General features: G+C 66.0%; 53 protein-coding genes (1 of these 53 cut by a window edge). 26 read left to right on the plus strand and 27 right to left on the minus strand.

Annotated elements, in window-relative coordinates:
* Positions 1-285: 285 nt before the first annotated feature.
* Positions 286-663: a hypothetical protein gene (locus AX284_RS02100; RefSeq protein ID WP_068383329.1), complete on the minus strand. Its 378-nt coding sequence runs from the start codon at positions 661-663 to the stop codon at positions 286-288.
* A 270-nt stretch (positions 664-933) separates the two neighbouring features.
* On the opposite strand from AX284_RS02100, the gene AX284_RS02105 reads away from it, so the two are divergent.
* From AX284_RS02105 to copD, 8 genes are all read left to right on the plus strand, one after another.
* On the plus strand, positions 934-1,731 hold the full coding sequence (locus AX284_RS02105) for an outer membrane protein OmpK (protein ID WP_068383331.1): 798 nt from the start codon (positions 934-936) through the stop codon (positions 1,729-1,731).
* A 69-nt stretch (positions 1,732-1,800) separates the two neighbouring features.
* Positions 1,801-3,177, plus strand: a complete 1,377-nt coding sequence (locus AX284_RS02110; protein ID WP_068383334.1) for a uracil-xanthine permease family protein — start codon at positions 1,801-1,803, stop codon at positions 3,175-3,177.
* A gap of 70 nt (positions 3,178-3,247) precedes the next feature.
* Positions 3,248-3,904 carry a TetR/AcrR family transcriptional regulator gene (locus AX284_RS02115; RefSeq protein WP_068383336.1) on the plus strand — a complete coding sequence of 219 codons (657 nt, stop codon included), beginning with the start codon at positions 3,248-3,250 and terminating at the stop codon, positions 3,902-3,904.
* Complete coding sequence (locus AX284_RS02120) at positions 3,901-4,485, plus strand: IMPACT family protein (RefSeq protein WP_068383338.1); 585 nt, start codon at positions 3,901-3,903, stop codon at positions 4,483-4,485. The genes AX284_RS02115 and AX284_RS02120 overlap by 4 nt, the downstream gene beginning before the upstream one ends.
* Positions 4,486-4,680: 195 nt before the next feature.
* Complete coding sequence (locus tag AX284_RS02125) at positions 4,681-5,892, plus strand: ammonium transporter (protein ID WP_017640661.1); 1,212 nt, start codon at positions 4,681-4,683, stop codon at positions 5,890-5,892.
* A gap of 211 nt (positions 5,893-6,103) precedes the next feature.
* A complete protein-coding gene (locus AX284_RS02130; RefSeq protein WP_068383340.1) occupies positions 6,104-7,894 on the plus strand; it encodes a SulP family inorganic anion transporter in 1,791 nt (596 codons plus the stop codon).
* 33 nt (positions 7,895-7,927) lie between these two features.
* On the plus strand, positions 7,928-8,299 hold the full coding sequence (gene copC, locus AX284_RS02135) for a copper homeostasis periplasmic binding protein CopC (protein ID WP_017640663.1): 372 nt from the start codon (positions 7,928-7,930) through the stop codon (positions 8,297-8,299).
* Between the two features lie 2 nt (positions 8,300-8,301).
* Positions 8,302-9,198 (plus strand): copper homeostasis membrane protein CopD, encoded by an 897-nt coding sequence (gene copD, locus AX284_RS02140; protein ID WP_068383342.1) that lies wholly within the window; start codon positions 8,302-8,304, stop codon positions 9,196-9,198.
* A gap of 34 nt (positions 9,199-9,232) precedes the next feature.
* Here copD and AX284_RS02145 read toward each other — a convergent pair whose 3' ends face one another.
* The 4 genes from AX284_RS02145 to AX284_RS02160 all read right to left on the minus strand — a co-directional run bounded on the left by AX284_RS02145 (position 9,233) and on the right by AX284_RS02160 (position 15,920).
* The gene (locus tag AX284_RS02145; RefSeq protein WP_068383345.1) at positions 9,233-9,838 is read right to left on the minus strand and encodes an outer membrane protein; all 606 of its coding nucleotides are present in this window, start codon (positions 9,836-9,838) and stop codon (positions 9,233-9,235) included.
* Positions 9,839-10,004: 166 nt separating this feature from the next.
* Entirely contained in the window at positions 10,005-11,015 is a 1,011-nt protein-coding gene (locus AX284_RS02150) for a class 1 fructose-bisphosphatase (protein WP_007162011.1), read from the minus strand.
* Positions 11,016-11,179: 164 nt separating this feature from the next.
* On the minus strand, positions 11,180-13,276 hold the full coding sequence (glgX, locus tag AX284_RS02155) for a glycogen debranching protein GlgX (RefSeq protein ID WP_068383347.1): 2,097 nt from the start codon (positions 13,274-13,276) through the stop codon (positions 11,180-11,182).
* Positions 13,277-13,478: 202 nt separating this feature from the next.
* Positions 13,479-15,920, minus strand: a complete 2,442-nt coding sequence (locus tag AX284_RS02160; RefSeq protein WP_068383348.1) for a glycogen/starch/alpha-glucan phosphorylase — start codon at positions 15,918-15,920, stop codon at positions 13,479-13,481.
* A 173-nt stretch (positions 15,921-16,093) separates the two neighbouring features.
* On the opposite strand from AX284_RS02160, the gene AX284_RS02165 reads away from it, so the two are divergent.
* Positions 16,094-16,840, plus strand: coding sequence for an SDR family oxidoreductase (locus tag AX284_RS02165; protein WP_068383350.1), 747 nt, complete (start codon positions 16,094-16,096; stop codon positions 16,838-16,840).
* A gap of 3 nt (positions 16,841-16,843) precedes the next feature.
* Here AX284_RS02165 and AX284_RS02170 read toward each other — a convergent pair whose 3' ends face one another.
* From AX284_RS02170 to ptsP, 4 genes are all read right to left on the minus strand, one after another.
* Positions 16,844-18,199, minus strand: coding sequence for a chloride channel protein (locus tag AX284_RS02170; RefSeq protein ID WP_068383352.1), 1,356 nt, complete (start codon positions 18,197-18,199; stop codon positions 16,844-16,846).
* A 73-nt stretch (positions 18,200-18,272) separates the two neighbouring features.
* A complete protein-coding gene (locus AX284_RS02175) occupies positions 18,273-20,030 on the minus strand; it encodes a PTS fructose-like transporter subunit IIB (protein WP_068383354.1) in 1,758 nt (585 codons plus the stop codon).
* Positions 20,027-20,995 (minus strand): 1-phosphofructokinase, encoded by a 969-nt coding sequence (gene pfkB / locus AX284_RS02180; protein WP_068383356.1) that lies wholly within the window; start codon positions 20,993-20,995, stop codon positions 20,027-20,029. Before pfkB ends, AX284_RS02175 begins: the two co-directional genes overlap by 4 nt.
* Positions 20,992-23,874, minus strand: coding sequence for a phosphoenolpyruvate--protein phosphotransferase (ptsP, locus tag AX284_RS02185; protein ID WP_068383359.1), 2,883 nt, complete (start codon positions 23,872-23,874; stop codon positions 20,992-20,994). Before ptsP ends, pfkB begins: the two co-directional genes overlap by 4 nt.
* A 280-nt stretch (positions 23,875-24,154) precedes the next feature.
* Between ptsP and cra the strand changes: the two genes are divergently transcribed.
* Together cra and AX284_RS02195 are read left to right on the plus strand one after the other, a co-directional pair.
* Complete coding sequence (gene cra, locus AX284_RS02190) at positions 24,155-25,147, plus strand: catabolite repressor/activator (RefSeq protein ID WP_064307921.1); 993 nt, start codon at positions 24,155-24,157, stop codon at positions 25,145-25,147.
* Positions 25,144-25,941, plus strand: coding sequence for a TatD family hydrolase (locus tag AX284_RS02195; RefSeq protein WP_068383361.1), 798 nt, complete (start codon positions 25,144-25,146; stop codon positions 25,939-25,941). The genes cra and AX284_RS02195 overlap by 4 nt, the downstream gene beginning before the upstream one ends.
* Here the strand turns inward: AX284_RS02195 and ampD are convergent.
* Both ampD and AX284_RS02205 read right to left on the minus strand, forming a co-directional pair.
* Positions 25,938-26,498 (minus strand): 1,6-anhydro-N-acetylmuramyl-L-alanine amidase AmpD, encoded by a 561-nt coding sequence (gene ampD, locus AX284_RS02200; protein ID WP_153015303.1) that lies wholly within the window; start codon positions 26,496-26,498, stop codon positions 25,938-25,940. The two genes, AX284_RS02195 and ampD, sit on opposite strands and share 4 nt — an antisense overlap.
* Positions 26,498-26,974 (minus strand): FAD/FMN-containing dehydrogenase, encoded by a 477-nt coding sequence (locus AX284_RS02205; protein ID WP_068383363.1) that lies wholly within the window; start codon positions 26,972-26,974, stop codon positions 26,498-26,500. Before AX284_RS02205 ends, ampD begins: the two co-directional genes overlap by 1 nt.
* Positions 26,975-27,058: 84 nt before the next feature.
* Here AX284_RS02205 and AX284_RS02210 point away from each other — a divergent pair, with 84 nt between their 5' ends.
* Positions 27,059-27,538 carry an MOSC domain-containing protein gene (locus AX284_RS02210; protein ID WP_068383365.1) on the plus strand — a complete coding sequence of 160 codons (480 nt, stop codon included), beginning with the start codon at positions 27,059-27,061 and terminating at the stop codon, positions 27,536-27,538.
* 255 nt (positions 27,539-27,793) lie between these two features.
* Positions 27,794-29,086, plus strand: a complete 1,293-nt coding sequence (locus AX284_RS02215; RefSeq protein ID WP_068383367.1) for an NAD(P)/FAD-dependent oxidoreductase — start codon at positions 27,794-27,796, stop codon at positions 29,084-29,086.
* 61 nt (positions 29,087-29,147) lie between these two features.
* On the opposite strand, the gene AX284_RS02220 is transcribed toward AX284_RS02215, so the two are convergent.
* A complete protein-coding gene (locus AX284_RS02220) occupies positions 29,148-31,334 on the minus strand; it encodes a DUF1631 domain-containing protein (protein WP_068383673.1) in 2,187 nt (728 codons plus the stop codon).
* Positions 31,335-31,620: 286 nt separating this feature from the next.
* On the opposite strand from AX284_RS02220, the gene nadC reads away from it, so the two are divergent.
* Positions 31,621-32,469 (plus strand): carboxylating nicotinate-nucleotide diphosphorylase, encoded by an 849-nt coding sequence (gene nadC, locus AX284_RS02225; protein ID WP_064307917.1) that lies wholly within the window; start codon positions 31,621-31,623, stop codon positions 32,467-32,469.
* A gap of 118 nt (positions 32,470-32,587) precedes the next feature.
* A complete protein-coding gene (locus tag AX284_RS02230) occupies positions 32,588-32,809 on the plus strand; it encodes a hypothetical protein (protein WP_017640681.1) in 222 nt (73 codons plus the stop codon).
* On the opposite strand, the gene AX284_RS12035 is transcribed toward AX284_RS02230, so the two are convergent.
* Together AX284_RS12035 and purU are read right to left on the minus strand one after the other, a co-directional pair.
* Entirely contained in the window at positions 32,797-33,045 is a 249-nt protein-coding gene (locus tag AX284_RS12035; RefSeq protein ID WP_082731494.1) for a hypothetical protein, read from the minus strand. The two genes, AX284_RS02230 and AX284_RS12035, sit on opposite strands and share 13 nt — an antisense overlap.
* A complete protein-coding gene (gene purU, locus AX284_RS02235; protein ID WP_017640683.1) occupies positions 33,017-33,868 on the minus strand; it encodes a formyltetrahydrofolate deformylase in 852 nt (283 codons plus the stop codon). The genes AX284_RS12035 and purU overlap by 29 nt, the downstream gene beginning before the upstream one ends.
* A gap of 301 nt (positions 33,869-34,169) precedes the next feature.
* On the opposite strand from purU, the gene mvaT reads away from it, so the two are divergent.
* Positions 34,170-34,553, plus strand: a complete 384-nt coding sequence (mvaT, locus tag AX284_RS02240; RefSeq protein WP_064307916.1) for a histone-like nucleoid-structuring protein MvaT — start codon at positions 34,170-34,172, stop codon at positions 34,551-34,553.
* A 269-nt stretch (positions 34,554-34,822) separates the two neighbouring features.
* On the opposite strand, the gene sbcB is transcribed toward mvaT, so the two are convergent.
* Positions 34,823-36,277 (minus strand): exodeoxyribonuclease I, encoded by a 1,455-nt coding sequence (sbcB, locus tag AX284_RS02245; protein WP_068383369.1) that lies wholly within the window; start codon positions 36,275-36,277, stop codon positions 34,823-34,825.
* Between the two features lie 109 nt (positions 36,278-36,386).
* Between sbcB and AX284_RS02250 the strand changes: the two genes are divergently transcribed.
* From AX284_RS02250 to AX284_RS02260, 3 genes are read left to right on the plus strand one after another with little or no spacing between them, the layout of a single operon-like run.
* The gene (locus AX284_RS02250; RefSeq protein ID WP_068383371.1) at positions 36,387-37,604 is read left to right on the plus strand and encodes a DUF4350 domain-containing protein; all 1,218 of its coding nucleotides are present in this window, start codon (positions 36,387-36,389) and stop codon (positions 37,602-37,604) included.
* On the plus strand, positions 37,582-38,577 hold the full coding sequence (locus AX284_RS02255; protein WP_068383373.1) for an AAA family ATPase: 996 nt from the start codon (positions 37,582-37,584) through the stop codon (positions 38,575-38,577). Before AX284_RS02250 ends, AX284_RS02255 begins: the two co-directional genes overlap by 23 nt.
* Complete coding sequence (locus AX284_RS02260; protein ID WP_064307936.1) at positions 38,574-39,386, plus strand: hypothetical protein; 813 nt, start codon at positions 38,574-38,576, stop codon at positions 39,384-39,386. The genes AX284_RS02255 and AX284_RS02260 overlap by 4 nt, the downstream gene beginning before the upstream one ends.
* Here the strand turns inward: AX284_RS02260 and AX284_RS02265 are convergent.
* Together AX284_RS02265 and AX284_RS02270 are read right to left on the minus strand one after the other, a co-directional pair.
* Positions 39,371-39,733: a PilZ domain-containing protein gene (locus AX284_RS02265; protein ID WP_068383675.1), complete on the minus strand. Its 363-nt coding sequence runs from the start codon at positions 39,731-39,733 to the stop codon at positions 39,371-39,373. The genes AX284_RS02260 and AX284_RS02265 overlap by 16 nt on opposite strands.
* Before the next feature lie 56 nt (positions 39,734-39,789).
* Positions 39,790-40,176: a tetratricopeptide repeat protein gene (locus AX284_RS02270; protein ID WP_017640690.1), complete on the minus strand. Its 387-nt coding sequence runs from the start codon at positions 40,174-40,176 to the stop codon at positions 39,790-39,792.
* Between the two features lie 286 nt (positions 40,177-40,462).
* On the opposite strand from AX284_RS02270, the gene pyk reads away from it, so the two are divergent.
* Positions 40,463-41,914, plus strand: a complete 1,452-nt coding sequence (pyk, locus tag AX284_RS02275; RefSeq protein WP_007162037.1) for a pyruvate kinase — start codon at positions 40,463-40,465, stop codon at positions 41,912-41,914.
* A 94-nt stretch (positions 41,915-42,008) separates the two neighbouring features.
* On the opposite strand, the gene AX284_RS11925 is transcribed toward pyk, so the two are convergent.
* Entirely contained in the window at positions 42,009-42,179 is a 171-nt protein-coding gene (locus AX284_RS11925) for a hypothetical protein (protein ID WP_017640691.1), read from the minus strand.
* Positions 42,180-42,303: 124 nt separating this feature from the next.
* Here AX284_RS11925 and AX284_RS02280 point away from each other — a divergent pair, with 124 nt between their 5' ends.
* Entirely contained in the window at positions 42,304-44,919 is a 2,616-nt protein-coding gene (locus AX284_RS02280) for a DEAD/DEAH box helicase (protein WP_017640692.1), read from the plus strand.
* A gap of 87 nt (positions 44,920-45,006) precedes the next feature.
* On the opposite strand, the gene AX284_RS02285 is transcribed toward AX284_RS02280, so the two are convergent.
* On the minus strand, positions 45,007-45,474 hold the full coding sequence (locus AX284_RS02285) for a phosphate-starvation-inducible protein PsiE (RefSeq protein ID WP_017640693.1): 468 nt from the start codon (positions 45,472-45,474) through the stop codon (positions 45,007-45,009).
* A gap of 206 nt (positions 45,475-45,680) precedes the next feature.
* Here AX284_RS02285 and AX284_RS02290 point away from each other — a divergent pair, with 206 nt between their 5' ends.
* Positions 45,681-46,487 (plus strand): SirB1 family protein, encoded by an 807-nt coding sequence (locus AX284_RS02290; RefSeq protein ID WP_068383375.1) that lies wholly within the window; start codon positions 45,681-45,683, stop codon positions 46,485-46,487.
* Here the strand turns inward: AX284_RS02290 and AX284_RS02295 are convergent.
* The 3 genes from AX284_RS02295 to AX284_RS02305 form a co-directional block, all read right to left on the minus strand.
* On the minus strand, positions 46,484-47,173 hold the full coding sequence (locus tag AX284_RS02295) for an LrgB family protein (RefSeq protein ID WP_017640695.1): 690 nt from the start codon (positions 47,171-47,173) through the stop codon (positions 46,484-46,486). The two genes, AX284_RS02290 and AX284_RS02295, sit on opposite strands and share 4 nt — an antisense overlap.
* Positions 47,166-47,549 (minus strand): CidA/LrgA family protein, encoded by a 384-nt coding sequence (locus AX284_RS02300; RefSeq protein WP_068383377.1) that lies wholly within the window; start codon positions 47,547-47,549, stop codon positions 47,166-47,168. Before AX284_RS02300 ends, AX284_RS02295 begins: the two co-directional genes overlap by 8 nt.
* 112 nt (positions 47,550-47,661) lie before the next feature.
* Positions 47,662-48,111 (minus strand): flavodoxin, encoded by a 450-nt coding sequence (locus AX284_RS02305; protein WP_068383379.1) that lies wholly within the window; start codon positions 48,109-48,111, stop codon positions 47,662-47,664.
* A 220-nt stretch (positions 48,112-48,331) separates the two neighbouring features.
* On the opposite strand from AX284_RS02305, the gene AX284_RS02310 reads away from it, so the two are divergent.
* The 4 genes from AX284_RS02310 to AX284_RS02325 all read left to right on the plus strand — a co-directional run bounded on the left by AX284_RS02310 (position 48,332) and on the right by AX284_RS02325 (position 50,330).
* A complete protein-coding gene (locus AX284_RS02310) occupies positions 48,332-48,892 on the plus strand; it encodes an antibiotic biosynthesis monooxygenase (RefSeq protein WP_026083804.1) in 561 nt (186 codons plus the stop codon).
* Positions 48,893-48,987: 95 nt separating this feature from the next.
* Complete coding sequence (folM, locus tag AX284_RS02315) at positions 48,988-49,686, plus strand: dihydromonapterin reductase (protein WP_064307908.1); 699 nt, start codon at positions 48,988-48,990, stop codon at positions 49,684-49,686.
* 15 nt (positions 49,687-49,701) lie between these two features.
* Positions 49,702-49,995, plus strand: coding sequence for a DUF1244 domain-containing protein (locus AX284_RS02320; protein ID WP_064307907.1), 294 nt, complete (start codon positions 49,702-49,704; stop codon positions 49,993-49,995).
* Positions 49,992-50,330: a HopJ type III effector protein gene (locus AX284_RS02325; RefSeq protein ID WP_068383381.1), complete on the plus strand. Its 339-nt coding sequence runs from the start codon at positions 49,992-49,994 to the stop codon at positions 50,328-50,330. The genes AX284_RS02320 and AX284_RS02325 overlap by 4 nt, the downstream gene beginning before the upstream one ends.
* A 59-nt stretch (positions 50,331-50,389) precedes the next feature.
* Here AX284_RS02325 and lpxC read toward each other — a convergent pair whose 3' ends face one another.
* From lpxC to murC, 5 genes are all read right to left on the minus strand, one after another.
* Entirely contained in the window at positions 50,390-51,304 is a 915-nt protein-coding gene (gene lpxC, locus AX284_RS02330) for a UDP-3-O-acyl-N-acetylglucosamine deacetylase (RefSeq protein WP_068383383.1), read from the minus strand.
* Positions 51,305-51,413: 109 nt separating this feature from the next.
* Positions 51,414-52,595, minus strand: coding sequence for a cell division protein FtsZ (gene ftsZ / locus AX284_RS02335; RefSeq protein WP_017640703.1), 1,182 nt, complete (start codon positions 52,593-52,595; stop codon positions 51,414-51,416).
* 53 nt (positions 52,596-52,648) lie between these two features.
* Positions 52,649-53,893, minus strand: coding sequence for a cell division protein FtsA (ftsA, locus tag AX284_RS02340; RefSeq protein ID WP_017640704.1), 1,245 nt, complete (start codon positions 53,891-53,893; stop codon positions 52,649-52,651).
* A gap of 16 nt (positions 53,894-53,909) precedes the next feature.
* A complete protein-coding gene (locus AX284_RS02345; RefSeq protein WP_017640705.1) occupies positions 53,910-54,764 on the minus strand; it encodes a cell division protein FtsQ/DivIB in 855 nt (284 codons plus the stop codon).
* A gap of 65 nt (positions 54,765-54,829) precedes the next feature.
* A protein-coding gene (murC, locus tag AX284_RS02350) for a UDP-N-acetylmuramate--L-alanine ligase (RefSeq protein WP_017640706.1) crosses the window boundary here: on the minus strand, positions 54,830-56,137 show its 3' portion. The gene runs 108 nt beyond the window's last position; 1,308 of the gene's 1,416 nt are visible here — the last part of the coding sequence; the start codon falls outside the window, past its right edge; it ends in the stop codon at positions 54,830-54,832.

A 56,137-nucleotide genomic window follows, 5' to 3' on the forward strand; every position in this document is an offset into this window, starting at 1 on the left:
GATTTGAACTTTTTCGTTTCAACTCAACCACTTGCGCTTGCCTGACCGGTCTAACCAATCTCGGCAGCGGGAGGCGAATCCTACAGCATCCTAAGACGCTGTCAACCCCCTCCGCTTCATTTCGTCATCACCCGGAGGTGAGAGCCAAATGGCGAAGAATCCGTGGACCCCTCGCCCGGCTCAGACCTAAGTGCTTGATTTTCAAGCTGCTTCAGCGTCTGCGCCGGAAGTGGGGCGCATTATAGGGGAGTTTTGAGGCAGGTCAACAGGTTATTTCAAGAAACTTCAATAAAGTGGGATGGGCGCCAGGCGATAACCCGCTTCGGTCGCGATGATCCGGTACTGCTTGATCTCGCCAGGCGTCAGCAGAATGGATTGGGAGATGCTGCTCGCCATGGGTGCTGCACAACCGCCCGGACCGGAAGAGGTAAGACTCACGGCGATTTCGCCAGGCGGCAGATTGAAGGAAGCACTCTGACCCGCCATGAGGGTGCCGGCCAGTCGCCCCTGGATCAACAGACCTATATCGCATCCGGACCCTGAGTAGGCGTCGCCGCGGGTGATCATGAGGATGCCCGGCTGCCCTGTTCCGCCCTGGGGGACCTGAGCCGAGGCGAAAGAGCTGCAGAGCAAGGCCGTCAGCACACCGATAAGCAACTTCATGACTATCTCCTGCGGGGTCGCCAAGCACCTTAGCACTGCGCAGCCTGCCGTGCGCTGTTTCGCAGCAGGACCGCTTCAGACGCCGCTTCAGGGCACGAAAACTGAGCAAGCGGTCAGGTTTGGTGCCAGGCCAGGCATCTGAAATTTTCCAGAATCCTTATACAACGCGTTGAAAAATAACTATTTTCGCCCGCCCACCGGAGCTTGGCGTCGATCTTGCTGAGCACGGCGAACGCTGTACATAACGAGAAAGCACTTCCAGGAGCCTACATGCGCAAGACCCTAACCACCGCGCTGCTGACCACGAGCCTGATTACAGCCGGTGTAGCCAACGCCGCAGACAGTCCACTGCTGTGGCACGGTGAAAGCCTCACCTATCTATATGGCAAGGATTTCCGGGTCGATCCCCGTATCCAGCAGACCGTCACCTTCGAGCATGCCAGCAGTTGGATCTGGGGCGATCTCTTCCTCTTCGTCGACAGCATCTGGTTCAACGGCGCGACCAATGCCAGCGACGGCCATCAAGGCTTCTATGGCGAACTCAGTCCACGACTGTCCTTTGGCAAGCTGTCCGGCCGGGATCTTTCCTTTGGCCCGGTCACCGATGTGCTGCTCGCCACCACACTGGAATACGACCAGAACGATGGCGAGGGCGCCGGCCGTGATCAGCGCAACTACCTGGTCGGTCCGGGTTTCGACCTCAAGGTGCCGGGCTTCGACTACTTCCAGCTGAATCTCTATTACCGCAAGCCGGACGGCGGCAGTGCGCCTTCGGGTGCCTGGCAGCTCACGCCGGTATGGGCCTACACCCTGCCCCTGGGCAATTCGGATCTGCTCATCGATGGCTACATGGACTGGGTGATGAACAACAAGGGCAGCTATCACGCCAATCTGCACTTCAATCCCCAGGTCAAGTACGACCTGGGCAAGGCCATGGGCTACGAGGCCAAGCATCTCTATGTAGGGACCGAGTACGACTACTGGTCGGACAAGTATGGCATCAAGGACAGCGAGGGCTTCCGTACCGACCAGAGCGTTTTCAGCTTCCTGGTGAAGTATCAGTTCTAGCCTGGCCAGGCCCACTTCTGGCGCTGCAACCGCCTTACCGGCGGGCAGCGCCACTGCGAGGTAATCACCATGCCCACTCCCGTCCGCGATGATCTGCTCTATGGCCTAAACGATCGCCCGGCCCCGCTCGCGGCTTTTTGCGCCGCCCTGCAGCATGTCCTGGCGAGCTTCGTGGGGATCGTTACTCCACCGCTGATCATTGCCGGGGCTCTGGGTCTGCACGAGCACCTGCCCTACCTGATCAGCATGGGGCTGATGGTGTCGGGCGTCGGCACCTTTCTGCAGGCCCGCGGTGCCGGTGGGCTGGGGGCGGGCATGATCTGCCTGCAGGGCACCAGTTTCTCCTTTCTGTCCGCGGTGCTGGCAGCCGGGATGCTGGTCAAGCAGCGCGGCGGGACACCGGAGGACATCCTGGCGATGATCTTTGGCGTCTGCTTCTTTGGCGCCTTCGTGCAGATCGGCCTGAGTCGCTGCCTGGGCCTGTTGCGCCGGGTGATCACGCCACTGGTGACGGGCATCGTCATCACCCTCATCGGCATCAGCCTGATCAGGGTGGGCGTCACCGATCTCGGCGGGGGCGCCAAAGCCACCAACTTCGGCGCGCCGATCAACCTGGCCCTCGGCGGCCTGGTCCTGGTGGTCATCATCGGCCTGAACCTGTCGCGGCGACCCTGGTTGCGGCTGTCGGCGGTGATGATCGGCCTGCTGGTGGGCTCCCTCGCCGCCTGGACCTGCGGCCTGTTGAAACCTCAGCCGCTGCCGGACCTGCCTCTGGTCAGCGTCCCCCTCCCCTTCCATTTCGGCTTCGCCTTCGACTGGTCGGCCTTCCTACCGGTCGCGCTCATCTATCTGATCAGCACCCTGGAAACCACCGGCGACCTGACCGCCAACTGCCTGATCTCGCGGCAGCCCATCGAAGGCCCCGGCTATCTGCGACGGTTGCGGGGCGGGGTCCTGGGTGATGGCGTCGCCTGCCTGCTCGCCGCCACCTTCAATACCTTTCCCAGCACCACCTTCGCGCAGAACAACGGGGTGATCCAGCTGACCGGCGTGGCCAGCCGCCATGTCGGCTACTGGATAGGCGCCATCCTGCTGGCGCTGGGCCTGTTCCCCGTGCTGGGCGCCATCCTGCAGCAGATTCCCAAGCCGGTGCTGGGCGGTGCGACCCTGGTGCTGTTCGGCAGTGTCGCCGCGGCTGGGATACGGCTGCTGGCGCACTGCACCCTAGATCGCCGCAGCCTGCTGATCATCGCCACCTCCCTTGGCGTGGGTCTCGGTATCGCCAGCCAGCCGACGCTGCTGGATCAACTGCCGCCACTGGTGAAGAATCTCTTCGACACCGCGATCACCAGCGGCGGCATCACCGCCATCCTGCTCAACCTGTTGCTGCCCGAGGAGCGCAGTGCAGCGCTGACGGAATGCAGCTCGCCAGCACCACACCGGTAAAAGAGCCCTTGTGCCCAGGGCGGCGGGTACGCTATTGATGCCTGCCGCGCCTTTGGATCCTGCAGTTGTCATGACCCCTCTCGTACCCGCCCATCACGCCGGCCAGGACAAGCCGGCCGGACGCATCCGGCAGAAGAATGAGGAGTCGATCCTGAGCGCGGCGGAGGAAGAATTCGCCCGCCATGGCTTCAAGGGCACCAGCATGAACACCATCGCGCAACGCGTCGGGCTGCCCAAGGCCAATCTCCATTACTACTTCAACAACAAGCTCGGCCTCTATATGGCGGTGCTGGGCAACATCCTCGAACTCTGGGACAGCACCTTCAACCACCTAACCGTGGAAGACGACCCCGCCGAGGCCCTGAGCCGCTATATCCGCGCCAAGTTGGAGTTCTCGCGGCGCCAACCGCTCGCCTCGCGGATCTTCGCCATGGAGATCATCGGCGGCGGTCACTGCCTGTACGAGTATTTCGATCAGGACTACCAGACCTGGTTTCGCAGCCGGGCGGCGGTATTCGAGGCCTGGATCGCGGCCGGCAAGCTGGATCCGGTGGATCCGGTCCATCTGATCTTCCTGCTGTGGAGCAGCACCCAGCACTATGCCGATTTCGCCAGCCAGATCTGCCAGGTGACCGGTCGCACCCGTCTGACCCGGCAGGATTTCGACGAGGCGGCGCAGACCCTGACCCATGTCATCCTCAAGGGACTGGGTCTCCAGGCACCATGACCTTTACCCTGATCCAGGATGCCGCCTTCGAAGAAGAGGTGCGCAAGAGTCGTTTCCTCGCCCTCGCCGCACCCGTCACCACGGTGGAGGCGGCCATGGCTTTCATCGAGCGCGTGAGCGTGCCGACCGCGACCCACAATTGCTGGGCCTGGAAGCTCGGCAATCAATACCGCTTCAATGACGACGGCGAGCCCGGCGGCACGGCGGGCCGGCCCATCCTGGCCGCCATCGAGGGGCAGGATTGCGACCAGGTGGTGGTGGTGGTCATCCGCTGGTACGGCGGCATCAAGCTGGGTACCGGTGGCCTGGTACGCGCCTATGGCGGTTGCGCCGCCCGTTGCCTGCAGCAGGCGGCCAAGCAGCCGCTGGTGGTGCGGCAGGATTATGGCTTCGCCTGTACCTATGCGGAATGGCCGCTGATCAAGGCCCGCTTGGCGGGCCTGGCGGTGCTGGTGCTCGAAGAGGATTACCAGGCGCTGGAAATCGCCCTGCGGATTGCCGTGGAGCCGCAACGGCGCGACGAGGTGGCGACCCTGCTGAGCAACCTGAGCAGCGGCCGCATCGTCCTGCGCGCGCTTTAGCGGCACGACCTTTGCTGTCTGGTGGTGCACGCCCTTCCGATTCGCACCGCCCTGGCGCATCCCTGCGCCAATCCGCTGTTGCGCTCTGTCTGGCGGCAAGACTGAACCTGCCGAGAGCTGCCAGGCGCCCCAAAAACGCGCATCAGACAGCCGCCAGGCATGTTTTTGGTGCAACCCTTTGCGACGACTGCCCTGATGAACGAATTGCCTTCTGCCGTGGCGACCCTGGTCCACAGTGCCAATACCCTGTTCCTGCTGCTGGGCGCCGTGATGGTGCTGGCCATGCACGCCGGTTTCGCCTTTCTCGAAGCCGGCACCGTGCGGCACAAGAACCAGGTGAACGCCCTGTCCAAGATCCTCGCTGACTTCGCCATTTCCACCCTGGTGTACTTCTTCGTTGGCTACTGGATAGCCTATGGCGTGACTTTTTTCGCCCCCGCCCAGGTGCTGACCGCCGACAGCGGCTACGGACTGGTGAAGTTCTTTTTCCTGGCGACCTTCGCCGCGGCCATTCCGGCGATCATCTCGGGCGGCATCGCCGAACGGGCGCGCTTCGTGCCACAGCTCTGCGCCACCGCGCTGATCGTGGCCTTCGTCTATCCGTTTTTCGAAGGCCTGATGTGGAACAACAATCTCGGCCTGCAGGATAGGTTCGAAGCGCTGTTCGGTGCGCGCTTCCATGATTTCGCCGGCTCCGTGGTGGTGCACGCCATGGGCGGCTGGCTGGCGCTGGCCGCGGTGATGCTGCTGGGCCCCCGTCAGGGTCGCTATCGCGAAGGTCGGCTGGTGGCCTTTCCGCCGTCGAACATTCCCTTCCTGGCGCTGGGCTCCTGGATCCTGATCGTCGGCTGGTTCGGCTTCAACGTGATGAGCGCCCAGAGCCTGGCCGGCGTCAGTGGCCTGGTGGCCCTGAATTCGCTGATGGCCATGGTCGGCGGGACGGCTGCTGCCCTGCTCCTGGGACGCAACGATCCCGGCTTCCTGCACAACGGCCCCCTGGCGGGCCTGGTCGCCATCTGCGCGGGCTCCGATCTCATGCATCCCATCGCGGCGCTGGGGACCGGCCTGGTGGCGGGAGCCCTGTTCGTCTGGGCCTTCACCGCGGTGCAGACACGCTGGAAGCTGGACGATGTCCTGGGGGTCTGGCCGCTGCACGGCCTCTGCGGCGCCTGGGGCGGCATCGCCTGCGGCCTGTTCGGCCAGACCGCGCTCGGCGGTCTGGGTGGAGTGAGTCTGCTGGCGCAGCTGGCCGGCACCGGGTTGGGCATTGTCGTCGCCCTGCTCGGTGGCCTGGCGGTGTACGGGCTGCTCAAGGCGGTGCTGGGTCTGCGTCTGAGCCAGGAAGAGGAATACCAGGGCGCCGACCTGTCGATCCATCGCATCGCCGCCAACAGTCACGACGGCTAGCCGCCCAGGTTACCCACAGGGACCGTGCACAGTGATGTGGATAACCCGTGCATGAAGTCACGAGAACGCCACAGGGACCGGTCTGGCGGCGACTGGTGAAGAAATGAACACACAGCCAGTGTCGTGGCAGAGACCGGAGACGGCGGGACTCAGGTAGCCCACTGGCGAGCGGAGTCGGTAGAGTAGGCGACCCTTTCCCCAGGAGCGCTCCATGCCCGCCCTTTCGACCCTGCTGCCCTGGCTGCGCGAGGTGGACCGCACCACCCTGAAGGCGGATCTGGGTGCGGGTCTCCTGGGCGCGGTGCTGGCGTTGCCCCAGGGCGTGGCCTTCGCCACCCTGGCCGGACTGCCACCGCAATACGGCGTCTATGGCGCGGTGGTGCCCTGCATCGTTGCTGCTTTGGCGGGCTCCAGTCGCCATGTGGTGACCGGTCCGACCAACGCCAACTCCCTGGCCCTGCTGGCAGCGCTGTCACCGCTGGCGCTCGCCGGCTCTGGTCCCTATATCGATCTGGCCCTGGCGGTGACCCTGCTGGTCGGCCTGCTGCAATTTACGGTGGGTGCCCTGCGCCTCGGCGCGGTGGCCAACTTCATCTCGCCCTCGGTGCTGCTCGGCTTCATGAGTGGCGCCGCCGTGCTGATCGGGCTCTATTCGCTCAAGGACCTGCTCGGGCTGTCGCCGCCGCTGGGCACCTCGGCCTTTGGCGTGCTTGGCTATGTGCTCACCCATCCCCTGGCGATTCACTGGCCCTCGCTGGTGATCGGTGTGGTGACCCTGGTCGCCACCCTGCTGCTGCGCCGACTGCGCCCGCGCTGGCCGACCATGCTGCTGGGCCTGCTGGCTGGTTGCCTGAGCGCCTGGATCCTGGAGCGTAGCGTGGCGGGCGCGGCCCAGGGGATCGCTACGGTCGGACGGATTCCCTCGGCGCTGCCGCCCTTCCATCTGCCCGACGTCACCCTGCAGGATCTGGGCAATCTCTCCGGGATCGCTGTAGCCCTGACCTTGGTGGCCCTCGGGCAGTCGCTGTCGATCGCCAAGGCGGTGGCCCAGCGCTCCGGACAGCGGCTGGACGTCAATCGCGAATTCCGTGGCCAGGGCCTGGCCAACCTGGTGGGCGGCTGCTTTTCGGCCTATGTCTCCTGCGGCTCGCTGAATCGCTCCATGCCTAATTTCGAAGCCGGCGCCCGCACCCCGCTGGCCGCAGTGTTCGCCGCCCTGCTGGTGGTAGCCCTGGTGGCCTTCGGGGGTGCCCTGATCGCCGCCATTCCGCTGGCGGCCATCGCCGCCACCCTGCTGCTGGTGGCGCGCGGCCTGCTGGACCTGGGTCGCTGGCGCGAGGTGCTGAAGGTCAGCCGTACCGAGGCGCTAGTGGCCGGGGTGACCTTCCTGGCGACCCTGACCATTCCGCTGGACCGCGCCGTGCTGCTGGGCACCCTGGTGTCCCTGGTGGCCTACCTCTATCGCACCTCGCACCCGGCGATCCGCCCGCTGGTGCCGGACCCCCGTACCCCCGAGCGTCGTTTCACCCCGCTGGACGAACTGGGCCAGCCGGCGCAGGAGTGTCCGCAACTCAAGCTGGTGCGGGTGGAAGGCTCGGTGTTCTTTGGCGCCGTGCCCCATGTGGGCGACCAGCTGGACGGCTTTCGCAGCGCCCAACCCGGCCAGAAGCATGCGCTGTTCATGACCAAGAGCATGAATTTCATCGATTTGGCCGGTAACGACCTGTGGCGGCGCGAATGGCGCGCGCGCCGGGCCCTGGGCGGCGATCTCTATTTCCATCGCCCGCGCACGCCGGTGCTGCAGCTATTCGCCAAGACCGGGTTTCTCAAGGAGCTGGGCGAAGGCCATATCTTCTCGTCCAAGGATCAGGCCTTGCGCAGCATCTATCCGCGGCTGGATCCGGAAGTCTGCCGCAGCTGCACCGCGCGGACCTTCGTCGAGTGCGCGGCGCGCGCGGCGGAGCAGGCGCCAGGCGCGGACGCTGCCCGAACGGACTGCTAAGCTGGCGGTTTCCTTCTGCTGCTGGAGATCTCCATGACCGCTGTCCTGCGTCTCGCTCGCCGCCTCGCCCTGACCACTCTGCTGTTGCCGGGGCTGGCCCTGGCCCACGGCCATCTCAAGAGCGCCGAGCCCGCGCCCGACAGCACCAGCCCGGCACCGAAGCAACTGAGTCTGAGCTTTTCCGAGGGGATCGAAGCCGCCCTGAGTCAGGTGCAGCTGCAACGGCTGGATGGCCAGGCCAGCACGGCCATCACCACCGGCAAGGTCATTTCCGGCCGCGACGAACGTACCCTGGACGTCCCTCTGGAGGCGCCGCTGGAACCGGGTCGCTACCAGGTGAAATGGCGGGTACTGGCCAAGGACGGGCACAAGACACAGGGCGATTACCGCTTCACCGTCCAGTAAGGATGGACGGCACACTGGCGACGCCCGATGCCTGGCGTCCCCTCGCCCGTACCCTCTTCCTGCTGCCGCTGCTGCTGACCTGGGGCTATCTGGCGCTGGCACTCTGGCTGGGTCGACCTGCATTGCGTCTCTGGCTGCTGGAACGGGCACGGTCCACCGCCCACCTGCTGGGCGCACTGCTGCTGCTCGGGGTGCTGAGCCTGTTGCCGCTACAGGCAGCGCTGGTGGGGGATGGCTGGGCGGATGCCTTCAACCTGCCCCTATGGCAACTCTATCTGGGCACGGCGGCCGGCCACGGCTGGCGCTGGCAACTGCCGCTGGGCCTGTTGCTGGCCCTGTGGCTGCTGGTGGGGCCCGGGGTCCGCAGCAACCACTGGCTGTGGGGATTCAGTGGCCTGCTGCTGGCCAGTCTGGCCCTGGGTGGCCATGCCGCCGCGACAGCCGGCTGGCTTGGCGGGGTGCATCAGCTGAATCAGGCGCTGCATCTACTGACCACGGGGCTCTGGCTGGGCAGCCTGCCCGGGGTGCTGCTGTGCCTGGGACGGCCACCGGCCAATCTGAGGGATGACGCCCAGCAGCTGCTGCGCAGCTACTCCCTGCCCGGGCAGATCAGCGTGGCGCTGGCGCTGCTCAGCGGTGCCTTCAACAGCCTGCTGATCCTCGGACCGGACGGCCTGCTGCGTTTGACGCCCTACTCCGCTCTGCTGTTGGCCAAGGTACTGGTGGTGGTGACGATGGTCGCCCTGGCCCTGGCCAATCGTTACCTGCTGGTGCCGCGATTGGGACGAGGGCCGCGGGCAGGGCAGCTGCTGCGCCAGGCCACCGCCGTGGAGATTGCCCTGGGGGTGGCTGCCGTGGTGTTGGTAGCGGCCTTCTCCGGCCTGGATCCCTATAGCTGAATACCGGGGCGACCGCTGTCGCCCCGGCCCTGCCTTAGAAGTAGACGTTCATGCCCAGGTAGATTTCCTTGCTGCTGTCGAGCTGGCTCGAACCGAGCTTGGCGCCGTCCTGGTCGATGTCCGGCTTGGCGTTGCTGCGCAGGTAGCGATAGCCGGCTTCCAGGGAGGTGCGGTCGTTGACCTGTTGCAGGATGCCCGCCTGGACCCCGGCCACATAGCCGAGGTCGCTGTCGTGGCCGAAGCTGGAACCGTCCTGGGTGACCCGGGCGACGCCCAGGGTGCCACCGCCGAACAGCTTGGTATTGCGGCCCAGGGGATAGAAGGCATCGTAGCTGCCGGTCAGGTCCTGCTGCTTGAGCCTCAGGCCATCGCTGCTGCCACTGGCCTGGTCGAGGGTGGCGTAGTAGCGACCGGTAGTGTTCTGCTGGCCAAGACGCAGCCCCCAGGTATTGCTGCCGTCGAGGGCACCGTCGGTATCGGGGCTGTTCAAGTTGCGGTCGAGGGCGTGGCTGTTGCTGAAGTTGTCATAGCTCTTGCCATAGGTAAGGCCGGCGAAGTTCTGGGCATCGGCGGCAAACACCTGATGACTGGCCAGGGCCAGCAGGCCGAAGAGGACGACACGAGATTTCAGGGCGTTCATGGTGAAAAGCTCCTCACGCGATGCGAATACAGCCCGACCGGCTGCGCGGCCATCTTTGGCGGAGGCGGATTAGCGCAGGATTAAGGAGGCTGAATCGAAGCTGAACGCTGAGGCAGGACGCAAGCGTGAACCGGACCGCCCGTTGCAGGCGGCCCGGTTTCTGGAATCAACGCTGACGGTGGTACTCGGTCACGCGCTGCACTTCTTCCTTGGAGCCCAGGAACACCGCCACCCGCTGGTGCAGGCCATCGGGCTGGACGTCGAGGATGCGCTGGTGACCGTTGGTGGCGGCACCACCGGCCTGCTCGACCAGCATGGACATGGGGTTGGCCTCGTACATCAGGCGCAGCTTGCCGGGCTTCTCGGGCTCACGGGCATCACGGGGGTACATGAAGATGCCACCGCGGGTAAGGATGCGATGGACGTCGGCCACCATGGAGGCGATCCAGCGCATGTTGTAGTTCTTGCCCAGGGGACCTTCCTTGCCGGCCAGCAGCTCGTCCACATAACGCTTGACCGGGGCTTCCCAGTGGCGCTGGTTGGACATGTTGATGGCGAATTCGGCGGTGGTCTCGGGGATGGTGATGTCTTCGTGGGTCAGCACGAAGCTGCCCAGTTCGCGATCCAGGGTGAAGCCCTTGACGCCGTCACCCAGGGTCAGCACCAGCATGGTCTGGGGACCGTAGATGGCGTAGCCGGCGGCGACCTGCTCGGTGCCCTTCTGCATGAAGGCTTCTTCGGTCACGTCACCGGTGGTGCTGCTGACGAAGTCCTTGCGCAGGATCGAGAAGATGGTGCCGACGGAGACGTTGACGTCGATGTTGGACGAGCCGTCCAGCGGGTCGAACATCAGCAGGTAGGCGCCCTTGGGATAGTGACCGGGGATCTGGTGAACCTGGTCCATCTCCTCGGAGGCCATGCCGGCCAGGGTGCCGCCCCACTCGTTGGCTTCCAGCAGGATCTCGTTGGACAGCACGTCCAGCTTCTTCTGCACCTCGCCCTGGACGTTCTCGGTGCCCATGCTGCCGAGCACGCCACCCAGCGCCCCCTTGGACACCTCGTAGCTGATGCGCTTGCACGCCCGGGCCACGACTTCGATGAGGAAGCGCAGGTCGGCCGGGGTCTTGTGGCTGCGGGTCTGCTCGATGAGGTAACGACTGAGGGATATCCGGGACATCGCGGTGCTCCTTGTAATGATGGGCGCGAGTGTAGCGCCAAAGCTCAAGCTCCGTCTCAAGCAGAGCGGACCGTCAGGCCAGGTCTGCCAGCCAGTGCCGATTCCGGGTTTCATCAATGGGGTGATGAGACGCTGGACACCGGCGGCCGACAGGGAACGCACACCTAGGGCGCGTCCGGGGTCTCCACGGCCAGCAGTACGCCTCGACCCGCACGGAGATTTTCGGCGCTGGGGTAGACTGCCGAGTCGGGTTCCAGTTCAGGCTGACGGCTGTCCAGCTGTATCAGCCAGTGATGTCCGTCACGTGACGGGGGCAGGCGCAGGTCGATTTCCTCCCGACGTGGCTGGAAGGCCAGCCAGATCCGCGCGGCCTGGGGTTGGTCCTCGCCATCGAGGGCTTCCAGGGTGAGGCTCAGCGGCAGGCTGCCACCGGCCTTCCAGCGGCCGTCGTCCATCGGCGCGCCGTCGCCATCGAGCCATTCGATCCTCACCCAGCCACGGGGATCAGGGCGGCCCAGCAGTCGCTGGGCTTGCAAGGCCGGCAACTGCTGGCGCAGCGCCATGAGGCGACCGACGAAGGCGCTCTGCCGCTGTCCGGCGGGGCTGCCGGCCTGCTGCCAGTCCAGCCAGGACAGTTCGTTGTCCTGCACATAGGCATTGTTGTTGCCCTGCTGGGTGCGGCCGAATTCGTCGCCGGCGGTCAGCATGGGTTCGCCACCGGCGAGGATCAGGGTCGCCAACAGGGCACGCTGGTCGGCAGCGCGGGCTTCCAGGACGGCAGGGTCGTCGCTCGGGCCTTCGACGCCGTTGTTCCAGCTCTTGTTGTCGGTGGTGCCGTCGCGATTCCCTTCGCCATTGGCTTCGTTGTGCTTCTCGGCGTAGCTGACCAGGTCGGCGAGGGTGAAGCCGTCGTGGGCGGTGATGAAGTTGACGCTGGTGCGCAGCAGGCGATCGCCGGCGCCGAAGAGATCGGCGCTACCGGCCAGGCGGGTGGCCAGGGCGCCACGCAGCCCCTCGTCACCGCGCCAGAAGCGGCGGACGTCGTCGCGGAAGGCGTCGTTCCATTCCTGCCAGGGCGCGCGGAAGGCGCCGACCTGATGCCCACCGGGACCGATGTCCCAGGGTTCGGCCACCAGCCGCACCTGGCGCAGCACCGGATCCTGGGCCAGGGCCTGGAGCAGTGGTGCATCGCGCTCGAAGCCGCTTTCCAGACGACCGAGCGCGGGCGCCAGGTCGAAGCGGAAGCCATCGACGCCGGCAGCGGTGACCCAATGGCGCAGGCTGTCCAGGGTCAGGCGCAGCGCTGGCGGGCTGTAGAGCGCCAGGCAGTTGCCGCAGCCCATGTCGTTGATATAGCGCGCCGGATCGTCCGGCTGCAGGCGGTAGTAGCCGGCGTTATCCAGGCCGCGCAGATTGAAGGTGGGGCCCAGTTCGTCACCTTCGCCGGTATGGTTGAAGACCACGTCGAGCAGCACCTCGAAGCCGGCCGCCTGCAGGATGGCCACCGTCTCGCGTAATTCGCCCAGGGCATCGCGGCCGGCCAGGCGCGGATCGACGGCGGCCATGACCACCGGGTTGTAGCCCCAGTAGTTGGCCAGCCCCAGGGCGGGCAGATGCCGATCGTCGGCCCAGGCAGCGATGGGCAGCAGCTCCAAGGTGGTGACGCCGAGGCGCTGCCAGTGCTCGATCAGCGCGGGATGCCGCAACGCCGCCAGGGTGCCGCGCTGGCGGGCCGGGACCTTCGGATGCAATTTGGTCTGGCCGCGGACGTGCAATTCGTAGATCAGCCCGGCATCGCCTCGCTTGGGCGCAGACGTCAGGGCGTCAACGGGCGGCAGGACGATGGCCTTGGGAACATGGGGGCCGCTGTCGCGCTCGTCCGGGCGGTTGGGGTCTTCGGGGTGGAAGCCATAGGTGCTGGGGTGCAGCTGGAAAGGCCGGTCCACCGCCAGCGCCCAGGGGTCCACCAGCAGCTTGTGCGCATTGAATCTGAGCCCGTCCTGGGGACGATAGGCGCCGTGGGCGCGCAGGCCGTACCTCAGCCCGGGCTTGGCGCCGGGTAGGAAACCGTACCAGACGCCGCCCTCGTGTTCGCGAAAGGCCAGGCGCTGGGTCTCGGCCTCTCCCTTGGCATCGTAGAGGCAGAGGTCGACGGCTTCGGCGGCCGGGGACCAGACGGCGAAGTTGATCCCGCCGTCGACGAGGGTGGCGCCGTAATGGGCGGGATTGCCCGCTTCGAGGCGGGTGGAGGTACGGGGCATGGGGACTCCGGTGACGGGCGTGTGGGGCGGATGCTGCAAGCATGTAGACGGCGCGGAAGGCGTGGGTTCTCCATGGGGGGGTAGGTGATCGCAGCCATGGCGGTCTGCCGAGACGGCCGCTCCGCTCTATGATCGCGGCCATGGGCCGCTCCTACGGATGCCCTGTAGGAGCGGCCAATGGCCGCGATAGACCCTATAACGACTACAGCGCCCTCCAGATCTCCGTGGCGTATTCGCGGATGGTGCGGTCGGAGGAGAACCAGCCCATGCTGGAAGTGTTGATCACCGCCGATTGCCACCATTTGTCCGGCTGCTGCCAGCGGGTCTCGACCTGGCGCTGGGCGTCCCAGTAGGCGTCGAAGTCGGCGCACACCAGGAAGCGATCGTGCCAGGTCAGGACGTCGAGCAGGCTGTTGTAGCGCGCCGGCTCGTCGGGCGAGAACTGGCCGGCGCGCAAACCAGACAGCACCTGCGCCAGGCGCGGCGAATTCTCGATGATGTCAGAGGAGATGCCACCGCTGCGCTGGCGCTCCTCCACCTCGGCCGCCTTGAGACCGAAGATGAACATGTGTTCTTCCCCGATCAGCTCGCACATCTCCACGTTGGCGCCGTCCAGGGTGCCGATGGTGAGAGCGCCATTGAGGCCGAACTTCATGTTGCTGGTGCCCGAGGCCTCCATCCCCGCGGTGGAGATCTGCTCGGACAGGTCCGCCGCCGGGATGATGACCTCGGCGAGGCTGACATTGTAGTTGGGCAGGAAGACCACCTTGAGCAGGTCGCGGGTCAGGGGATCGTTGTTGACCACCTTGGCCACGTCGTTGGCCAGCTTGATGATCAGCTTGGCCTGGTGATAGCTGGCCGCGGCCTTGCCGGCGAAGATCTTGACCCGGGGCGTCCAGTCGCCGTTGGGGTTGTCGCGGATGGCCTGGTAGAGGGCGATGGTCTGCAGCAGATTCATGAGCTGCCGCTTGTACTCGTGGATGCGCTTGATCTGGACATCGAACAGCGCGCCGGGATCGAGATCGATCTCCAGCCGCTGCTTCACCAGACTGGTGAAGGTGTCCTTGTTGCGCTGGCGCTGCAGGGCGAAGCGCTCGCGGAAGTTGGCGTCATTGGCATAGGGCTTGAGCTGCGGCAGGGTCTTCTCGGGGTCGTGCAGCACACCCTGGCCGAGGGTATCCACCAGCAGGTCGGTGAGCGCCGGATTGGCCTGGTGCAACCAGCGGCGGAAGGTGATGCCATTGGTCTTGTTGTTGATGCGATCCGGATAGAGGCGGTGCAACGAGCGGAAGACCGTCTTGCGCATCAGGTCGGTGTGCAGCCCGGAGACGCCATTGATGCTGTGGGAACCAAGGAAGGCGAGGTTGCCCATGCGCACCCGGCGACCCTGGCTTTCGTCGATCAGGGAGACATAGGAGATCATGGCGCCATCGGTTTCGCCGCGGGCGCGCAGGGAGTCGAGGAACTGCGCGTTGATCAGGTAGATGATCTGCATGTGGCGCGGCAGCAGGCGCTCCATCAGCTGCACCGGCCAGGTCTCCAGGGCTTCGGGCAGGAGGGTGTGGTTGGTGTAGCTGAGGGTGCCGACGGTGGTGCTCCAGGCGGCGTCCCAGGGAATGCCGTGGACGTCCACCAGGAGTCGCATCAGCTCGGCCACGGCGATGGCCGGGTGGGTGTCGTTGAGCTGGATGGACACGTGCTCGGGCAGGCTGAGCAGGTCGTTGTGCTGCTTGAGGTGGCGGCGGGTCAGGTCGGCCAGGGAGGCGGCGACGAAGAAATACTCCTGGCGCAGGCGCAACTCCTGGCCGGCTTCGCTGCTGTCGGCCGGATAGAGCACCCGCGAGATGCTCTCGGCGCGGGCCTCGTTGGCCACGGCGCCGACATGGTCGCCGGCGTTGAAGGTTTCCAGGTGCAGGATCTCCAGCGGTCGGGCGCGCCAGAGTCTCAGGGTATTGGCGCCCTCCCCGCCCCAACCGATCACCGGGGTGTCGTAGGCCACCGCGCGGATGCGCTCGCCGGGCGTCCACACCTGGCGCCGCGGATCGCCTTCGCCATAGGGGGCGACATGGCCGCCAAAGCCGATCTCGTACACCACTTCGGCGCGTTCGAATTCCCAGGGGTTGCCGAAATCCAGCCAGTTTTCCGGCTGCTCCAGCTGGAAGCCATCGGCGATCACCTGGCGGAACAGCCCGTGCTCGTAGCGGATGCCGTAGCCATGGCTGGCGATGCCCAGGGTAGCCATGCTCTCCATGAAGCAGGCGGCCAGGCGACCCAGGCCGCCGTTGCCCAGGGCGGCGTCCGGCTCCAGCCCGCGAATGCGTTCCAGATCGACGCCCAGGTCGGCCAGGGCGCGGCGAGTCTCTTCGAGGATGCCGAGGTTGGACAGGCTGTCGATCAGCAGCCGACCGATGAGGAATTCCAGGGACAGGTAGTAAACCCGCTTCTGGCCGGTGCGATAGGCATCGCGGGTGCGACTCATCCAGCGGTCGACGATGTAGTCCCGGGCGGCCAGGGCGGTGGCCTGGAACCAGTCGTGATCCAGGGCGTTGTCGGGATCCTTGCCGACGGCGTAGGTGAGCTTGGAGAGGATGTTGGTACGGAGCGCGGAAACTTCGTTGGGCGAGATGAAGCGGGGTCTCGTCATCAGGATTGACCTCTGCAAGCGCTTAGGAATCAGATCGCGAAGTGGCCGCGGATAATGCGGCGCGTGCCGTTCGCCTTACTTTTAGGCGAAACGTCGGGCACGTCCAAGCTTTTTTCGACACATCAGACGGTTAGCCATCTCTCCTCTCCGCTCTCTAGCCCGAGGTTTTCATCATGTGCAAGACCCTGCTCATCACCGGTGCGAGTCGCGGTATCGGCCGCGCCACGGCCCTCAGCGCCGCCGCCCGCGGCTGGAATGTCGCCTTCAACTATCGCCAGGACGAGGCCGCGGCCCAGGCCACCCTGGCCGAGATCGAAGCCCTTGGCGCGGAAGGGTTGGCCGTGCGCGCCGACGTCGCCGATGAAGCCGAGGTGGTGGCGCTGTTCGAGCGCACGGTGGAACGCTTCGGCGGGCTTGACGGCTTCGTCAACAACGCCGGCATCGTCGACCGCTCGCAGCCGCTGGTGGAGATGAGCGCCGAGCGCTTGCGACGGATGTTCGAGGTCAACGTCTACGGCGCCTTTCTCTGCGCCCGCGAGGCGGCCCGTCACCTGTCCCGCGAACGGGGCGGCCGCGGCGGTGCCATCGTCAACGTCTCGTCCATCGCCGCACGGCTGGGCTCGCCCAACGAATATGTCGACTACGCCGCCAGCAAGGCGGCATTGGACACCCTGACCCTCGGTCTGGCCAAGGAACTCGGTCCGCACGGGGTAAGGGTCAACGCGGTGCGACCGGGCGTGACCCTCACCGACATCCATGCCAGCGGTGGCCAACCGGGGCGCGCCGAGCGCCTGGGCGTGACCACTCCGCTGGGACGTGCGGGCGAGGCCGAGGAGATCGCTGCCGGTATCCTCTGGCTGCTGTCGGACGAGGCCTCCTACACCACCGGCGCGCTGCTGGACATCGGTGGTGGGCGCTAGGGCCTAGTTCCGCCGGGGCGTGAGGGCATTGAGCACCTGCTGCGACAGCGCATGGTAGAGCGGCACCGGCATCAGCCAGCCGGAGACGGCAGCGGCCAGCAGGCAGGCCGCCAGCACCGGCAACGCCATGTCCGGGCTGTGGGCCAGCTCCAGGGTGATGACCGTGGCGGTCAACGGGGTGCGGGTGACCCCGGCCAGGTAGGCGGCCAGCCCCAGCAGGGCGCACTGGGGCAGACTCATGCCCGGCAGCCAATCGACCAGCCAGGGCCCCAGGGCCGCACCGACCGCCAGGGAGGGCGAGAACAGACCGCCCGGTACCCCGGCGAGGTAGGAAACGACGTTGGCGAGGAATTTCCACAGCAGGAAGTCGCCCCCGGTCACGGGTTCGCCGGCCAGGATGGCGTGGGTTTCAGCGTAGCCGGTGCCGAACACGTGCTGGCCGGAAAGCAACCCCAGCGCCGCCAGCACCAGTCCACAAGCGGCGGCGAAAGCCACCGGACGCCGCCCGCGCAGGGCGTTCAGGCGCCCCAGCCAGCCCTGGTCGGTGGGCAGCACCAGGCGACCGTAGCAGCCGCCCAGCAGTCCGCCGACGACCCCGATGACGGCCACCCCGATCCAGCCCAAGCCCCAGGTCAGGCGCAGATCCAGGGCGCCGAGGTAGCTGTAGGGGCCGACGATACCCAGGGTGACGATGCCGCCGAGCAGTACGGCGGTCAGCACCAGGCCGCTGAAGCGCTGCTCGAAGGTGTGAGTCAACTCCTCGATGGCGAAGACCACCCCGCCTAGGGGCGTGTTGAAGGCCGCGGCAATTCCGGCGGCACCACCAGCGAGGATGAGTCCGGACAGGGTTCGGCGCCCGTGCAACCCGAGGCGCTTGCCGAAGCCATAGAGCAGGGCCGCGCCGACATGCACGGTGGGCCCTTCACGCCCCACCGAGCCACCTACCAGCAGGGCACCGGCAGTGAGCAGCAGCTTGGCGAGGGCGATGGGCGGCGCGAGCAGGCGCGCGCGTAGGTCCGCTTCGGGTCGTTCGAGGGTAGCGATGACCTGGGGAATGCCGCTGCCGCGGGCATCGCGCAGCGCACCTTGCGTCAGCCAGACCAGCAACGCAAAACCCAGGGGCGTCACCAGCCAAGGCCAGATCGCACTGTGCTGCAGCATCTTCTGAAAGAGGCCGAAGGAGGCATCGGCCAGCCAGGCGAAGGCCAGACCGGCCAGACCCACCAGCACCGCACCGACCCAGAAGGCGATGCGCTGGCGCCACTGGCGCAACCGACGGCGCCGGCGATGGCGCAGCAGATGCAGCCGACGGCGGGCGGCGACTTCGGGATCGGTATCGGGAAAGACGAGATCGGACATGGACAAGGGGCCACCGGGAGGCAGGAACCTCCCAGTGTAACCTCTTGTTACAGCTGTGTTGCCAGGCTCTAGATCAGGCCGCGGGCACCAGCTCGGTGGCGGCTTCGTTGCGCTTGAGCACCGCGTAGATCACGCCGGTCACCAGACTGCCGGCCGCGATGGCCGCCAGGTACAGCCAGGCATGGCTGATGGCGTTGGGGATCAACAGCACGAAGAGGCCACCGTGGGGCGCCATCAGCTTGCAGTTGAACAGCATCACCAGGGCGCCGGTGAGGGCGCCGCCAATGACGCTGGCCGGGATCACCCGCAGCGGGTCCTTGGCGGCGAAGGGAATCGCGCCCTCGGAGATGAAGCACAGGCCCAGCACCGACGCCGCCTTGCCCGCCTCGCGCTCGCTCTGGGCGAACTTGCGCCGCGCCAGCAGGGTGGCGATGCCCATGCCGATGGGCGGCACCATGCCGGCCGCCATGGTGGCGGCCATGGGTCCGTAGGTCTTGGACGCCAGCAGGCCGACGGTGAAGGCATAGGCCGCCTTGTTGATCGGGCCGCCGAAGTCGATGCACATCATGGCGCCGAGGATCAGGCCGAGCAGCACGGCGTTGCTGGTACCCAGGTTGTTGAGGAAGTCGGTGAGCCGACTCAGGGCGCCGGCCACCGGGGTGCCGACCAGGTAGATCATCACCAGGCCGACGATGAGGCTGGCGAACAGCGGGATGATCAGGATCGGCTTGAGCGCCTCGACGCTGGCCGGCAGCTTCACGTGCTGGGCGATGGCCTTGGCCACGTAGCCCGCCAGGAAGCCGGCGATGATGCCGCCGATGAAGCCACTGCCCAGGCTGGCCGCCAGCCAGCCGCCGATCATGCCGGGAGCGAGGCCTGGCCGGTCGGCGATGGAATAGGCGATATAGCCGGCGAGTACCGGGACCATCAGCTTGAAGGCCGATTCGCCACCGATCTGCATCAGCGCCGCGGCCAGGGTGCCCTGTTCCTTGAAGGCCTCGATGCCGAAGACGAAGGACAGGGCGATCAGCAGACCGCCCGCCACCACCATCGGCAACATGTAGGACACCCCGGTGAGTAGGTGCTTGTAGACGCCCGCGCTTTCCTTCTTTGCGGGTTTGGCGCCCTCGCCCGCCGCTGGCGCAGCACTGCCGGCCAAGGTCTCGCCCTCGGCCAGCGCCTTCTTGATGGTCGCCTCGGGCTGCTTGAGGGCGACCCCGGTACCGCAGCGATAGACGCGCTTGCCGGCGAAACGCTCGACGTTGACCTCGATGTCGGTGGCCAGCAGCACCACGTCGGCCTCGCGAATGGCCTCGGCCGGCAGCGGATTGCGCGCCCCTACCGAGCCCTGGGTTTCCAGGTGCAGGCGATAACCGAGCTTCTTGGCCGCGTTCTGCAGCGCCTCGGCCGCCATGAAGGTGTGAGCGACACCGGTCGGGCAGGCGGTGATGGCCACCAGCCGTGGCGTCTCGCTGGCACTGGCCGGTACGCTCGGCGCAGCGCCGCTGGCCGCCGGGGCCTGTTCCAGCACCTTGGCCTCGCTGGCGGCGCGCTGCAGGAAGGCATCGACGTCGCGCAGGGCTTCGGCCGGCGCGGCGCGGTAGACACGCTTGCCGACGAAGCGGGACAGGTCGACCGCTCCGGTATGGACCACCACCACCAGTTCGGCGCGCGCCACCTGATCGTCGGTCAGCAGGGTGGCCTCGGGGCCGTCGTGGATCTCGACGCTGGTGGTCCAGCCGCGGCGCTGGGCGGCGGCGTCCAGCAGGCGCGCGCTGAGCACGCTGGTGACCATGCCGGTCGGGCAGGTCGTGACGATGGCGATGTTCATGGGGTTACCCCTGATTCTTGTTCTAGCGGAAAGTCGGGAAGGACGCGTACCCGCACCTGGTCTTCGAGGGTGCCGAGTTGTGCGGAATCGTTGATGCCGAAGCCGATCTGGGTGACCGCCAGGGCCGCGATGGCGGTGGCCGTGGTCAGGGTGCGCTCCGGCGACTGGCCGGTGAGCAGGCCGTGCAGCATGCCGGCCAGCAGGGAATCCCCCGCCCCGACGGTGCTGGCCACCGTGACCTTGGGCGGCTGCGCCTCCAGGGTCTGGGCGCCATACCAGCGCACGCCATCGGCGCCCTGGGAGATCACCAGGTGCTCGATGCCCAGCGCACGCAGCTGTTCGACCAGCAGCGCCTGCTCGGTGGCGGTCTCGGCGGGTGCACCGCAGGCCTCGGCCAGTTCCTCGGTATTGGGCTTGATCAGCCAGGGACCGGCGGCCAGGGCGGCGCGCAGGGCGGCGCCACTGGTATCCAGCGCCACCGGCAGGCCCAGCGACTTGAGGCGCCCGACCAGGGCGGCCAGCCACTCGGGGGTCACCCCGCGCGGCAGGCTGCCGGCCACCACCACGGCATCGTGGCCAGGGGCCAGGCGATCGAGGGTTTCGAGCAATTCCTGCTGGGCGGCGGCGGACACCTCCGGGCCAGGCCCGTTGATATCGGTGATGCGGCCAGCGGCTTCGGCCAGCTTGAGGTTGCTGCGGGTCTCACCGGGCACCCGCACGAAGGCGTCGGTGAAACCGCGACGGGCGAACAGGGCCTCGAAGGCGGCCGCATTGTCGGCACCGAGAAAGCCGCTCACCGTCAGGTGGTGGCCGAGATCGGCCAGCACCTGGGCGACGTTGATGCCCTTGCCGGCGGCATGGACGATCACCGCCTCGCTGCGATTCACCGCGCCGGGTTTGAGCTCCGGCAACTGGACGGTGAGGTCCAGCGCCGGGTTGAGGGTCAGGGTGAGGATACGGCTCATCGCAGGGCCTCCACGCTCTGCCGCACTTCGGCAGCGGTACCCAGCTCCAGGGCGCGCGCGGCGCAGGACTGCACCCGACGCAGCTCCAGTTCGCGGACCCGGGCCTTGACCAGGGGCACGCTGCGGGCCGAGACCGACAGCTCGTCCACACCCAGGCCGACCAGCACCGGCACCGCCAGGGGATCGGCGGCCAGCTCGCCGCAGACGCCGACCCACTTGCCGTGGGCATGGGCGGCGCGCACCGTCATGTCGATCAGGCGCAGCACGCTGGGGTGCAGGCCGTCGGCCTCACCGGACAGCAGCGGATGGCCGCGGTCGATGGCCAGGGTGTATTGCGTCAGGTCGTTGGTGCCGACGCTGAAGAAGTCCACTTCCGGGGCCAGCACCGGCGCCAGCAGCGCGGCCGAGGGCACCTCGATCATGATGCCGACCTGCAGGTCGGTGGTGGGGATCTCCAGGCGCAGGCGGTCGAGGATGTCACGCGCCTGACGCCACTCCTCGACCCGGCCGATCATGGGGAACATGATCCGCAGCGGCCGGCCATCGGCGGCCTTGAGCAGAGCGCGCAGCTGGGTTTCCAGCAGTTCCGGGCGGCGCAGGGTCAGGCGGATGCCACGGATGCCGAGGAAGGGATTCTCTTCCGGCGGCAGCGGCAGATAGGGCAGCGGCTTGTCGCCACCGACGTCCAGGGTGCGCACCACCAGCGGCTTGCCGGCCAGGCCATCGAGGGCGCGGCGGTATTCCGCTTCCTGGACGGCCTCGTCGGGCGCGCTGTCGTGGCTCATGAACACCAGTTCGGTCCGCAGCAGGCCGACGGCTTCGGCGCCCTGCTCGACCGCGGCGGCGGCCTGGGCGGTGTCGCCCAGGTTCACGGCGATCTCGACGTGGTGGCCGTCACGGGTGGTGGCGCTTTCGAAACGGCGCGCTTCGGCGGCGCGGCGGCGTTCGGCCTGGACCTCCCGCTCACGCTGCACGGCGTCGATACGGCTGGCATCCGGAGCGATTTCCAGGGTGCCCTTGTCGCCATCCAGCAGCAATACGCTGCGTGGCGCCAGATCCAGCACGCGGCGACCGGCACCGACGATGGCCGGAATGCCCAGGGCGCGGGCGACGATGGCGCTGTGGGAGCTGGCACCGCCACGGGCGGTGAGGATGCCACAGACGCGCTCGCGATCCAGTCGGGCCACATCGCCCGGACCGACCTCGTCCATCACCAGCACATAGGGTTCTTCAGGCTCGCGGGCGGATTCGACGCCGCACAGCTGGGCCAGTACCCGGCGACCAACGTCGCGCAAATCGGCGGCGCGTTCGGCGAGCAGCTTGTCGTGCAGGGCTTCCTGCTGGCTGGCCGCCTCCTCGATCTGGGCGTCCCAGGCCGCGGCGGCGCTGGCGTTGGCCTTGAGCCGGGCGGCGATGCCCTGCTGCAGATCCGGATCTTCCAGCATCTCCAGGTGGGTCAGGAAGATCTCGCGCAGGGCACTGGCCTCGCTGCGCGCGATGAGCGCCTCGATGTCGGCGCGTACCGCAGCCAGGGCCGCATCCAGCCGCTGGCGTTCGGCGGCAGCGCCTGCGCCGGTGGCCGGATAGTCGAAGTGCTGGGGCGCCACCACATGGGCCGGGCCCACGGCCAGGCCGGGGGCGGCGGCCACGGCCTGAGCGCGATCGCCCGGGGCCAGCGGCAGTTGTTCGGACGGGTCCACCAGGCTGATGGCGGTGACCCGGGCGGCACCGGCGGGGGCCGGGGCACTGGCGGTGACCGGTTCCACCTCTTCACCGAGACCGGCCTGCACGGCGCCGATCAGATCGTTCAGCGCGGCCGCGGCCGGGGTACCGGGTTCGACGAGGAATTCCAGGGTCTGGCCACGCCGGGCACCCAGCGCCAGCAGCCGCGACAGACTCTTGGCCGAGACCGGGGCGCCGCCATCGACGCGCACGCGGATCTCGCCGTCATAGGCCTTGGCCAGCCGCGCCAGCTCCTTGGCCGGACGGGCGTGCAGGCCATGGGCATTGGCCAGCACCACCTGGGCGCTGGGCCAGTCGGGGGCGACTTCGCCGCCCAGGGCTTCGAGCACGGCGCGGCGGGAGGTGGCCTGGGCCAACTCCTGGCCACGACCGGCGACGAGCAGATCGCAGAGGCGTTCGAGCAGGGCGCGATGGCCCTCGCCCAGGCTGGCCAGGCAGAACAGGCCACGCACCGGCTGCTCCTGCAGCTGCAAGGCCTGCAGCGGGGTGACGAAGGCCAGGCCGGGGCGCTTCACCGCGGTCTCGCTGTTCAGCCACCAGAGGCCGTCGCCCAGCGGCAGCGGCTGGCTGGTTTGCAGGGCACCGGCGAAGCCGGCACCCACGCACTCCATGTGCTTGAGCATCCGGGCGCCCTGCCAGGCCAGGTCTTCCAGGTCCTCGGCATCGATGGCCAGTTGCACCAGTTCTTCGTCCAGTGCCAGCGCCTGGGGCGCGCCCTGCAGCAGGTCGAGGATCTGCTGGGGTTCACGGGCCTCGCGCAGGGCCTGCTGCAGATCGCTCTCGCCCAGGGCGCGGGTCAGCAGCTGCAGGATGCGCAGGTGTTCGTCGGATTTGGCGGCGATGGCGATGGCCAGGTAGGTCAGTTGACCATCACCCCAGTCTACTCCGTGCGGGAATTGCATCATCCGCACGCCGGTGACATGCACCTGGTCGCGGGTCTGCGGCGTACCATGGGGAATGGCGATACCCTGGCCGAGGTAGGTGGAGCCCTGGGCCTCGCGGGCCTTGAGCCCTTCGAGATAACCCGGGGCGACCAGGCCATCGGTCACCAGGGACTCGGCGAGCATGGCCAGGGCGGTCGCCTTGTCCGGCGCCTGCTGGGCCATGCGGATATGCTGGGCATTGAGTTCGAACATGGAAGGATACCTCCGGCGCCGCGCGCCTGATCCTGGCGCCGTGCCTTTCTTGTAATAGATGCTTGCCGGCTCGCTCAGCCCTGCAATCGCGCCCGGAGAGGCGTGGCAGGGCCCTTGGCAGATTCGTGCCAGCCCTCGGACAACAGAAAGCTGAAACGTTTCACCCAATGGGACTGGAACGTTACTCGATAATCGCCGATCCTTGAAGCACAACACACAATAAAGACCGTCTCGTTCATGGCGTACAGCACAGGCGATTCAGGTCCGATGAGGAACAGGCGTGAAACTCAGCGACATCGCCCAATTGGCCGGCGTATCCCTTACCACCGCCAGCTATGTCATCAATGGCAAGGCGGCGCAAAGGCGCATCAGCGCCGCGACCGTGGCGCGGGTCATGGCCGTGGTGGAGGCCCACGGCTATCAGCCTGATCAGCGCGCCGCCGGCCTGCGCCGCGGGGCGACCCACACCCTGGGCTTTCTGCTGCCCGACCTGGAAAACCCCAGCTATGCACGCCTCGCCAAGCAGCTGGAACGACGGGCACGGGCCCGCGGCTACCAGTTGCTGATCGCCTGCACCGACGACAATCCCGACAGCGAGCGCCAGCTCATCGCGCTGTTTCGTGCCCGCCGCTGCGACGGCCTGTTCACCGCCAGTAGCCTGGCCGAGGACGACGCGCCCTACCGGCAACTGCAGGAACACAACATCCCGATCATCGCCATCGACCGCCAACTCGATCCCGCGCAGTTCTGCTCGGTGGTCAGCGACGACCACACCGCCGGGCGGCAGCTGGCCGCCACCCTGCTGACCCCGGATACCCATAGCATCGCCCTGATCGGGGCGCGTCCGGACCTGGTCATCAGCCGCGAGCGCGCCGCCGGCTTCGCTGCCGCCCTCGCCGATCACCCAGCGCGCCATTGGGAGCGTCATGCCCCTCACTACAGCCGCGACGGCGGCCGCACCCAGGCGCTGGCCATGATCGAAGAACTCGGCCACTGGCCCGAGGCCCTGCTGACCACCTCCTACGTCCTGCTGCAGGGTGTGCTGGACGTGCTGCGCGATCATCCGCTGGCCGCGGGTGACACCCTGCGCCTGGCCACCTTTGGCGACACCCAGTTGCTCGACTACCTGCCGTTCAAGGTCAACGCCATTTCCCAGCAGCACGAGGTCATCACCGAGCGCGCCCTGGAACTGATGCTGGACGCCCTGGAAAACGACCACTACCTGCCCGGTGTCCAAGCCATCCCGAGGGTCCTCAAACGCCGCCTGTCATGAGCCTGCTGATCGACACCCACAATCACCTGGACTATCCGGGCTTCGACGCCGAACGGGCGGCGCTGCTGGCCGACTGCGCGCGACTCGGCGTGGTGCGCCAGGTACTGATCGGTGTCGAGCGCAGCCAGTGGCCGCAACTCTGGAGGGTTGCAACAGCCCATGACGGCCTCTATGCGGCTCCGGGCCTGCATCCGCTATACCTGCAGCGCCACCAGGAGGCCGATATCGAGGCGCTCAGGGCCTTCTGCCTGGAACGTCGAACCGATCCCCGGCTCTGCGCCCTGGGCGAGATCGGGCTGGACTATTTCATCGAGACGCCCGACAAGGCGCGCCAGGCCTGGTTCTTCGAACAGCAGGTGCGCCTGGCCATGGAGCTGGAGTTGCCGGTGCTGCTGCACGTGCGCCGCGCCCATGCCGATGTGGTCAAGATCCTGAAACGCCTCAAGCCACCCCGGGCCGGCATCGCCCACGCCTTTTCCGGCAGCTTCGAGGAAGCCCGCGAGTATCTGCGTCTGGGCTTCAAGATAGGTCTGGGCGGCGCGCCCACCTGGCCCCAGGCCAGGCGCCTGCAGCGCGTGCTGCCGCAACTGCCCCTGGATGACATCGTGCTGGAGACCGACGCCCCGGACATGCCACCCGCTATGCACCCGGACGTGCGTAACAGCCCCACCCATCTGCCGGCCATCTGCGCGGCTCTGGCGCCGCTGTGGCAGGTCTCGCCTGAGACGCTGGCAGCGACCACCACGCGCAATGCCTGCGCGGTGTTCGGCTGGGAAGCGGATCGCCTGCGCTAGGCCTCGTGGCCCTGCAGCTCGGCATGTAGACGCGGCCAGTCGAACGCCGAGCCCGGATCGGTCTTGCGTCCGGGGGCGATGTCACTGTGGCCCTGGATACGTTCGGCAGTGATCGCCGGATAGGCGCGTTGCAACGCCCGCGTCAGCCGTCCCAGGGCGCGGTACTGGGCGTCGGTGTAGGCCAGGTCGTCCGTACCTTCCAGCTCGATGCCCAGGGCGAAGTCGTTGCAGTTCTCGCGCCCCTCGAAGGAGGAGACGCCGGCATGCCAGGCGCGTTGCTCACAGGACACGAACTGGGTGACCACCCCGTCGCGTTCGATGAGAAAGTGCGCCGCCACCTTCAGTTCGGCGATCTCCGCAAAGAAGGGATGGGCCGAATGATCCAGGCAGTTCTGGAAGAAGGCCTGGACGCAGCCGGTGCCAAATTGCCCGGGCGGCAAGCTGATGTTGTGGATCACCAGCAGGGACACCTCTGTCCCTGCCGGGCGTTCGTTGTGGTTGGGCGAAGGACAGAGCCGCGCCTCGCGATACCAGCCATCGACGAACACCCCGTCCATCAACGGGCCTTGGCCTTGAGCGCGTCGCGCAGGGCATTGGCGTCGCTGAATTCGCGCTGGCTGACAAAGCGGCCATGGTCGAGGGTCACCCAGAGCACCTTGCTGGCATCGCCAGGAAAGCGCGGCACGATGCGCGATTCGCGATCGAGCAGTACCCGATAGCCGTACTTGCGCATGGCCGGCACGGCGAACATCCGGGTAATGGCCGCCGGCATGCTGCTGATGTCGGCGACATAGACCACCCGGGTGCCGTCGATATAGTTCGCCGGCTGCTCGCGCATGGCTTCCTTGACCAGCCCCGAGCCAGTCATGCTGCGCGCCACCAGCAACACCTGCAGCTGGTCGTCGAAGGTATAGGGCCGATCACGCTGATCTAGCAGGGTGAAGGGCGCCACCCGCTCACCCGGTTCGAGCGCCAGGGCGGACAGCGGCAGCAACAGACACGACAGCAACAACGCCAGAACTCTTGCGCGCATGGCATCCTCTCTTGAGCGATCTATCAGGGCCGCTATCCTGCCCTACCGCTCAGGCTGGCACCACCCATCGCATCGAGGAGCCCCATGATTCCGCTCAAAGAACTGCTCGCCCAGGTTCCCCAGTCCGGCGAGGTGCGCTGGATCGGTGTGCGACCCGCCTCGCGCGCGCCCATGGTCGAGATCGAGGCCGTGGAGGCGCGCCGGGATGCGGGTCTTACCGGCGATCATGCCCGCCCTACCCCACGCAACCAGCGCCAGGTCACCCTCATTCAATGGGAGCATCTGCCAGTGGTCGCGGCCCTGATCGGCACGCCCGTGGCGCCGGCCGATCTCAGACGCAACCTGGCCATCGCCGGAATCAATCTCTTCAGCCTGAAGAATCGCCGCTTCCGCATCGGCCAGGCGGTGCTGGAAACCACCGGCTGGTGCCAGCCCTGCGCGCGCCTGGAAGAACGCCTGGGCGCAGGTACCTTCCAGGCCATGCGGGGTCATGGCGGACTCACCGCCCGGGTGCTGGAGAGCGGCATCATCCGCCTGGGTGATCGAGTACAGGTGTTGGATTGACCCCAGTTTCCCTAGGGTCGAATGGCCGGGCCAGCCCGGTTAAACTAGCGCGACCTCTCGTCGCCGCGTACGTCCTTGCCAGAGCAGATGCAGGCTGCCTCCCTTGAAAGTGATGACTTTTCGCCCATCTTCTCTGCTAGATGACTCGATTCTCGCGCGCTCCGACGACCCCAGATTCCACCGGCCCGGGACTGCGCCCGCTTGCGGCGACGCGCCCGGTCCGGCCAAGGCTTTTCTTCTCTAAGAGTGCTCTCCATGACCCATCGCATCGTTATCGTCGGCGGCGGCGCCGGCGGCCTGGAACTGGCTACCCGCCTGGGCCGTAGCCTGGGCAAGCGCGACCAGGCGCAGATCGTGCTGATCGACGCCAATGCCACCCACCTGTGGAAACCCCTGCTGCACGAGGTGGCCGCCGGCTCCCTCAACTCCACCGAGGACGAGCTGAGCTATGTCGCCCAGGCCAAGTGGAACCATTTCGACTTCCAGCTCGGACGCATGACCGGCCTGGATCGCGAGCGCCGCAAGGTGCAGCTGGCCGCGATCGAGGACGATGGCGCCATCCTGGTTCCGGAGCGGGAGATCGGCTATGACTCCCTGGTGCTGGCCATCGGCAGCACCACCAACGATTTCGGCACCCCGGGCGCCGCGGAAAATTGCATCTTCCTCGATACCCGTGCCCAGGCCGAACGCTTCCACCGCAAGCTGCTGACCCACTATCTGCGTGCCCACGTCAGCGAGCAGCCGGGTGAGTACATCGAGGTAGCCATCGTCGGTGCCGGCGCTACCGGCGTGGAACTGGCGGCCGAGCTGCGCAACGCCGCCGAAGAGCTGCAGGCCTATGGCATGGATCGCATCCGCCCCGAAGACCTGCGTATCACCCTGGTCGAGGCTGGTCCGCGCATCCTGCCGGCGCTGCCCGAACGCATCGCCGGCCAGGCGCACCGTACCTTGGAAGAACTCGGCGTGCGGGTGCTGACCGGCTCGGCGGTGAAGGAAGTCCGCGCCGACGGCCTGCAGACCGCGGGCGAATTCGTCCCGGCCAGTCTCAAGGTCTGGGCTGCCGGTATCCGCGCTCCGGCCTTTCTCAAGGACTTGGCGGGGCTGGAAACCAACCGCATCAACCAGCTGGTGGTCAACTCGACGCTGCAGACTACCCGCGACCCGAATGTTTTCGCGCTCGGCGACTGCGCGGCCTGCCCGCTGACCCCCGGCGACACCCGTACCGTACCGCCCCGGGCGCAGTCCGCTCACCAGCAGGCCTCGTTGCTGGTCAAGACCTTCAAGGCCCGCCTGGAAGGCAAGCCGCTGCCCGACTACGTCTACAAGGACTATGGCTCGTTGATCTCGCTGTCGCGCTTCAGCGCGGTCGGCAATCTCATGGGCGGCGCCCTGGGTAGCCTGACCCTGGAAGGCTGGCTGGCGCGGACCTTCTACGTCTCGCTCTACCGCATGCACCAGGTCGCCCTCTATGGCCCGCTGCGTGCCCTGGCGCTGTTTGCCGGCGACCACCTGAGACGCAAGACCGAGCCACGCCTGAAGCTGCACTAGGCCCTTGGCTCACGCACAAAAAAGCCGTCCCTTGGGACGGCTTTTTACTGTCGCAGCGACCTCAGGAAGGCGACTGCCCCCGCAGGCTGCCGATCACCGAGGTCATGGCCCGGTCGAACAGCAGGGCATCGTCCAGCAGCCGTACCCGGCCTTCCTGGTAATCCAGCGCCAGTTCCTCACGGGTGCGGTCCAGCACCTTCATGCCGGTGCGATTGACGAACACCAGGCGGCCCATGGGGCGAATGACCGCGGCCAGCTTGCAGCGCAGCTTCTGCTCGACATCGAGGATTTCGAGCCAGGCGCCCACCGACAGGCTATCCACCCACTCCAGGGAGTCACCGGTCAATCCGGTGATCCGCTCCGCGCGAGGCAGCTCGAAGGGCTCAGCGGCAGGCGCCGGTACGGGCACTGCGACCGCGGCCTCCACCGCCGCCACTTCTGCCAACTCGGGACGAGTCTGCTGGAAGGTCTGGACGTGCAGGGATTCGAGTTCAGTGAAGAATTCGGAGGTGGAGAACGGATCGAAGGCCGCGCTGGCCAGGCCTTCCCGCAGTGCCTTGAGCAGCCCAGGCACCATCTCCAGCAAACGCTGGCGCGACGCTACGTCGTGGTGGGGCTGGATGCTCCAGATCAGATCGTCCATGGTCTTGAGCGCCGCCCGCCATTCGCTGGAGTCGTAACCCTGCTTCAGGCAGGTCAGCAACAGCACCTGACTCCAGGCTTCGCGCAGGACGCGTTGCACGGCGGCCGGCAGCTGATGTTCCTGCAGGCGCTGGCTCAGGACGTGCTCGACCTGCAGGCGTGCGATCTCGGCCCGTGCCCGGCCCTCCTCGGCATCGCGGGTACGCTGTTCGAGCAATTCGCTGCGACGCTGCTCGTCACTGACATAGGCCATGAAGTCGGCCAACAGCTCAGCGAAGATCTCCGGATCGTCGACGAAGTCGGACAGCAGGCGCTGCACGATCTGCTCGATTTTCTGATAGAGACCGTCGCGCTGTAGATCGCTCTGCTCGCCCCAGCCCAGGGAAGCGGCGGCGATCTCGTTGAGCAGTCGCCGAGCCGGATGGCTGCCGCGACTGAAAAAGGTCTTGTCGAGGACCGCCACCTTGAGCATGGGAATCTGCAACCGGGCGATCAGCGCCTTGAGCGAATCCGGCAGGGTGAGGTCGTCGAGAATGAATTCGAACAGCATCGCCACCAGATTGATGACGTCTTCGTCGACCTGCCCCACCACGCGCTTTCGACCCGAGCGCTCGCTGATGCGGCCCAGGGCCACGCCCAGTTGCGCCTTGAGGTCATAGCCATCCAGGGACTGGCTGGAAATTTGCTGCTGCAGGTGAGAGAGCAGGCGCATGAGGTCGTAGCTGGTGATGACCTGGCCATCGCCGGTGGCGGCACCGTCATCGGCCGCCATGCCGCCACCCAGGGTGGCGCTGCCCGGGGTGCGCAGCTGGGCCAGCAGGCCCTGCAGGGTGCCAAAGAGCTCCTGGCCATCGTCTTCGCCGTTGACGTGGGCCGGGGTGCGCCCGCTATAGCCCTTGGCCGAGCGATTCGGTACCTGCTGGGGAATGGCCTTGAGCTGGGGCAATACCCCGGCATCGACCAATTGCCGATTGGATTCCGCGTACAGCTGACCGAGGCCGTTGAGCACGAAGCGCTCGAACAGCTTGTAGATGATCAGCTTGACCTTGATGTCGGTGTCGAGATCGCGGCAAGCCTCGACGAAGGCCTCGCACAGCCGGCGTGGCCCCAGGGGATGGGTCGAATCATCCAGCTTGCTGGCCAGCTGGGTGTTGAATCTGATGGTCAGGTGGCTGATGGCCATGGCGTTATTGCTGAGCGCCTTGGCCACCATGGTGTCCACGGCGACGCTCTCTTCCAGGGCATCGTTCTGCACCAGACTCAGGTCTTCGTAGGAGACGCTGTCCAGACGCATTTCCGGCTTGCTGCCGACCAGATTGTTCAGGGCGGCGAAGCGCTCGAAATACTGCTGGAGAAAGCTGCGCTCGATGCTCTTGCGTCTGAGGCGCAGATCGCGCATCGCTTCGAAGTAGAGACTTTGCTCCTGGTTGCTGCCGGCCCGATCGGCCATTTCAAACAGCGCATCGTCGGCGTTGTCGAACAGCTGCTGCAAGGAGGCATTGAGTCGCTGAGCGGCGCGATCCCTGACCGGTAAAAGCACAGCAGGCAATCGGGAAGAAGATTCCCCGAGCGCCTTGAAATGAACCACATTTACGTCGTTCTGCACCACCGCCTCCCACAACCGTTCTTGCGTTCGGCTGAATCGCGTTCCACTACAGGAGCATTGAACAACGTTGGCCGCCCTGGCCGCGAGGTGAAACGTTGTCGATGTGCCATTATTTGCTCTGCTAAGGCATCGACCAATCGGCATCTGCACAGTACATGACAGGGTTCACAAGGCACCTGTCGGTCAGCGCCTGCCCATCAAATAATTCAACGTTGTCTATCTCAGATCGTCAACCTCACCTAAAGTTGCCCGCTCGCCTCCTGCAGCCCCTTTTCGGAGTCTTTTCATGTCCAGCGCTACCCTTGCCGATCTCGCCCAGGTCATCACCGATAACGTCGCCGCCGCGCTGCGCGAAGACGTCGGCAGTGGCGACCTTACGGCGGGCTTGATTCCCGCTCACCAACAGGCACGCGCGCGGATCATCACCCGTGAAGCCGCAGTGGTGGCGGGTACGGCCTGGGTCGACGAGGTGTTCCGGGTGCTGGATCCCGCGGTCGAGGTCCGCTGGCAGGTGGCGGACGGCGAACGGGTCGCGCCCGACCAGGTGCTGTTTGAACTCCAGGGCCCAGCCCGTGCCTTGCTCACCGGCGAGCGCAGCGCGCTCAATTTCCTGCAGCTGCTGTCCGGCACCGCCACCCGCTGCCGCCACTATGCCGACCTGGTGCAGGACACCGCCGTACGGCTGCTGGACACTCGCAAGACCCTGCCCGGCCTGCGCCGCGCCCAGAAATACGCGGTCACCTGCGGCGGTTGCTACAACCACCGCATCGGCCTGTTCGACGCCTTCCTGATCAAGGAAAACCACATCGCCGCCTGTGGCGGCATCGCCCAGGCCGTGGCCACCGCCCGGCACTTGGCGCCAGGGCGCCCGGTGGAGGTCGAGGTGGAAAGTCTGCAGGAGCTGGAACAGGCCCTGACCGCAGGCGCGGACATCGTCATGCTGGACGAGCTGAGCCTGGCCGACATGCGCACGGCGGTCGCCCTGACCGCTGGCCAAGCCAAGCTGGAAGCCTCGGGCGGCGTCAACCAGGACACCCTGCTCGGCATCGCCCAGACCGGCGTCGACTACATCTCCATCGGCACCCTGACCAAGGACGTCAAGGCCATCGATCTGTCCATGCGCATCCTGGATTGAGTGGGATAGGCAAAGGGCGTCGCGACGGCTAGACTCCGCAGCCGCGCTTCCTGCGCACCGGCTTCGAGCGGTCCTGACGACCGCTCGCCTCTCGCGACACTCGAACAAGATCGAACCCGTGACCAAAGATCAACTTCGCGCTGAACTGGAACGCCAGGCCCAGCGCTATCAGGATGTCTACGGTGGCGAAATCGTCACCTACGCCGCGCAACCCAAGCCCGACCGCAAACCCTGGAAGAAACGGCCGACCGTGCAGGACGAGGTGTTCGCCTCGGAAGTGCGCAAGATCGCCGATCTCAAGGCCAAGACCAGCGCCGAAGCCGCCGCTCAGGACAGCTGAGTCGCGTCCGTATCCCCACTGTCCGTGGCGTTTATCGCGCTGTCCTCGGTGTCTTGTGGTGCCTGCAGTTGCCGCCATAGGGCCGCGGCGGCACTGAAATCGGCGCCGCCCTCCTCCGCCATGGCCTGCAGGTCATAGCGGGCGAGGCAGCCCTCGCCCAGCCGTGGCGGCGCCGCTGCGGTACCCGGCTCCGCAGGACGCTCGCTGTCAGTCGAAGATGACGGTCTTGTTGCCATGGACCATGACCCGCTCTTGCAGGTGGTACCTCAGGCCGCGGGACAGCACCATCTTCTCGACGTCCTTGCCCAGGCGCACCATGTCCTCGACGTTGTCCCGGTGGCTGACGCGTTCCACGTCCTGCTCGATGATCGGCCCGGCATCCAACTCTTCGGTCACGTAGTGACAGGTGGCGCCGATCAGCTTGACGCCGCGCTGCGCCGCCTGGTGATAGGGCTTGGCACCAACGAAGGACGGCAGGAAGCTGTGATGGATGTTGATCACCTGGTGGGCATAGCGTGCGCAGAGATCCGGCGGCAGGATCTGCATGTAGCGCGCCAGCACCACGGTATCCGCCTGATGCAGCTCGATCAGCCGCGACACCTCGTCGAAGGCCGGCTGCTTGTCGGCGGGATCGACCGGCACGTGGAAGAAGGGAATGCCGTGCCATTCGACCATGCTGCGCAGGGTGTCGTGGTTGGAGATGACGCAGGGAATCTCGCAATCCAGCTCACCGCTGTGCCAGCGGTGCAGCAGGTCGGCCAGGCAGTGGGATTCGCGACTGGCCATGAGCACCACGCGCTTGCGCTGGGCCGAATCGGTGATTCGCCATTGCATGGAGAATTCCCGCGCAATGGGCGCGAAGGCCTGACTGAAGCCGGCCAGATCGAAGGGCAGTGAATCGGCGCGGATCTCATGGCGCATGAAGAACCAGCCACTCTCCGTATCCGAATGGTGACTCGCTTCGGTAATCCAGCCGTTATAGGTCGCCAGGAAGTTGCTGACCTTGGCCACGATACCTACCCCGTCCGGACAGGCGATCACCAGACGAAACGTTTGCATAGCACAACCTCGAACGAAAAGGGGCTGCATTCTAGGCGTACTCGCGGGCAGCGTCGAGCGGCGCAAGGGACTGCCGCACATGGCTGTACGGCGACGGTAAAGACTTTGCAAAGGACAAGTAATGGCGGACAAGTTCCACTGTCATCTGGTCGAAAGTTGCCCGTCTCCTGGTAATTCCCTTGTTGTGACGACCGCCGCCTTAATTATCGACTTGCCACTCGGACCGTTTACTTATTCCGATAGTCAATCTATGATCGATCCAGACTTTCATCTCTGCATCACTCAGAACAAAGGCCGTTTTATGTCGCTCATCAACGAATATCGTCAGACCGAAGAAGCTATCAAGGAACTGCAGGAGCGCCTGAAGTCGCTGCAAGAGGACGACAAACTGCAGCGCGAACTGGAATTCGAAAAGAAACTGCGCGCGCTGATGGGTGAATATCAGAAATCCCTGCGTGACATCATCGGCATTCTTGATACCGAAGCCAAGCCCGCACGCCAGGCGCGCGCTGCTAAGTCCAGCAGCGGCAATACTCCCAAGCGTGCTCGTAAAGTGAAGCAATACAAGAATCCGCATAATGGCGAAGTGATCGAAACCAAGGGTGGCAATCACAAGACTCTGAAAGAGTGGAAAGCCAAGTGGGGTTCGGACGACGTCGAATCCTGGGCAACCCTGCTGGATTGATCAGAAGAAACGCCGGCTAGCCGGCGTTTTTTTCGCCTGCGTGGTGCGCGGTTAGCTTGGGCTCCGCCGCTTTAAACCCTGGCGCCGTCTCTGCAGTCTTCACCGTCCCTTCGCGTTGGCAGCCCCTCGAATCACCTTGATCCTGATCACGGCCCTCTCCTGGCCTGCGCTGCCGCAATAAAGAGCCGGCTGGATTCTGTCCTCGACGTGGTGGTCCAGACTCTTTTTCTGTTAACAAAGGTCTCTGATCGACGCCTGTTATCGCGACTTTATGTCACATCGATAACGGGGTTATCCAACTGTTGCATCACGCCCCTGACATGGGCTGACCAGGCCTCGAGAATCGGCACCAGATCAGCAGCGACCTCAAACCGCAGTTGTTCGGTCAAGGTGAGGAACTGCTTGCAGGTCATATGGCCTTGGCCGTCTTCACCCAGTAGTCGCTGCCGACAGAATTGCCGCCAACGGGCACCCTCTTCCGCCGTCAGCAACTCGGAAAAGTTGCGCGCTCGATAACGAAAGAACAGCTCGGGATGCCGCTCGTCCTGGAACGCCCACGTTCGACTGCCAAGTTGCTCCGCCGGACACTGCTGAACTTGCTCGCAGAGTTGCCGTTCCTGGGCAGAGATGAAGCCGTCGTACAGTCTCAATTCGGCATCCTGTTCTTGCGCTGTAAAGCCGGACGCCTCGGCATAGAGTGCCTGCACCTTGGGTTGCCAGTGCGCACGCTGGTCGAGCAGTTGCCGGACGCACCGCCAGACGACTGCCAGATCGAACTGCAGGCGCTCCGTATCCACCGGGCGCAGCACGCTGAAGGGCGCCAGAATCGGACACTTGTTGATCTGTACCAGCTTGAGCGGTACCGGTAGTTCACCCTCGGCCAGCGCCTCCCGCCGGGTATAGAGGCGTTCGCGCAGGGCCTCGACGTCCAGTTCCAGCAACGGCTCCGGCGCCAGACCAAGATCACAGACGATCAGCGCATTGCGATTGACCGGATGCCAGGCCAACGGCAGGACGGGGGCGAGAAAGTGCCGCTCGGCGCTGAAGCGCCCAGAGACATGCAACAGGGGTTCGAGCAGACGAATACGCGTCAGCGCTGCCTTTTTCTGACGCTGCGTCCAGAGATAGTCGTAGAGCTTGGGCTGCCGCTGCTTGACCAGGCGCGCCAGGGCCAGGGTCGCGCGGACGTCCGCCAGGGCGTCATGGGCCTGGGCATGGTCAATGCCATTGGCGACGGTCAGGCGGTCCAGACGCAGGGAAACGCGCTGCTCCTCCTGCGGCCAGCTCAGGCTCTCCGGGCGAAAGGCATAGAGCGCCCGGATCAGACCGAGTACATCCCAGCGACTGTTGCCCTGCTGCCATTCGCGGGCATAGGGATCATGAAAGTTGCGGTACAGGCTGTGCCGCACCATTTCGTCGTCGAATCTCAGGTTGTTGTAGCCGACCGTGCAGGTGTTGGGACGCCGCAGCTCCTCGTGCAGGCGCTGGACGAAGTCGCGCTCGCGCAGCCCCAGCCGCTGCAGGGTAGCCGGCAGGATCCCGGTGACCAGGCAGGCCGCCGGATGGGGCAGGACATCCTCGCTCAACCGGCAATGCAGATTGAGCGGCGCCTCGATTTCGTTGAGGTCCAGATCGGTACGCACCCCGGCCACCTGCAGCGGTCGATCCCGCCGTGGATCGATCCCCGTGGTCTCGAAGTCGTACCAGAAGATACTTTGCGTCACACCGCCCTCCCCTAGAATCGGCGCAGTCTAGCATCGTCGTGCGCCTTGCTCCCGAGCGCCCCCACCCGCTAGGCTTTGGCGTCTGTCTACCCGCGTATCCTCTCTTCCCATGCGTTCAGTCGATCGGCTCTCCGCTCGCTCCAGGTGCCGAGGTATCGCCGCACGCCTGGGTGCCGCCGTCTGGGCGCTGACCCTGTCGCTGGCCTGCCTGGCCCAACAGGAGCCGCTGTCCTGCCCCCTGCCGCCGCAGGCCGACAGCGGCCCGGCCAGCCTGCGCCTGACCCATCAGGGACTCGACAGCCACACCGCCCGCCAGCTCGCCACCCAGCTCGCCAGCAGCAGCAACGCCGATCCCCAGGCCCTGGCGGTCGCCTACCTGCAGCACTTCGGCAGCCGGGTGCAACGCGGCCAATCCGAGCAACTCGACGAACTACCCGCCGCAGGCGTCAGATTCTGGCTGGCCGGCAACCCACCGCTGGCGGATTCCCAGGCCCAGGCGTTGCTGGACTGGGTCGAAGCGGGCGGCCATCTGGTGGCCGTCGCCGATGACAGCACCCTGGCGCTCAGCGCGACCCTGGGCGTGCGTCCCATGCCGACCCGCGAGCTGGGCGGCGCCGCCCCGCCGATCATGGCGCTGCCACTCTGGCCCAATCTGACCCAGCTCTATCTCGCCGAGGACGATGCCCCCGCCTATCTCGGCTTCGACGACAGTCGCCACCTGTTCGATGTCGGCGATCAGGCGCTGGCCTGGGCCAGCAGCACCAGCGCCACCCATATGCTGATGCTGCCCTGGGGCGATGGCAGCGTGACCCTCCTGTCGGACACCGACCTCTGGAGCAACGCCCGCCTCGGCCAGTACGACAATGCCTGGCTGCTGTGGTATCTGACCCAAGGCGCGCCGGTGACCCTGATCGCGCCCGCGCCGCCGATCCCGCTGTGGCTAGCGGCCTTGCAACGCTATGGCCTGGCGCTTCTGCTGGTGACGCTGGCGACGGGACTCTGGCTGAGACGCCGGCAACGGGATCCGGCACCTCGTCGCGACCCCGAGCGCTGGCCCGAATTGATCGCCATTCTGCAGCGCGACATCCAGCGCGAGCTGCAGCGCCGCCGTCCCGAACTCGCCGACCAGGGCGTGGCCGAGCGCTGGCAGCATCTTGCGCGGCTGAGCGGCCTGAGTACCCGCGCAGTGGGCGAGGCGATGCGCCCCAGCCCGACGCGCCTTTCCGCTCGTGACTTCACCCGTCGCATCGCCCAGCTGCGCCTGTTGCGCCTGGCCCTGCGCCCCCCGTTCCCGAGGACTTCCGATGACCGACAGCTACCCTCCTGACGCCGCTCAAGCGGACCCTGGCGAAACCGGCGTCAAGGCCCGCGCCCTGACCCGGCTGCAGGCCCTGCGGCAGGCGCTGCTCAAGGTGCTGCCGCAGCAGGACGCCGCCGTGGAAGGCCTGCTCGCCACCCTGCTGGCGGGCGGTCATCTGCTGCTGGAAGGGCCGACCGGCGCGGGCAAGACGCTGCTGGCCCGCGCCCTGGCCGCCAGCCTGGACGCCGGCTTCGCCCGACTGCGCTGCCATCCGGCGCTGACGCCTGGCGAGGTGGCGGGCGAAATCGTCATGGACGCCGGCAGCGACAGCGCCCGCCTGCGCCGGGGCCCGCTGTTCAATTCCCTGGTGCTGCTCGAAGACCTGCACCGGGCTCCGCCACCGGTCCTCAATCTGCTGGACGACGCCCTGCAAGGTCGCCAGCTGAGCCTGGAAGGCCGCCAGGTACCGCTGCCCGCGCCCTTCATGGTGATCGCCACCCGCAGCCCCGGCAGCGACCTGCCCCTGGCGCTGCGGGATCGCTTCCTGGTGCAACTGCGGCTCGAGTGGCCGGCGGAAGGCCAGGAACTCGCCGCCCTGCGCCAGGCCGTGCAACAGGGTCACACCGATCCCCTGGAAGCGGCAGCCCTGCGCCCGCTGCTGCAGGAGCGCGATCTGCCAGCCCTGCAGCGGCTGGTGGCAGGGATCCCGGCGGCGGAGCCGATCCTCGACCATGCCGTGCGCTTGATCCGTCTCACCCGGGAGTGGCCGGCGTTCGAGCAGGGCGCCGGGCCGCGCGCCGCCCAGGCCTTGCTACGGCTTGCCCAGGCTCAGGCCTTCCTGCGCGGGGGCGACAGTGTGACGCCCGAGGATGTGCGCTCCCTGCTGCCCGCCGTGTTACGTCCGCGCCTGCGGCTGACGCCGGAGCGCGAATTCGAAGGCGACAGCCTGGACGGCCAGATCCTCAAGCTGCTGGGACAGTGTCCGGCACCGCGCCCATGATCCGGCGCCGCCTGCCGCTGGCGCTGGTCGCCCTGGCGCTGCTGAGCCTGATCTTAGGAGGATTGGCGCCCCTGCGCTGGCAAGGGTTGCCCGCGACCGGCGCCCTGCTGCTCCTGGGGCTGGCCGTCCTCGAATGGCTGAACGCCCGCCGGATGGGGACCAGGGGGCATCCGTCTCCTCTCACGCCGGCACCCCGGGCACGCCTGCGGGCGGACACCACCCTGCACCTGCTGATCGCCGACATGGCTACGCCAGGACAAGGAAAAGCCGGCCGGCCCGAAGACCACCACCAGGCGCTGAGCTTCTGGCGGGCCCTGGCAGCCAGTGGCAATGAGGTGCGGCTCTATGGCCTCGATTCCGAACTGCGCCTGCTGGCGGCCGCCACGCCTAATCGCCCCTTTACGCCAGCTGCCCTACCGGAGCTGACTGCAGATGCGACGGCCGACCTCAAGGCGGCGCTGACACGGCTCTGCCGACAGGCGCAGCCCGGCAGTGTCCTGGTGATCATGGCACCGCTCGATGACAGCCTGGTGGCTTGGCTCGCGCGGCTGGAGCTGGCCCGGCGCGGCCTGCAGCTCTGGCTGGTCGACACCGCGCTACGGCAGATGGCAGAGCCTGGCGACATCCGCACTTGGCGCGATGCCCGACGCTATGCCGCAGCCTGGCAGACCAGCATTGAAAGCGAGCGAATGGCCGCGCGTCTGGAGCGACGAGGAATTTGCCGGCTGCCCCTCAGCGAAACAGCGGATCTACCCGTTCGCCTGCTGCACCTGTGGAACGCCGGCGAGCGGAATCAGATCGCCGACTGAGAAAGGCGGCCGAAGGTGAAATAGTGCTGCAGTACGCCGATCAACTCGGCGAATTCGGCTGGCGGTTCGGCGACGCTGAAACCCGAGTCATAGTTGCCCGGCGTCACGTCTTCATGACTCCATTGGCAACAGGCGTCGAAGTCGACGAAGTGCAGCTGGCCGTCCTGCCCCGGAATCTTCAGGCGGAGCTCGAAGCGCGCATTCACCAGCATGGGCAACTGGCTGATCATCAGCAGTCCCTCGCGGGAAATGTTGCCGATGTAGCCCATGGGCTTGTCGGTGAAGCGGTTGAACACCTTCAGATAGTAGGGCAGCTGGTGGCGCTCGATACGACGATTCTGAGTCATGGTGCGATTCATCCTGCACACGGTAAAGCCACGTTACCGACAACGTCCTGGAAAGCTCAGCGCTGCGGTAGTTTTCGCACCGGCTGGGGCGTCGCAACGGCCGTTCCGCCATCTAGCCCCAATTGGCGCAGGGTGTCCAGTCGGGCCTGGGCCCGATAGGCGTATTCGCTGGCCGGAAAACGGACCTGGATGAAACGATAGGTCTGGGCCGCGTCGGCGTACAGTTGCTGCTGCTCCAGGCACTGGCCGCGCAGCATGGAAAATTCCGGTTGCAGCCAGGGCCGTGCCCGGCCTTTGCGCTCAGCCTGGGAGATCTGCAGCAGAGCATTGGTGCAGTCGCCTTCGCTGTAGGATTTATAGGCGGCATCCAGATAGGAATTCATCGAAACGCTGGTGCAGCCGCTGAGGCCGAACAGCAGGAACAGGCAGAGATAAGGGCGCATGAAAAGTCCTCCTGTTCGCTAGATCGGCGCCGGGGCCCGCTTCTTGAGGGCAAACGACCATTGGTGTGACAGAGCTGCGAAAAGCCGTCATGTGCTGGCCACGCGACAGCGCTACAATGAGGTGCGCTCCGTGTTCTACGTCGACTCGGCGCCGAGCACCTGTTCACGCTCTCGCGAGCTAGAGACAAACAAGGCATTTTCAACGCCGTTTGGCCGACGCGCAGCAGATCCTGAACAGGTTCCGAGGCGTCGACTCATGATTGCAATCCGCTAAAGGAAAGACTGCATGATTTATCGCCGTACCAAGATCGTCGCCACCCTGGGCCCGGCCAGCAATTCTCCGGAAGTCCTCGAGCAGCTCATCATCGCCGGCATCGACGTCGCCCGCCTGAACTTCTCGCATGGCACGCCCGACGAGCACCGGGCTCGTGGTCAGCTGGTACGGGATCTCGCCGCCAAGCACGGTCGCCATGTCGCCCTGCTCGGCGACCTCCAGGGTCCGAAGATCCGCATCGCCAAGTTCGTCAACAAGCGCATCGAACTCAAGGTCGGCGATCCCTTCCGCCTGTCCATCGCCCATCCCCGCACCGAAGGCACCGAAGAAGTGGTCGGCATCGACTACCCGGGCCTGGTCACCGACTGCCGTGTGGGTGACGAACTGCTGCTGGACGATGGCCGCGTGGTCCTGCGCGTGGAAGGCATGACCGCCACCGAACTGCATTGCACCACCCTGATCGGCGGCCCGCTGTCCGATCACAAGGGCATCAACCGTCGTGGCGGTGGCCTCACCGCCCCGGCGCTGACCGACAAGGACCGCGAAGACATCAAGCTGGCCGCCTCCATGGAGGTCGACTACCTGGCCGTGTCCTTCCCGCGTGATGCCGAAGACATGCACGAAGCCCGACGCCTGATGGAAGCCGCCGGCGGCAAGTCCTGGCTGGTGGCCAAGATTGAGCGCGCCGAAGCCGTGGCCGACGACGAAGCCCTGGACGGCCTGATCCACGCCAGCGATGCCGTGATGGTGGCCCGGGGCGATCTGGGCGTGGAAATCGGTGATGCCGAGCTGGTGGGCATCCAGAAGCGCATCATTTCCCACGCCCGTCGCCTCAACAAGGCGGTGATCACCGCGACCCAGATGATGGAGTCGATGATCAGCAGCCCCATGCCGACCCGCGCGGAAGTCTCCGACGTGGCCAACGCCGTGCTGGACAACACCGATGCCGTGATGCTCTCCGCCGAGAGCGCCGCCGGCCAGTACCCGGTGGAAGCGGTCAAGGCCATGGCGCGCGTCTGCGTCGGTGCCGAGAAGCAGCCCACCAGCAAGCTGTCCAGCCACCGCCTGGGCCATACCTTCACCCGGTGGGACGAGAGTATCGCCCTGGCCTCCATCTACGTGGCCAACCACTTCCCGGGTGTGAAGGCCATCATCAGCCTGACCGACACCGGCTACACCCCGCTGATCATGTCGCGCCTGCGCTCCTCGGTGCCGATCTTCTCCTTCGCCTCGAGCCGCGCCACCCAGGCCCGCACCGCGCTGTTCCGCAACGTGCACACCATCCCCTTCGACCCGACCACCATGCCGGCGAACAAGGTGAGCCAGGCGGCGGTGGACGAGCTGCTCAAGCGCGGCATCGTCGAGCACGGTGACTGGGTCATCCTGACCAAGGGCGACAGCTACACCAAGCGTGACGGCACCAACACCATGAAGATGTACCGCGTGGGCGACCTGCTGGTCTGATCCCTGCCGCCGGTCCTTGACCGGCGCTGACGAAAAAGCCCCGAACAGGCGACTGCTCGGGGCTTTTTCTTGGACCAGACAAGACCTGGCTGGCCTAGAAACCGCCCAGGGCGAGGTACGCCAGGTGCAAGGCGGCCGCGCCGAGCACGCCAAGGCTGCAAGCGATCAGGATGCCACGCTGCAACGAGCGCAGGCGCCCTTCCCGTCGGGCCTCCAGGCGGCTGGCCTTGATCAGGGCTACGCTGGCTAACGGTTGTTCACGCATCGTCTCGTTCCTCACCCTGTTAAATGCACTATATTCTCATTCTCACATAGATCAAGGGAGTCCGACGAGCGTCCGGCCGACTGTGGCAGAATAGCCGGTTTGGTGCGAACAGCCTGGGTGAACGATGGCGTTACGTTTCGAACGGCTCAAGTGGCAGGACTGGAAAGGCGCCTTCACGGAGCGCAACTACGAGCGTGGTCGGCGACTGGCGCTCGACGGCCTGGTGCAGCTGCGCTCGGCCGCCAAGGGCCAGCTCTATGCCGAGTGCCACAGCCCGGCCGGGCCGGCCTATCGGCAGGCGATCAGCCTGCGCGCGGGCGAGACCGCCTGGCGGGTCGACGCCCGCTGCACCTGTCCGGTCGGCCGCAACTGCAAGCATGCCGCCGCCGCCCTCATCGAGCTCGAACGGCTGCAACGCAGTGAGGCCGAATTGCCGGCCACGCCGGTCGCCAATCCGGAGCTGCCGCAACCGGTGCTAACCCTCGGCAGCCATACCCAGATCGATTACGACCGCCATATCGGCAAGATGAGGCCCACGGTGCGCCATCGCGCCGCCCTGGCCTTCGCCTATGGCCCACGGCGGCTGTTCGGCGCCCTGCCCCGCACCCCCGATGCCAGCTATCCCACTCGCCAGCTGCAGGCCGAACAACGCTGGCGGCAGACGCTGCTCGATCACGGGCTGCGCCTGGCGACCCGGCGCAGCGCTGCGCTGCCCGAGGACAGGGGCGAGATGTTCGAACTGCCGGACGACCCCGCCTGGCTCAGATTCGTGCAGCAGGTCATCCCCGGCCTGCGCGAAGCCGGCTGGCAGATCGAAGCCCAGCCCGAATTCACCTTCGACCTGACGCCGGTGGCAGGCTGGTACGGCCACCTCGAAGAGGTGCAGGGCCACACCGCCGCCGATGCTCAGTTCGATGTCGAGCTGGGCATCCGCCTGGGCCAGCGCCGCGTCAGTCTGATTCCGCTGCTGATCGACGCCATCCGCCGCGAACCCTCGCAGTACGAACCGGCGATGCTGGCCAAACGCGCCGACGACGAACCCGTGCTGCTGCGCATCGATCCTCCGCGGGTTACCGGCCAGCAGGGCCGGGTGCAACGGGTCGCCGTGCCCCTGGGGCGACTCAAGCCGATCCTGCAGATCCTCGGTGAACTCTATGCCACCGACCGTCTCAGCCAGGACCGTGCCTTGCGCCTGCCGCGCCTGGACGCCGCGCGTCTGGCCGAACTGGACGAGCGCCTGCCGCTGGAATGGGAAGGCGGCGAACGCCTGAGAAGCTTCGCCGAGCGCCTGCGCAGCTATGCCGCCGAGCCAGTGGTCCTGCCGGACACCCTGCATGCCGAATTGCGCCCCTATCAGCGCGAAGGCGTGGCCTGGCTGCAGGCCCTGCGCGAACTGGACGTCGGCGGCATCCTCGCCGACGACATGGGCCTGGGCAAGACGCTGCAGACCCTGGCGCACATTCTCGTCGAACAGGCCGCCGGCCGCCTGACCGCGCCGGCGCTGATCGTCATGCCGACCAGTCTGATCCCCAACTGGCAGGACGAGATCGCCCGTTTCGCCCCTGGTCTGCGCGTGCTGACCCTGCAGGGCAGCGCCCGCAGCAGTCGCTTCGAGCGCATTCCCGAGCACGACGTGGTGCTCACCACCTATGCGCTGCTGCCCCGTGATGCCGAGCGCCTGGCCAGCTACGACTTCCATCTGCAGGTGCTGGACGAAGCCCAGTCGATCAAGAACGCCGCCACCAAGGCCGCCCAGGCCGCACGCCACCTGCGCGCCCGCCATCGCCTCTGCCTGACCGGCACACCGCTGGAAAACCACCTGGGCGAACTCTGGTCGCAATTCCACTTCCTGATGCCTGGCTGGCTGGGGGACGAGAAGGGCTTCAAGCAGGCCTATCGCATCCCGGTAGAGCGCGAAGGCGATGTGCAGCGCCTGGCGGCGCTCAAGGCACGGGTGCGGCCCTTCATGCTGCGCCGTACCAAACAGCGGGTCGCCAGCGAGTTGCCGCCCAAGACCGAGATCATCCAGTTGGTGGAACTCAGCACGGCGCAACGCGAGCGCTACGAGGACCTGCGGCTGCTGCTGGACGAACGCGTCCGCGCCGAGATCGCCCGCCAGGGCATCGGCCGCAGCCAACTGCTGATCCTCGATGCCCTGCTACGGCTGCGTCAGGTCTGCTGCGATCTGCGCCTGGTGCCCAACGAAGACGACAGCGTGGCCAAGCCCTCGGCGAAACTGGCGGCGCTGAACGAACGACTCGACGCCCTGCTGCCCGGCGGCAGCCGGGTCCTGGTGTTCTCCCAGTTCACCAGCATGCTCGATCTCATCGCCGCCGACCTCGATCAGCGCGGCATCGAGTACGTCACCCTGACCGGCGAGACGCGGGATCGGCGCACCCCGGTGCAACGCTTCCAGAATGGCGAGGTACCGGTGTTCCTGCTCAGCCTCAAGGCCGGCGGCAGCGGTCTCAACCTGACCGCGGCGGATACCGTGATCCACTTCGATCCCTGGTGGAATCCGGCCGCCGAGCAGCAGGCCAGCGACCGCGCCTACCGTATCGGCCAGGACCGGCCGGTGTTCGTCTACAAGCTGATCGCCCGCGGCACCCTGGAAGAACGCATTCAGCAGCTGCAACAGGAAAAGGCGCGCCTGAGCGCGGGCATCCTCAGCGAGAACAGCGGCGACTGGCGTCTGACCGAAAGTGACCTGGCCCAGCTGCTGGCGCCACTGGATCGCTAGGCCCCGACCGGCTGGTCATCCTGACGGCGCGGCACCTGGCTCAGCCAGCCGCGTCGCCAGGAGCGAAGCGGATAGGGACTGCGCAAGCTACTTGTCGCCCTCGCCCACCACATCCCCCGTCGCATCGAGCACCTTACTGGAAGGAAACTTGTTCGAGGCGACGCGGACCGCCAGTACCGAGAGCGACAGCAGAAAGATCCCGCCGCAGAGATACAGCAGCCCGGCATCCGGTGGCCGATGGTGCGAGACATCGCCGATCAGATAGCGGGTCAGGGCAGTGATGGCGATGTAGAGCAGAAAGCGGATGGGCAGGTGGTTGGTCTTGAAGTAGATGCCGACCATGGCACCCAATTCCAGGTAGATGAAGAGCAGGAGAATGTCATCGATGCTCGCCTGGCCCTTGTCGACCATGCCCATGAAGGCCATCACCGAGGCCCAGGCCGTGGCCGCGCCGATGGCGAACAGGCCGAAGTAGTGGAAACCTTCCACCATCAGGTTGCCAAGGGAGTTCGCCCCGTCGTGCATGCGTTTGCGACCGCTGTCTGCCCACTTCATGGCCGGCTGCTCCCTGCACAAGGGTGAAGACGTCCATTCGAAGATTCGTCCATGTGGAACTCCCACTCTCAAGATTGCTCTGGCACTAGCCGTTCTTATAGCGGGAAGCCGGACCGCCGACCAGTGCACAACTGTCGCAGACTGGACGGCCCGGCGCTGGCAGGCTAAAACCTGAGGAAAAGGCCCCAAGGGCCCTGGAGTCTGCTGTGGACGCGCGTCTATTCTGCCTCGCCTGCCTGGACCGGCCCGATCCCCGGCTGCTGGAAGCCGCCCTGTGGATCGCGGCCGAGCACCATGAACAGATCGATCCCTCCGCCCTGCTGCACTCGCTGGATGAGCTGGCCCTGCGTCTGGTCGCCACCCTGGATGGCGATGCCAGTCACGCCGAGCGTGCCCAGGCCTTGTTACGGCAACTGTGCGATGCCGGCTTTCGCGCCGCCGAGTGGCCCCTGAATCCCACCGCTGCCCTACTCGATGAGGTTCTGGCGCGACGGCGCGGCCAACCCCTGTCGATCGCCCTGGTGGCCCTGGAACTGGCCCGACGCCTGGAGATCGACCTGCAGGGCATCGGTTTTCCCGGCCATTTCCTGCTGCGCGTGCCGGGCGCGGATCATCTGCTCGAACCCTTCGGCGGGCGACGCCTGTACATGAACGACTGCCGCCAACTCCTGGTGGATCAATTCGGCCCCACTGCGCAATTGCAGGCCAGCTATCTGGCGCCCCTGGGGCCGCGGCAGATGATGCAGCGTCTCTCGCGCAATCTGCGTGAATTGCATCGCCAGAGCGACCAGCCGCTGGCCGCGCTCAAGGATGCCCAGCGCGTCATCGAACTGGGAGCGGTCGGGGTCATCGATCATCTGGCGCGCGCCGATCTGTACCGCCAACTCGACTGTCCCCAGGCCGAGCGCTACGACCTGCAGCACGCCCTGCTGATCAGCGAAGACGATGCCGAACGCGAGCAGGTACGGCGGCGGCTGGAGCAATTGAGCGCCCCTTCCGCCACCCTGCACTAGCCGCGTAACAGCCAGAGCACCAGCTGCGCACCGAGCAGATTGCTCAGGCCGGCCAGTACCATGACCAGGCCGGCCACAGTGCCCTCTTCCAGGCCGACCTCGTAGGCCTTGCTGGTGCCCACGCCATGGGCGCCCATGCCGAACAGGGCGCCACGGGCCAGCGCCGACTTGAGCGGCAGCAGCTTGATCAGCAGGCTGCCGAGGATGGCCCCACCCAGTCCGGTGATCATCACGAAGGCCGCGGTCAATTCGGGGACGCCGCCGACGGTCGCGGACATCGGCATGGCGAAGGGGGTGCTGATGGAGCGCGGCAACATGGACAGCAGCACCCGGTCGTCGAGCAGCAGCAGCCGGGCCAGCAGCCAGGAACTGCCGATGGCCACACCGCTGCCGACGCAGAGTCCGGCCAGCAGCGCCTGCCAGTAGCGCGCCAGCAAGCGGCGTTGCTGCCAGATCGGCACGGCAAAGGCCACCGTCGCCGGTCCCAGCAGGGTGATCAGCCAGTGGCTGTAGTGGGCGTATTCGGCATAGCTCACCTGCTGCCAGAGGGTGGCGGCATAGAGCAGCACCGTGACGAAGATGATCGGACTGACCACATACCAGCGCAACCGGGCATAGAGCAGTCGACTCACCACATAGCCCGCCACCGTCAGCAGCAGCCAGAAGAGTCCGGGCAGATCAAGCATCGCGACGCCCCCGGCGGCGGAACATCCAGTCCACGGTATAGGCGGTGGCGACCATCGTCAGCACGGTGCTGAGCAGGATCGCCAAAAGGATACGCACGCCCTCCTGCCGCAGCAGGGGGCCGTAGTCGAGCAGACTCAACAGCGCGGGAATGAAGAACAGCAGCATCTCACCCAGCAGCAGACGCACGCCACCCTGCAACCATTCCGGTTCGACGAGGCGCGCGGCCAGCAGCAACAGCAGCATGGCCAGCCCTACCACACCGCCCGGTACCGGCAAGGCGAAGGAGGTCGCCAGCCAGGTACCCACGCCCCACAGCGCGCCCAATCCGCACAGCTCCAGAGCCAGGCGCAGATATCTATTCACCCAGGGCTCCATTTCAAACAGTCATCAGGCGCTCAAGGATACCGAGGCTGAGGGGACGAAGACAGCAAACCGGGCCAGGCGGCGGGATCAGAACGGGTAAAGCAGCTTTGCCGCCTGGGCAAGATCAGCCCAGCGTGGCGATGACCTCGGCGACCCAGCGCTCGGCATCTTCGTCCGGCGTTACCGTTTCGCTGGCGTCGATGCGCAGCATGGGCAGCAGTTCGCGCAGCCCCAGCTCGGCGAACAACTCCTGCATCAGCTCGCCGCCACCGCAATAGGTGTCGCCATAGCTGGAATCACCCAGGGCCAGCACGGCGCCGGGCCGTCCGGACCAGGGCGGCAGCCGATCGCGCAGCTGGAAATACAACGACTCGAGATTGGCGGGCAGTTCGCCCATGCCGGTGGTGGAGGTAATGGCCAGCAAGGCTTCGGGTGCGAAGGCCTCCAGGCTGGCAAGATCGGCATTGGGCTGGTGCCAGACCTCATGGCCTGCCGCGCTCAGCCGCGCCTTCACCTGACGGGCGATATCTTCCGCGGTGCCATAGACCGAGCCATTCAACAGTGCGACTTTCATACGGACCTCTTGCGTGGAATCCCGCCCAGTATGCCTGGCCCGGCAGGGCTTGGCGCTCCGTCAGCAAGACGCCTCCGCTGGCAACCCCCGCTGCAGCCAAGGGTCTCAAGGCTTGTTATGCTAGCGCCGCCTGCTACACCAGGCGTTTTCGCCACCTGTCCGCCTACCCGGCGGCGTGACGGCATCCGGCCTATCCGGCCCGATCGCCCGGAGTTGGAGCATGAATCAGCCTGTTACCCTCATGGTCGCGCGGCGCGTCGCGGCCGGCCAATACGACGCCTTTCTGGTCTGGCTACGCGAAGGCGAAGCCCTGGCCACCGGGTATCCCGGCTATCTCGGCTCGGGTGTCCTGACCCCGCCACCGGGCGACAACCTGGTGCAGATCATCTTTCGCTTCGCCTGCCCCCAGACCCTCGACGAGTGGGAACACTCGGACACCCGGCGCCTCTGGCTGGAGCGTGGCCAGGGCCTGTTCGAAGCGCCCCAGGCACGACGGGCTCAGGGCATGGACGACTGGTTCGGTGCCGGCCTGCAGCCGCCGCCGCGCTGGAAGCAGAGCATCGCCGTCTGGCTGGCGTTCTTTCCCATCTCCCTGCTGTTCAATGCCGCCTTTGGCGATTACCTGGCACATCTGCCGTTGCTGCCACGCATCCTGCTGAGCACCCTGATCCTTACCCCAGTGATGGTCTGCGTCTTCATTCCCCTCATCACCCGGGCGTTGAAGGGCTGGCTGCACAACGCCTCATCGCGGGCCAATGGCTGGCGAGGCAGCGCTCGCTAGGTCGATAGCGGATCAGCCTGCATCCTGACGAGTCGAATGCGTACAATAGCGGCCAGCCTCATGACCGCTTCGCTCATCAGGATCGGGTACCCTTCATGTCCGCAACCCTTCCCCTTCTGGTCACCGGTGCCAATCGCCGCGTCGGTCTCGCCTTGACCCGCCGGCTGCTGGCCGAGGGCCAACCCGTCATTGCCGTCTATCGCGACGATCCCGGCCCCTTGCGTGACCTCGAGCTCGAAGCCTATCAGGTCGATCTGACCGAAGAGGCGCAGCGTGACACCCTGCTGCAGCAGCTCCATGAACGTCACCCCGCACTGCGCGGTATCGTGCACAACGCCTCGGTCTGGGCTGAAGATGGCCTGGACAATCTGCGGCTGCTCTATCGCCTGCATCTGGAAGCGCCCTATCACCTCAACCTGGGCCTGCAAGATCTGCTCTTGGCCGCACCCCGGGCCGACATCATCCATATCGGCGACGACAGCGCGACCCGTGGCAGCCGCAATCACATCGGCTACGCCGCCACCAAGGCCGCCCTGCACAATCTGACCCTGTCCTTTGCCGAGGCCCTTGCCCCCACGGTGCGGGTCAACACCATCGCGCCAGGGCTGCTGATCTTCAAGGAAGGCGCCGACGAGGCCTATCGCCAGGCGACCCTGGACAAGGCGCTGCTGGATTTCGAACCCGGCGCCGACCCCATCGTGGATACCGTGCTCTATCTGCTGTCGACCCAATACGCGACCGGCAGCACCTTCACCGTCAACGGCGGGCGCCACCTGCGCCATGGCCGTCGCTAGCAAGAGGAATCAGTCATGACCGAACAAGACCGCCTGGAACTGGAGGCCGCCGCCTTCCGCACCTTGGTCGAGCACCTGCGCAAGCGTACCGATGTGCAGAACATCGACCTGATGAATCTGTCCGGCTTCTGCCGTAACTGCCTGTCCAAGTGGTACAAGGCCGCAGCCGACGACAAGGGTCTGGAGCTGAGTCTCGATGACGCCCGCGAAGTCGTCTACGGCATGCCCTACGCGGACTGGAAAGCCCAGCATCAGACGGAGGCCTCCCCGGCCCAGGCCGCGGCCTTCCAGGAGCAGCAGCGCAAATGAGCGACCTCTCCCGCTTTCGCGCCAGCCTAGCCCAGGGCGATCACGCCTTCGCCGACACCCTGGCCTTCGTCGCCGAGCACTACCACTACCAGCCCACCGCCTTTCGCAACGGCGGGGTGGACAATGCCGCCGGCCAGAACGAAGGCTCCTGCAAGACCCTGGGTCTGGCCAAGCTCGAAGGCCTGAGCGATGAGGAAGCCCTGCTGGCCTTTGGCGAGCACTACCGCAGCGTGCTGCAGACGCCGGAGGGCAGCGATCACGCCAACATCCGCGCCCTCGTCGCCCAGGGCCTGGCCGGCGTGAGCTTTCAGGGCGAGCCCCTGACGCGTCGCTAGACCTTTCGGCGATCATAAAAAAAGCCCTGCGGATGCAGGGCTTTTGCTTGGGACCGGGCTCAGACGGCAGCCGCGGGTCTCATATAGGAAATGGGTGCCAGACCGGAGTCTTCGAAGGTCACCACTTCCCAGGCATCACGATCGGCCAGCAGCGCACGCAGCAGGCGATTGTTCATGGCATGGCCGGACTTGTAGCCACGGAATTCGCCGATGAGGCTCTTGCCCAGCAGGTAGAGGTCGCCGATGGCGTCGAGGATCTTGTGCTTGACGAATTCGTCTTCGTAGCGAAGACCGTCTTCGTTGATCACACCCTTCTCGTCCACCACGATGGCGTTGTCGACGCTGCCGCCCAGGGCCAGGTTGTGCGAGCGCAGGAATTCCAGGTCGCGCATGAAGCCGAAGGTACGGGCACGGCTGACTTCCTTGAGGAAGGAGGTGCTCGAGAAGTCCACCGAGGCCTTCTGGGTGCGGTTGTTGACCACCGGATGATCGAAGTCGATCTCGAAGGTCACCTTGAAGCCGTCGAAGGGCACGAAGGTGGCGCGCTTGTCACCGTCGACGACGCTCACTTCACGCTTGATGCGGATGAACTGCTTGGCCGCTTCCTGTTCCTGCAGACCCGCGGACTGGATCAGGAACACGAAGGGACCGGCGCTGCCGTCCATGATCGGCACTTCGACAGCGGACAGCTCGACGTAGGCATTGTCGATACCCAGACCGGCCATGGCCGACAGCAGGTGCTCAACGGTACCGACCTTGACGCCGGTGTCGCTGAACAGGTTGGTCGACATGGTGGTTTCACCCACGTTCTCGGCCCAGGCCGGGATTTCCACGACCGGATCGAGATCGGTGCGACGGAACACGATCCCCGTATCGACGGGAGCCGGCTTCAGGGTCAGGTACACCTTCTCCCCGGAATGCAGGCCGACGCCGGTGGCGCGAATGGTGTTCTTGAGGGTGCGTTGTCTAATCATGCCAGGGCCGCTCGGTCGCAGGGTGCGAATGGTGTTCAACGAAGTCGCGATGATAGCAGAAGCGAAAATCGATGCCCACTAATCACACCCTGGCTTGTGATATACCCGATCAATCAGCCTGACGACGCAGGAAGGCCGGGATGTCCAGGTAGTCCAGGTCGTCGTTGGGATTGACCTTGGTCGCCGCTGCCGAGCCGCCATGCTGCTGGCTGCCACGACCGGAGCGCATCGAGGTCGGGTACTTGAGGTCGTCGTAGTTGACGGGAGCGGTTTCCTGACGGGCAGCGGCCAGGGTCTGAGCGGTGTTGTCCACCACCTTGACCGGCTTCTCGATGCGCGCGCCCAGGCCGGTGGCGACCACGGTGACGTGCAGCTCATCGCGCATTTCCGGATCGATCACCGCGCCAACCTTAACGGTGGCATGTTCGGAGGCGAAGTCCTCGATGATCTCGCCGACGGCGGCGTATTCACCCAGGGACAGATCCAGGCCAGCGGTGATGTTGACCAGGATGCCGCGGGCGCCGTGCAGGTTGACGTCTTCCAGCAGCGGGTTGCGGATGGCGGCTTCGGTGGCTTCGCGCGCACGGTTCGGACCGCTGGCGTGGCCGGTACCCATCATGGCCATGCCCATCTCGCCCATCACGGTCTTGACGTCGGCAAAGTCGACGTTCATCAGGCCGGGACGCTGCATGATGTCGGAGATACCGCGAACGGCGCCGGCGAGGACGTCGTCAGCCTTGGCGAAGGCGGCCAGCAGGCTGGCGTCCTTGCCCAGAATGGTCAGCAGCTTCTCGTTGGGGATGGTGATCAGCGAGTCGACGCATTCGGACAGGGAGCGAATGCCTTCGTCGGCGACCTGCATGCGCTTGCGGCCTTCGAAGGGGAACGGACGGGTGACCACGGCAACGGTCAGGATACCCATTTCCTTGGCCACTTCAGCGATGATCGGCGCGGCACCGGTACCAGTGCCACCGCCCATGCCGGTGGTGATGAAGACCATGTCGGCACCTTCGAGGACTTCGGCGATGCGCTCACGATCTTCCATGGCCGCCTGGCGGCCGATTTCCGGGTTGGTGCCGGCACCCAGACCCTTGGTGACGCCTGGGCCGAGTTGCAGCACGGTACGGGATGTGACGTTCTTCAGGGCCTGGGCGTCGGTATTTGCACAGATGAATTCGACGCCTTCAACACCGCTTTTGACCATGTGGTTGACGGCGTTGCCACCGCCACCGCCCACGCCGATGACTTTGATCACGGCGCTTTGTGGAATGTTGTCTACGAGTTCGAACATGGTCCCCTCTCTTCCTTTCGGATCTTCGCCTACTGCCGCGGTTTAATTGTGAATTACAAGTTGCCCTGGACCCAACGCTTCATGCGTTCCAGGACTGTGGATTTGGTTTCGCTGCTATATCCGCCAGAAACAACCGGCAAAGGATCGGTCTGCTTTTGCAGACCATAGAGCAACAGGCCGACGCCTGTGGAATAGATCGGGTTGCTGATTACGTCAGTCAGACCCTTGACCGTCTGGGGCACCCCCAGGCGTACCGGCATATGGAAAATCTCTTCCGCCAGTTCGACCGCGCCTTCCATCTTCGCAGTACCACCGGTGAGTACGATCCCAGCGGGGATCAGATCCTCGTAACCACTGCGGCGCAGTTCCGCTTGCACCAGTGTGAATAGCTCATCGTAACGGGGCTCGACCACTTCCGCGAGGGCCTGACGCGACAATTCTCGCGGCGGACGATCACCCACGCTGGGCACCTTGATGGTTTCGCCCGGTCCAGCCAGTTTCGCCAAGGCACAAGCATACCGAATCTTGATTTCTTCGGCATATTGCGTCGGGGTTCTCAAGGCCATGGCAATGTCATTTGTGACTTGGTCGCCAGCAATGGGTATTACCGCCGTATGGCGGATGGCGCCTTCGGTAAAGATGGCTATGTCGGTAGTGCCGCCACCGACATCCACCAGGCAGACGCCCAGTTCCTTTTCGTCGTCGGTCAGTACCGAATAGGCCGAGGCCAACTGTTCCAGAATGATGTCGTCGACTTCCAGGCCGCAACGGCGAACACATTTCTCGATGTTCTGCGCGGCGTTGACGGCGCAGGTCACCACATGGACCTTGGCTTCCAGGCGCACGCCGGACATGCCCAGGGGCTCGCGTACCCCTTCCTGGTTGTCGATCACATAATCCTGGGCCAGGGTGTGCAGTACGCGCTGGTCGGCGGGAATGGCTACCGCCTGGGCGGCATCGAGCACCCGCTCGATGTCCGCAGGACTCACTTCACGATCGCGGATCGCCACGATGCCGTGGGAATTCAGGCTGCGAATGTGATTGCCGGCAATGCCGACGAAGGCCGAATGGATCCGGCAACCGGCCATCAGCTGGGCTTCTTCGATGGCCCGCTGGATGGAGGCGACGGTGGACTCGATGTTGACCACCACGCCCTTCTTGAGCCCGCGCGACGGATGGGTGCCGATCCCGACGATCTCGATCTGACCATCGGAAGACACCTCGCCGACCAGAGCCACGACCTTGGAAGTGCCGATGTCGAGGCCGACGATCATCTTGCCGCTTTGCACGCTTGCCATAGTAAAAAACTTCTCCTCAATGCTTGGCCGGTTCGGTCACGGGGGTGGCGGCGACAGCGGGATCACGCCAGGCCACGGCCAGACCGTTCGGATAACGCAGATCGATCCGCGCGATATTGTCCATCTGTGCCTTGAGCACCTGATCGTACAGGCGCATGAAGCGCCGCATCTTTTCCACCAGCTGGTCGCGGCCGAACACCAGTTCCAGGCCCTGACCGGTGGTGAGGTACCAGCTGCCACGCTCGTGCATTTCCAGGCGCGCCACGGTGTAACCAAGCGGCCGGAGCATCTGGCTGAACATCTGGTACTGCTGCATCACTTGCTGCTGGGCCCGCTTGGGGCCGTACAGCCGCGGTAGATTGTCATAGTTGGCCAGATCCTGCGGGGCAAAAGCCTCACCCTGGTTGTTCAGCAGCGCCTCGTCGCCCCAGCGGGCGATGGGCATCTGCTCTTCCAGGCGGATGCTGATCTCGTCCGGCCAGACGCGGCGCACCTCGGCATGGGCGATCCACGGCATGGTTTCCAGTTCATGGCGCATGTCGGCCAGGTCGACCTGGAAGAAGGTGGTGCCGACGAAGGGCGCGATCCGTTGCTGTACCGCCGCCTGGCTGATGTAGGAGAGATCGCCCTTGACGCTGACCTTGGCGATCGGCCGGTCGGCATAGGGCAGCAGCCGCTGGGCGCCTTCATAGGTGCCGAAGCCCAGCCCCAGCAGCAGGAACGGCCAGAGGATGCGTTTGAGCAGACCCAGGCTGGGACGCGGCAGGCGCGTCGACAGCGGCTCTTCGGCGACCAGACGACTGGCTCCGCGTTGCTCGACGTTGCGCGACCGACCGAAGCCGGGCTGGTTGTGACGTAGGGTGGCGACCAAGGTTCAGCCCTCCACGTGCGCGCCGGCAACAGCGGCTGCCGGCAAGGGGTTGTACGGATGACGGCTCATGCCGAACTCCCGGCGGTCGCGGCGGTGGCGAACAGCGGGTGGTTGAGCAGTTGCGGTGCCAGTGCGCCGATGTCGCCCGCGCCCTGGCAGAGCAGGATGTCGCCCGGGCGCAGCAGCGGCTTGACCAGCGGGGCGATGTTGCTGCCGCGCTCCACATAGATGGGATCGAGCTGACCGCGCTGGCGGATGCTGTGGCAGAGCTGGCGGCTGTCGGCTCCAGGAATGGGTTCTTCGCCGGCCGGATAGACTTCCATCAGCAAAAGGACGTTGGCATCGGCTAGCACCTGGACGAAGTCTTCGTAGAGATCGCGAGTGCGACTGAAGCGGTGCGGCTGATAGACCATCACCAGCCGGCGCTCGGGCCAGCCACCGCGCACGGCCTTGATCACCGCGGCGACTTCGCGCGGGTGGTGACCGTAGTCGTCCACCAGCATGACGCTGCCACCGGCGACCGGCAGTTCGCCGTAGACCTGGAAGCGCCGCCCTACCCCCTGGAAGCCGGACAGGCCATTGAGGATGGCCTCGTCACTGACGCCTTCGTCGGTGGCGATGGCGATGGTGGCCAGGGCGTTGAGCACGTTGTGCACGCCCGGCATGTTGACCGAGACCGCCAGGGGCGCACGGCCCTCGCGCAGCACGGTGAAATAGGTGCGCATGCCGTCCTGGCGGATGTCCACGGCGCGCACGTCGGCGTCCTCGGCGGTGCCGTAGGTGACGGTGGGCCGGGCGACCTGGGGAATGATCTCGCGCACCACCGGATCATCGACGCAGAGCACCGCCAGGCCATAGAACGGCAGGTTGTGCAGGAAATCGACGAAGGTGCGCTTGAGCCGATTGAAGTCACCCTCGTAGGTGCTCATGTGGTCGGCGTCGATATTGGTGACCACGGCAACCATGGGCTGCAGGTGCAGGAAGCTGGCGTCGCTCTCGTCGGCCTCGGCGATCAGGTAGCGGCTGGTGCCGAGCTGGGCATTGGTACCGGCGGCATTGAGGCGGCCGCCGATGACGAAGGTCGGGTCCAGGCCCTCGGCTGCGAACACCGAGGCGATCAGACTGGTGGTGGTGGTCTTGCCATGGGTACCGGCGACGGCGATGCCGTGGCGATAGCGCATCAGCTCGGAGAGCATCTCGGCGCGGGGCACAACGGGAATGCGCTGCTCGAGGGCGGCGGAGACCTCGGGATTGGATCTGTTGATGGCGCTGGACACCACCAGCACGTCGACCTGATCCAGGTTCTCGGCGCGGTGGCCAATGTAGATACGCGCGCCGAATTGCTGCAGGCGCGCGGTCACCGCGGATTCCTT

This window comes from Pseudomonas sp. HUK17, from assembly GCF_001566765.1.

Excerpts from the sequence above, each read along its gene's own strand:
- ftsA (WP_017640704.1), bottom strand. The coding sequence starts at position 53,893 with ATGGCAAGCGTGCAAAGCGGCAAGATGATCGTCGGCCTCGACATCGGC.
- AX284_RS02265 (WP_068383675.1), bottom strand. The coding sequence starts at position 39,733 with ATGACTCAGAATCGTCGTATCGAGCGCCACCAGCTGCCCTACTATCTG.
- pfkB (WP_068383356.1), bottom strand. The coding sequence starts at position 20,995 with ATGAGCCGTATCCTCACCCTGACCCTCAACCCGGCGCTGGACCTCACC.
- AX284_RS02255 (WP_068383373.1), top strand. The coding sequence starts at position 37,582 with ATGACCGACAGCTACCCTCCTGACGCCGCTCAAGCGGACCCTGGCGAA.
- AX284_RS02145 (WP_068383345.1), bottom strand. The coding sequence starts at position 9,838 with ATGAACGCCCTGAAATCTCGTGTCGTCCTCTTCGGCCTGCTGGCCCTG.
- mvaT (WP_064307916.1), top strand. The coding sequence starts at position 34,170 with ATGTCGCTCATCAACGAATATCGTCAGACCGAAGAAGCTATCAAGGAA.
- AX284_RS02305 (WP_068383379.1), bottom strand. The coding sequence starts at position 48,111 with ATGAAAGTCGCACTGTTGAATGGCTCGGTCTATGGCACCGCGGAAGAT.
- AX284_RS02195 (WP_068383361.1), top strand. The coding sequence starts at position 25,144 with ATGAGCCTGCTGATCGACACCCACAATCACCTGGACTATCCGGGCTTC.
- copC (WP_017640663.1), top strand. The coding sequence starts at position 7,928 with ATGACCGCTGTCCTGCGTCTCGCTCGCCGCCTCGCCCTGACCACTCTG.
- AX284_RS02115 (WP_068383336.1), top strand. The coding sequence starts at position 3,248 with ATGACCCCTCTCGTACCCGCCCATCACGCCGGCCAGGACAAGCCGGCC.
- ampD (WP_153015303.1), bottom strand. The coding sequence starts at position 26,498 with ATGGACGGGGTGTTCGTCGATGGCTGGTATCGCGAGGCGCGGCTCTGT.
- AX284_RS02310 (WP_026083804.1), top strand. The coding sequence starts at position 48,332 with ATGAATCAGCCTGTTACCCTCATGGTCGCGCGGCGCGTCGCGGCCGGC.
- AX284_RS02250 (WP_068383371.1), top strand. The coding sequence starts at position 36,387 with ATGCGTTCAGTCGATCGGCTCTCCGCTCGCTCCAGGTGCCGAGGTATC.
- ftsZ (WP_017640703.1), bottom strand. The coding sequence starts at position 52,595 with ATGTTCGAACTCGTAGACAACATTCCACAAAGCGCCGTGATCAAAGTC.
- lpxC (WP_068383383.1), bottom strand. The coding sequence starts at position 51,304 with ATGATTAGACAACGCACCCTCAAGAACACCATTCGCGCCACCGGCGTC.
- AX284_RS12035 (WP_082731494.1), bottom strand. The coding sequence starts at position 33,045 with ATGGCAACAAGACCGTCATCTTCGACTGACAGCGAGCGTCCTGCGGAG.
- ptsP (WP_068383359.1), bottom strand. The coding sequence starts at position 23,874 with ATGTTCGAACTCAATGCCCAGCATATCCGCATGGCCCAGCAGGCGCCG.
- AX284_RS02150 (WP_007162011.1), bottom strand. The coding sequence starts at position 11,015 with ATGTCCCGGATATCCCTCAGTCGTTACCTCATCGAGCAGACCCGCAGC.
- AX284_RS02175 (WP_068383354.1), bottom strand. The coding sequence starts at position 20,030 with ATGAACATCGCCATCGTCACGACCTGCCCGACCGGCATGGTCACCAGC.
- AX284_RS02260 (WP_064307936.1), top strand. The coding sequence starts at position 38,574 with ATGATCCGGCGCCGCCTGCCGCTGGCGCTGGTCGCCCTGGCGCTGCTG.
- AX284_RS02320 (WP_064307907.1), top strand. The coding sequence starts at position 49,702 with ATGACCGAACAAGACCGCCTGGAACTGGAGGCCGCCGCCTTCCGCACC.
- AX284_RS02170 (WP_068383352.1), bottom strand. The coding sequence starts at position 18,199 with ATGTCCGATCTCGTCTTTCCCGATACCGATCCCGAAGTCGCCGCCCGC.
- AX284_RS02125 (WP_017640661.1), top strand. The coding sequence starts at position 4,681 with ATGAACGAATTGCCTTCTGCCGTGGCGACCCTGGTCCACAGTGCCAAT.
- AX284_RS11925 (WP_017640691.1), bottom strand. The coding sequence starts at position 42,179 with ATGCGTGAACAACCGTTAGCCAGCGTAGCCCTGATCAAGGCCAGCCGC.
- purU (WP_017640683.1), bottom strand. The coding sequence starts at position 33,868 with ATGCAAACGTTTCGTCTGGTGATCGCCTGTCCGGACGGGGTAGGTATC.
- AX284_RS02285 (WP_017640693.1), bottom strand. The coding sequence starts at position 45,474 with ATGAAGTGGGCAGACAGCGGTCGCAAACGCATGCACGACGGGGCGAAC.
- AX284_RS02295 (WP_017640695.1), bottom strand. The coding sequence starts at position 47,173 with ATGCTTGATCTGCCCGGACTCTTCTGGCTGCTGCTGACGGTGGCGGGC.
- AX284_RS02160 (WP_068383348.1), bottom strand. The coding sequence starts at position 15,920 with ATGACGAGACCCCGCTTCATCTCGCCCAACGAAGTTTCCGCGCTCCGT.
- copD (WP_068383342.1), top strand. The coding sequence starts at position 8,302 with ATGGACGGCACACTGGCGACGCCCGATGCCTGGCGTCCCCTCGCCCGT.
- AX284_RS02100 (WP_068383329.1), bottom strand. The coding sequence starts at position 663 with ATGAAGTTGCTTATCGGTGTGCTGACGGCCTTGCTCTGCAGCTCTTTC.
- nadC (WP_064307917.1), top strand. The coding sequence starts at position 31,621 with ATGTCCAGCGCTACCCTTGCCGATCTCGCCCAGGTCATCACCGATAAC.
- AX284_RS02165 (WP_068383350.1), top strand. The coding sequence starts at position 16,094 with ATGTGCAAGACCCTGCTCATCACCGGTGCGAGTCGCGGTATCGGCCGC.
- AX284_RS02270 (WP_017640690.1), bottom strand. The coding sequence starts at position 40,176 with ATGCGCCCTTATCTCTGCCTGTTCCTGCTGTTCGGCCTCAGCGGCTGC.
- AX284_RS02215 (WP_068383367.1), top strand. The coding sequence starts at position 27,794 with ATGACCCATCGCATCGTTATCGTCGGCGGCGGCGCCGGCGGCCTGGAA.
- AX284_RS02105 (WP_068383331.1), top strand. The coding sequence starts at position 934 with ATGCGCAAGACCCTAACCACCGCGCTGCTGACCACGAGCCTGATTACA.
- AX284_RS02280 (WP_017640692.1), top strand. The coding sequence starts at position 42,304 with ATGGCGTTACGTTTCGAACGGCTCAAGTGGCAGGACTGGAAAGGCGCC.
- AX284_RS02120 (WP_068383338.1), top strand. The coding sequence starts at position 3,901 with ATGACCTTTACCCTGATCCAGGATGCCGCCTTCGAAGAAGAGGTGCGC.
- AX284_RS02130 (WP_068383340.1), top strand. The coding sequence starts at position 6,104 with ATGCCCGCCCTTTCGACCCTGCTGCCCTGGCTGCGCGAGGTGGACCGC.
- AX284_RS02325 (WP_068383381.1), top strand. The coding sequence starts at position 49,992 with ATGAGCGACCTCTCCCGCTTTCGCGCCAGCCTAGCCCAGGGCGATCAC.
- AX284_RS02205 (WP_068383363.1), bottom strand. The coding sequence starts at position 26,974 with ATGCGCGCAAGAGTTCTGGCGTTGTTGCTGTCGTGTCTGTTGCTGCCG.
- glgX (WP_068383347.1), bottom strand. The coding sequence starts at position 13,276 with ATGCCCCGTACCTCCACCCGCCTCGAAGCGGGCAATCCCGCCCATTAC.
- folM (WP_064307908.1), top strand. The coding sequence starts at position 48,988 with ATGTCCGCAACCCTTCCCCTTCTGGTCACCGGTGCCAATCGCCGCGTC.
- AX284_RS02110 (WP_068383334.1), top strand. The coding sequence starts at position 1,801 with ATGCCCACTCCCGTCCGCGATGATCTGCTCTATGGCCTAAACGATCGC.
- AX284_RS02210 (WP_068383365.1), top strand. The coding sequence starts at position 27,059 with ATGATTCCGCTCAAAGAACTGCTCGCCCAGGTTCCCCAGTCCGGCGAG.
- AX284_RS02300 (WP_068383377.1), bottom strand. The coding sequence starts at position 47,549 with ATGGAGCCCTGGGTGAATAGATATCTGCGCCTGGCTCTGGAGCTGTGC.
- pyk (WP_007162037.1), top strand. The coding sequence starts at position 40,463 with ATGATTTATCGCCGTACCAAGATCGTCGCCACCCTGGGCCCGGCCAGC.